The sequence below is a fragment of the Acinetobacter sp. ANC_7511 genome (genome assembly GCF_056779975.1).
Genome location: NZ_JBWYIY010000010.1, coordinates 1 through 57,671, shown reverse-complemented (window position 1 = coordinate 57,671; position 57,671 = coordinate 1). Strand labels below are relative to the sequence as shown.

General features: G+C 39.7%; 52 protein-coding genes, 1 pseudogene and 1 riboswitch (1 of these 54 running past the window's edge). Of the genes and pseudogenes, 20 read left to right on the top strand and 33 right to left on the bottom strand.

Annotation, left to right across the window (positions count from 1 at the left end; translation table 11 throughout):
- The 3 genes from AC1M9L_RS08305 to AC1M9L_RS08295 all read right to left on the bottom strand — a co-directional run.
- On the bottom strand, positions 1-126 hold the 5' portion of the coding sequence (locus AC1M9L_RS08305; RefSeq protein WP_481591855.1) for an ion channel. 564 nt of this gene lie to the left of the window's left edge; 126 of the gene's 690 nt are visible here — the first part of the coding sequence; it begins with the start codon at positions 124-126; its stop codon lies beyond the left edge, outside the window.
- 137 nt (positions 127-263) lie between these two features.
- Positions 264-1,970 (bottom strand): cation acetate symporter, encoded by a 1,707-nt coding sequence (locus tag AC1M9L_RS08300; protein ID WP_180028478.1) that lies wholly within the window; start codon positions 1,968-1,970, stop codon positions 264-266.
- A gap of 1 nt (position 1,971) precedes the next feature.
- Positions 1,972-2,304 (bottom strand): DUF485 domain-containing protein, encoded by a 333-nt coding sequence (locus AC1M9L_RS08295; protein WP_035265779.1) that lies wholly within the window; start codon positions 2,302-2,304, stop codon positions 1,972-1,974.
- A 183-nt stretch (positions 2,305-2,487) separates the two neighbouring features.
- Between AC1M9L_RS08295 and AC1M9L_RS08290 the strand changes: the two genes are divergently transcribed.
- A complete protein-coding gene (locus AC1M9L_RS08290) occupies positions 2,488-5,979 on the top strand; it encodes a hybrid sensor histidine kinase/response regulator (RefSeq protein ID WP_481586858.1) in 3,492 nt (1,163 codons plus the stop codon).
- A gap of 425 nt (positions 5,980-6,404) precedes the next feature.
- Positions 6,405-7,172, top strand: a complete 768-nt coding sequence (locus tag AC1M9L_RS08285; protein WP_035265786.1) for a hypothetical protein — start codon at positions 6,405-6,407, stop codon at positions 7,170-7,172.
- Between the two features lie 61 nt (positions 7,173-7,233).
- On the opposite strand, the gene AC1M9L_RS08280 is transcribed toward AC1M9L_RS08285, so the two are convergent.
- On the bottom strand, positions 7,234-7,884 hold the full coding sequence (locus AC1M9L_RS08280; RefSeq protein ID WP_035265788.1) for a response regulator: 651 nt from the start codon (positions 7,882-7,884) through the stop codon (positions 7,234-7,236).
- A gap of 376 nt (positions 7,885-8,260) precedes the next feature.
- Here AC1M9L_RS08280 and msuE point away from each other — a divergent pair, with 376 nt between their 5' ends.
- The 4 genes from msuE to AC1M9L_RS08260 all read left to right on the top strand — a co-directional run bounded on the left by msuE (position 8,261) and on the right by AC1M9L_RS08260 (position 12,287).
- Positions 8,261-8,998, top strand: a complete 738-nt coding sequence (gene msuE, locus AC1M9L_RS08275) for an FMN reductase (RefSeq protein WP_035265789.1) — start codon at positions 8,261-8,263, stop codon at positions 8,996-8,998.
- 29 nt (positions 8,999-9,027) lie between these two features.
- Positions 9,028-10,137: a dimethylsulfone monooxygenase SfnG gene (gene sfnG / locus AC1M9L_RS08270; RefSeq protein WP_035265790.1), complete on the top strand. Its 1,110-nt coding sequence runs from the start codon at positions 9,028-9,030 to the stop codon at positions 10,135-10,137.
- A 308-nt stretch (positions 10,138-10,445) separates the two neighbouring features.
- Positions 10,446-11,603: an MFS transporter gene (locus AC1M9L_RS08265; RefSeq protein ID WP_481591892.1), complete on the top strand. Its 1,158-nt coding sequence runs from the start codon at positions 10,446-10,448 to the stop codon at positions 11,601-11,603.
- Between the two features lie 69 nt (positions 11,604-11,672).
- Positions 11,673-12,287: a riboflavin synthase subunit alpha gene (locus tag AC1M9L_RS08260; protein WP_481591854.1), complete on the top strand. Its 615-nt coding sequence runs from the start codon at positions 11,673-11,675 to the stop codon at positions 12,285-12,287.
- A 44-nt stretch (positions 12,288-12,331) separates the two neighbouring features.
- Here AC1M9L_RS08260 and AC1M9L_RS08255 read toward each other — a convergent pair whose 3' ends face one another.
- Both AC1M9L_RS08255 and acs read right to left on the bottom strand, forming a co-directional pair.
- Positions 12,332-13,513 (bottom strand): acyl-CoA dehydrogenase family protein, encoded by a 1,182-nt coding sequence (locus AC1M9L_RS08255; protein ID WP_481591853.1) that lies wholly within the window; start codon positions 13,511-13,513, stop codon positions 12,332-12,334.
- 149 nt (positions 13,514-13,662) lie between these two features.
- A complete protein-coding gene (acs, locus tag AC1M9L_RS08250; protein WP_481591852.1) occupies positions 13,663-15,606 on the bottom strand; it encodes an acetate--CoA ligase in 1,944 nt (647 codons plus the stop codon).
- 453 nt (positions 15,607-16,059) lie between these two features.
- On the opposite strand from acs, the gene AC1M9L_RS08245 reads away from it, so the two are divergent.
- Positions 16,060-17,043, top strand: a complete 984-nt coding sequence (locus AC1M9L_RS08245) for a mechanosensitive ion channel family protein (protein WP_481586863.1) — start codon at positions 16,060-16,062, stop codon at positions 17,041-17,043.
- On the opposite strand, the gene AC1M9L_RS08240 is transcribed toward AC1M9L_RS08245, so the two are convergent.
- The 5 genes from AC1M9L_RS08240 to prfB form a co-directional block, all read right to left on the bottom strand.
- A complete protein-coding gene (locus tag AC1M9L_RS08240) occupies positions 17,017-17,730 on the bottom strand; it encodes a 16S rRNA (uracil(1498)-N(3))-methyltransferase (RefSeq protein WP_481586864.1) in 714 nt (237 codons plus the stop codon). The two genes, AC1M9L_RS08245 and AC1M9L_RS08240, sit on opposite strands and share 27 nt — an antisense overlap.
- A gap of 11 nt (positions 17,731-17,741) precedes the next feature.
- Positions 17,742-19,022, bottom strand: coding sequence for a 3-deoxy-D-manno-octulosonic acid transferase (locus AC1M9L_RS08235; RefSeq protein ID WP_481586865.1), 1,281 nt, complete (start codon positions 19,020-19,022; stop codon positions 17,742-17,744).
- A gap of 98 nt (positions 19,023-19,120) precedes the next feature.
- Positions 19,121-20,185 (bottom strand): alkene reductase, encoded by a 1,065-nt coding sequence (locus AC1M9L_RS08230; RefSeq protein WP_481590148.1) that lies wholly within the window; start codon positions 20,183-20,185, stop codon positions 19,121-19,123.
- Between the two features lie 26 nt (positions 20,186-20,211).
- The gene (locus AC1M9L_RS08225) at positions 20,212-20,514 is read right to left on the bottom strand and encodes an ArsR/SmtB family transcription factor (RefSeq protein WP_035265803.1); all 303 of its coding nucleotides are present in this window, start codon (positions 20,512-20,514) and stop codon (positions 20,212-20,214) included.
- A gap of 216 nt (positions 20,515-20,730) precedes the next feature.
- A protein-coding gene (gene prfB, locus AC1M9L_RS08220; protein WP_481591851.1) for a peptide chain release factor 2 occupies positions 20,731-21,826 on the bottom strand; the annotation gives its coding sequence in 2 pieces (ribosomal slippage) (positions 20,731-21,753 and positions 21,755-21,826; 1,095 coding nt in all).
- Between the two features lie 177 nt (positions 21,827-22,003).
- Here prfB and AC1M9L_RS08215 point away from each other — a divergent pair.
- From AC1M9L_RS08215 to AC1M9L_RS08205, 3 genes are all read left to right on the top strand, one after another.
- Positions 22,004-22,855: a putative porin gene (locus tag AC1M9L_RS08215; RefSeq protein WP_481591850.1), complete on the top strand. Its 852-nt coding sequence runs from the start codon at positions 22,004-22,006 to the stop codon at positions 22,853-22,855.
- Between the two features lie 289 nt (positions 22,856-23,144).
- The gene (locus tag AC1M9L_RS08210; RefSeq protein WP_035265806.1) at positions 23,145-23,927 is read left to right on the top strand and encodes a putative porin; all 783 of its coding nucleotides are present in this window, start codon (positions 23,145-23,147) and stop codon (positions 23,925-23,927) included.
- Between the two features lie 173 nt (positions 23,928-24,100).
- Complete coding sequence (locus AC1M9L_RS08205; protein WP_481591849.1) at positions 24,101-24,862, top strand: putative porin; 762 nt, start codon at positions 24,101-24,103, stop codon at positions 24,860-24,862.
- Between the two features lie 38 nt (positions 24,863-24,900).
- Here the strand turns inward: AC1M9L_RS08205 and recJ are convergent, their stop codons facing one another.
- From recJ to AC1M9L_RS08160, 9 genes are all read right to left on the bottom strand, one after another.
- Entirely contained in the window at positions 24,901-26,604 is a 1,704-nt protein-coding gene (recJ, locus tag AC1M9L_RS08200) for a single-stranded-DNA-specific exonuclease RecJ (protein WP_481591848.1), read from the bottom strand.
- Positions 26,605-27,261: a pyridoxamine 5'-phosphate oxidase gene (pdxH, locus tag AC1M9L_RS08195; protein ID WP_481586870.1), complete on the bottom strand. Its 657-nt coding sequence runs from the start codon at positions 27,259-27,261 to the stop codon at positions 26,605-26,607. It lies immediately after the preceding gene.
- A 14-nt stretch (positions 27,262-27,275) separates the two neighbouring features.
- Positions 27,276-28,610 (bottom strand): phosphoglucosamine mutase, encoded by a 1,335-nt coding sequence (gene glmM, locus AC1M9L_RS08190; protein WP_481586871.1) that lies wholly within the window; start codon positions 28,608-28,610, stop codon positions 27,276-27,278.
- 125 nt (positions 28,611-28,735) lie between these two features.
- Positions 28,736-30,202: an IMP dehydrogenase gene (gene guaB, locus AC1M9L_RS08185; protein ID WP_035265814.1), complete on the bottom strand. Its 1,467-nt coding sequence runs from the start codon at positions 30,200-30,202 to the stop codon at positions 28,736-28,738.
- A gap of 177 nt (positions 30,203-30,379) precedes the next feature.
- Complete coding sequence (locus tag AC1M9L_RS08180; protein ID WP_179999146.1) at positions 30,380-30,745, bottom strand: YkgJ family cysteine cluster protein; 366 nt, start codon at positions 30,743-30,745, stop codon at positions 30,380-30,382.
- Positions 30,746-30,960: 215 nt separating this feature from the next.
- Positions 30,961-31,536 (bottom strand): TMEM165/GDT1 family protein, encoded by a 576-nt coding sequence (locus AC1M9L_RS08175; protein WP_035265818.1) that lies wholly within the window; start codon positions 31,534-31,536, stop codon positions 30,961-30,963.
- Between the two features lie 75 nt (positions 31,537-31,611).
- Positions 31,612-31,754: riboswitch (yybP-ykoY riboswitch) on the bottom strand.
- Between the two features lie 88 nt (positions 31,755-31,842).
- The gene (locus tag AC1M9L_RS08170; protein ID WP_481591847.1) at positions 31,843-33,825 is read right to left on the bottom strand and encodes a 2-oxo acid dehydrogenase subunit E2; all 1,983 of its coding nucleotides are present in this window, start codon (positions 33,823-33,825) and stop codon (positions 31,843-31,845) included.
- A gap of 2 nt (positions 33,826-33,827) precedes the next feature.
- A complete protein-coding gene (gene aceE, locus AC1M9L_RS08165) occupies positions 33,828-36,530 on the bottom strand; it encodes a pyruvate dehydrogenase (acetyl-transferring), homodimeric type (protein ID WP_092766512.1) in 2,703 nt (900 codons plus the stop codon).
- 302 nt (positions 36,531-36,832) lie between these two features.
- Positions 36,833-37,540, bottom strand: coding sequence for a M23 family metallopeptidase (locus AC1M9L_RS08160; protein WP_481591846.1), 708 nt, complete (start codon positions 37,538-37,540; stop codon positions 36,833-36,835).
- Positions 37,541-37,647: 107 nt separating this feature from the next.
- On the opposite strand from AC1M9L_RS08160, the gene AC1M9L_RS08155 reads away from it, so the two are divergent.
- The gene (locus tag AC1M9L_RS08155; RefSeq protein WP_035265826.1) at positions 37,648-38,091 is read left to right on the top strand and encodes a DciA family protein; all 444 of its coding nucleotides are present in this window, start codon (positions 37,648-37,650) and stop codon (positions 38,089-38,091) included.
- 97 nt (positions 38,092-38,188) lie between these two features.
- Here AC1M9L_RS08155 and lpxC read toward each other — a convergent pair whose 3' ends face one another.
- The 7 genes from lpxC to murG form a co-directional block, all read right to left on the bottom strand.
- A complete protein-coding gene (gene lpxC, locus AC1M9L_RS08150) occupies positions 38,189-39,091 on the bottom strand; it encodes a UDP-3-O-acyl-N-acetylglucosamine deacetylase (protein ID WP_481591845.1) in 903 nt (300 codons plus the stop codon).
- A gap of 123 nt (positions 39,092-39,214) precedes the next feature.
- On the bottom strand, positions 39,215-40,393 hold the full coding sequence (gene ftsZ / locus AC1M9L_RS08145; protein WP_035265829.1) for a cell division protein FtsZ: 1,179 nt from the start codon (positions 40,391-40,393) through the stop codon (positions 39,215-39,217).
- Positions 40,394-40,556: 163 nt separating this feature from the next.
- Positions 40,557-41,819, bottom strand: coding sequence for a cell division protein FtsA (gene ftsA / locus AC1M9L_RS08140; protein WP_035265831.1), 1,263 nt, complete (start codon positions 41,817-41,819; stop codon positions 40,557-40,559).
- A 61-nt stretch (positions 41,820-41,880) separates the two neighbouring features.
- Entirely contained in the window at positions 41,881-42,735 is an 855-nt protein-coding gene (locus AC1M9L_RS08135) for a cell division protein FtsQ/DivIB (RefSeq protein ID WP_035265833.1), read from the bottom strand.
- Positions 42,736-42,738: 3 nt separating this feature from the next.
- Positions 42,739-43,668 (bottom strand): D-alanine--D-alanine ligase, encoded by a 930-nt coding sequence (locus AC1M9L_RS08130; protein ID WP_481591844.1) that lies wholly within the window; start codon positions 43,666-43,668, stop codon positions 42,739-42,741.
- A 55-nt stretch (positions 43,669-43,723) separates the two neighbouring features.
- A complete protein-coding gene (gene murC, locus AC1M9L_RS08125; RefSeq protein ID WP_180028490.1) occupies positions 43,724-45,172 on the bottom strand; it encodes a UDP-N-acetylmuramate--L-alanine ligase in 1,449 nt (482 codons plus the stop codon).
- 15 nt (positions 45,173-45,187) lie between these two features.
- A complete protein-coding gene (gene murG, locus AC1M9L_RS08120) occupies positions 45,188-46,285 on the bottom strand; it encodes an undecaprenyldiphospho-muramoylpentapeptide beta-N-acetylglucosaminyltransferase (RefSeq protein WP_481591843.1) in 1,098 nt (365 codons plus the stop codon).
- A 393-nt stretch (positions 46,286-46,678) separates the two neighbouring features.
- Between murG and AC1M9L_RS08115 the strand changes: the two genes are divergently transcribed.
- A complete protein-coding gene (locus AC1M9L_RS08115; RefSeq protein ID WP_481591842.1) occupies positions 46,679-47,896 on the top strand; it encodes an MFS transporter in 1,218 nt (405 codons plus the stop codon).
- A 19-nt stretch (positions 47,897-47,915) separates the two neighbouring features.
- On the opposite strand, the gene gshB is transcribed toward AC1M9L_RS08115, so the two are convergent.
- The 3 genes from gshB to AC1M9L_RS08100 all read right to left on the bottom strand — a co-directional run bounded on the left by gshB (position 47,916) and on the right by AC1M9L_RS08100 (position 50,710).
- On the bottom strand, positions 47,916-48,854 hold the full coding sequence (gene gshB / locus AC1M9L_RS08110; protein ID WP_035270267.1) for a glutathione synthase: 939 nt from the start codon (positions 48,852-48,854) through the stop codon (positions 47,916-47,918).
- Between the two features lie 132 nt (positions 48,855-48,986).
- The gene (locus tag AC1M9L_RS08105; RefSeq protein WP_035270265.1) at positions 48,987-49,880 is read right to left on the bottom strand and encodes a LysO family transporter; all 894 of its coding nucleotides are present in this window, start codon (positions 49,878-49,880) and stop codon (positions 48,987-48,989) included.
- Complete coding sequence (locus AC1M9L_RS08100; RefSeq protein WP_081403308.1) at positions 49,877-50,710, bottom strand: 2OG-Fe dioxygenase family protein; 834 nt, start codon at positions 50,708-50,710, stop codon at positions 49,877-49,879. The genes AC1M9L_RS08105 and AC1M9L_RS08100 overlap by 4 nt, the downstream gene beginning before the upstream one ends.
- 218 nt (positions 50,711-50,928) lie before the next feature.
- Here AC1M9L_RS08100 and AC1M9L_RS08095 point away from each other — a divergent pair, with 218 nt between their 5' ends.
- The 5 genes from AC1M9L_RS08095 to AC1M9L_RS08075 all read left to right on the top strand — a co-directional run bounded on the left by AC1M9L_RS08095 (position 50,929) and on the right by AC1M9L_RS08075 (position 54,377).
- Positions 50,929-51,486, top strand: coding sequence for a hypothetical protein (locus AC1M9L_RS08095; protein ID WP_481588798.1), 558 nt, complete (start codon positions 50,929-50,931; stop codon positions 51,484-51,486).
- Positions 51,487-51,627: 141 nt separating this feature from the next.
- Positions 51,628-52,494, top strand: coding sequence for a hypothetical protein (locus AC1M9L_RS08090; RefSeq protein WP_481591841.1), 867 nt, complete (start codon positions 51,628-51,630; stop codon positions 52,492-52,494).
- A 250-nt stretch (positions 52,495-52,744) separates the two neighbouring features.
- On the top strand, positions 52,745-53,356 hold the full coding sequence (locus tag AC1M9L_RS08085) for an NAD(P)-dependent oxidoreductase (protein WP_092766521.1): 612 nt from the start codon (positions 52,745-52,747) through the stop codon (positions 53,354-53,356).
- Positions 53,357-53,503: 147 nt separating this feature from the next.
- Positions 53,504-54,127 carry a LysE family translocator gene (locus AC1M9L_RS08080; protein WP_481591840.1) on the top strand — a complete coding sequence of 208 codons (624 nt, stop codon included), beginning with the start codon at positions 53,504-53,506 and terminating at the stop codon, positions 54,125-54,127.
- A gap of 49 nt (positions 54,128-54,176) precedes the next feature.
- Positions 54,177-54,377, top strand: a complete 201-nt coding sequence (locus tag AC1M9L_RS08075) for a DUF3565 domain-containing protein (RefSeq protein WP_481586880.1) — start codon at positions 54,177-54,179, stop codon at positions 54,375-54,377.
- A 34-nt stretch (positions 54,378-54,411) separates the two neighbouring features.
- Here AC1M9L_RS08075 and AC1M9L_RS08070 read toward each other — a convergent pair whose 3' ends face one another.
- Both AC1M9L_RS08070 and AC1M9L_RS08065 read right to left on the bottom strand, forming a co-directional pair.
- Positions 54,412-54,936, bottom strand: coding sequence for a hypothetical protein (locus AC1M9L_RS08070; protein ID WP_481586881.1), 525 nt, complete (start codon positions 54,934-54,936; stop codon positions 54,412-54,414).
- A 368-nt stretch (positions 54,937-55,304) separates the two neighbouring features.
- Entirely contained in the window at positions 55,305-55,847 is a 543-nt protein-coding gene (locus AC1M9L_RS08065) for a hypothetical protein (RefSeq protein WP_481591839.1), read from the bottom strand.
- 148 nt (positions 55,848-55,995) lie between these two features.
- Here AC1M9L_RS08065 and AC1M9L_RS08060 point away from each other — a divergent pair, with 148 nt between their 5' ends.
- On the top strand, positions 55,996-56,220 hold the full coding sequence (locus AC1M9L_RS08060; protein ID WP_481591838.1) for a hypothetical protein: 225 nt from the start codon (positions 55,996-55,998) through the stop codon (positions 56,218-56,220).
- Positions 56,221-56,714: 494 nt separating this feature from the next.
- Here the strand turns inward: AC1M9L_RS08060 and arsC are convergent, their stop codons facing one another.
- Positions 56,715-57,143: an arsenate reductase (glutaredoxin) gene (gene arsC / locus AC1M9L_RS08055; protein ID WP_481586884.1), complete on the bottom strand. Its 429-nt coding sequence runs from the start codon at positions 57,141-57,143 to the stop codon at positions 56,715-56,717.
- A gap of 82 nt (positions 57,144-57,225) precedes the next feature.
- Here arsC and AC1M9L_RS08050 point away from each other — a divergent pair, with 82 nt between their 5' ends.
- Both AC1M9L_RS08050 and AC1M9L_RS08045 read left to right on the top strand, forming a co-directional pair.
- Positions 57,226-57,540: an ArsR/SmtB family transcription factor gene (locus AC1M9L_RS08050; protein ID WP_481591891.1), complete on the top strand. Its 315-nt coding sequence runs from the start codon at positions 57,226-57,228 to the stop codon at positions 57,538-57,540.
- 4 nt (positions 57,541-57,544) lie between these two features.
- A pseudogene (locus AC1M9L_RS08045) lies at positions 57,545-57,671 on the top strand (arsenical-resistance protein); the annotation flags it as partial.

Genomic DNA, 57,671 nt, shown 5'->3' with positions numbered 1-57,671 from the left:
CATGGAGCGATAAGCCAAATCATGACTTGATATCACTGCGAGGAATAAAATCAGCAGCTGTAAAATCAGTAGACACGCGGATGGTAAACGTACGAGATCACCTATCACGCGGCATATTAAACTCATCTCAACTCCAACTATTTTTATTGTTTTGTTTGAATGAAAGCATAGCGGACAGTTGATGACTTGTATGTCATTTAAAATAGAAATTTGGTAAAGAAAAAAAGCCCCTTAAAGGGGCTTTTTATCATGATCAGTATGGTTTAGTGGTCTGACGCACCAGAAATACCAATACCTGTTTGTGAACGTACAAACTGTGCATCAAATGCTTTACGTTCTGCTTGCGCTTGTGCAGAATTGTCTGTCACAGAGAACAACCAGCAGAAGAAGAATGCTAAAGGCATCGCAAATAATGCAGGACCGTTATATGGATTAATTGGTGTATCAGAAATACCAAGCGTATCTACCCAAACTGCTTTAGAAAGTACGATGAGTACAACCGCTAAAACTAATCCAACAACACCACCGGCAACTGCACCACGCGTTGTTAAACCTTTCCAGAACATTGAAAGTACAAGCACTGGGAAGTTTGCACATGCAGCAACAGAGAATGCTAAACCTACCATGAAGGCAACGTTTTGTTTCTCGAACAAGATACCCAAGATCATCGCAAAGATCGCAAGACCTAAAGTCGCGATTTTAGACATACGAAGTTCAGATTCAGGTGTAGTTTGTCCTTTTTTCAATACGTTCGCATATAAGTCATGTGAAATTGCTGAAGCACCTGACAACGTTAAACCTGCAACAACTGCTAGAATCGTGGCAAATGCAACCGCTGAAATGAAGCCCATGAACAAGTCACCGCCTAAAGCATCAGACAAGTGAACCGCAGCCATGTTATTACCACCAACAAGCTCTAGCTTGCCAGTTACTGCCATTTTCGCAATATCAAGGAATTGTGGGTTGTTCGATACATAGAGAATCGCACCGAAACCAATGATGAAAGTTAAAAGATAGAAGTAACCGATAAAGCCTGTTGCAACAACAACTGATTTACGTGCTTCTTTCGCATCTTTTACTGTGAAGAAACGCATGAGGATATGTGGTAAACCAGCTGTACCAAACATCAATGCTAAACCAAGAGAAATCGCATCAATTGGGTTTGATGCCAGACTACCTGGTCCCATGATTTTGGTTGCATCATCTAAGGTTAAATCATGTACTTTAGAGAAGACTTGAATCGATTGCTCGAACATATTGGTGAAGCTAAAGCCAACGCCTTTCATCACCATAAATGCCATGAAGGTAGCACCTGACAACAACATCACTGCCTTAATGATTTGCACCCATGTTGTCGCTAACATACCGCCAAACATAACGTATGCCATCATGAGCAGACCGACGATGACGACAGCAATGTTATAGTTCAAGCCAAACAGAAGCTTGATCAACTGACCAGCGCCGACCATTTGGGCAATCAAGTAGAATGCAACAACAACAAGAGAGCTTAACGCTGCCAGTGTGCGTACAGGTTTTTCTTGTAAACGGAATGATACAACGTCAGATAAATTGTATTTACCCAAGTTACGCAAACGCTCTGCTATCAAGAAAAGTACGATAGGCCAACCTACCATAAAACCAAGTGAATAGAGTAAGCCATCGAAACCTGACAGGAAAACCATCGCAGAAATACCAAGGAACGATGCTGCGGACATATAGTCACCAGCAATGGCTAAACCATTTTGGAAACCAGAAATTCCACCGCCTGCGGTATAGAAATCTTTGGTGTTTGTGGTTTGTTTAGCTGCCCATTTGGTAATCCCTAGCGTTGCACCGACGAAAATCAAGAACATGATAATCGCAGGCCAATTTGTTGCTTGTTGTTCTGCTGCACCTAAATCAGGACCTGCGAATGCCAATCCAGATAACATTGCAGTCCCTGCAAATGTGAGTAAAGAATTCCATTTCATCTTAGTGTAGTCCCTTCTCGTGAGTGATGGCTTCAACTTCGCGCATAGCTTCTTCGTTTAATTGATCGAGCTTATTGTTGGCAATGTACGAATACACACCACATAACAAGAAAGACAGCACGATGATGCCTAATCCTAGAGGGATACCCCAAGTGGTTACACCACCTGAAAGCGATGACAATAAAAACTCTTTGTTATAGCCAACTAAAAGCATAAAACCAACGTAGACAAACAGCATAATGCCTGTCAATGTCCAGCTCAGTGTGCTTTTCTTTTTGACCATTTCTTTGAATTTGGGATTCTGTAGAATTTGCTCTACTTGTCTCTCATCCATAAACAAGACTCCATATGAGACCCAACCGTAGGTCATTTTTTTTATTTAAATTATTCCGATTTTTAAATTAGCAAGATTTTGCATTGGTTGTAATTTAGACTTTGGTCGCTAAATTTTGATCAATTTGAACGTGACAGTTCATGGATGCGTTATCATTACACGAGATTCTCAAGTGTAAGTCCTATGAACAGTTGGTTGATTATTGGGGTACTCGCCCTCTACATCCTCATCCTTTTTATTTGCGCCTTTTTTGGTGAAAAACATGCCAGTCGGCTCAGCCCACGTGGACGTATGTTATTGTTTAGTTTGACCTTAGGCGTGTACTGTTCGTCTTGGACATTCTACGGCGCAACGGGTGCTGCTGTTCGTGAAGGGATCATTTTCCTTCCAATCTACTTAGGCCCACTTCTGTTTGTCTGGTTTGGTTATGATATTTGGCGTCGCTTAGGTCGAGTACGTCAGCACCATGCTATTTCCTCAATTGCTGACTTTGTGGCAGCACGTTATGGCAAAAGCGGACCTCTCGCCTCACTCGTCACCATTTTAGCCGTGATCGCCATCATTCCTTATCTTGCCTTACAACTGAGAGCCATTGCACTCAGTGCATCCGTGATGTTGCAACAAGATTCAGAAGTGATGAATCTGACCACCAATGGTGTACTTGCACTTACAGGGGTTCTAGCAATTTTGGCTATGATGTTTGGTACACGTCAGATTGCCAACACCGAACAGCATGGCGGTTTAATGCTGGCAGTCGCTTTTGAATCCTTTGTTAAATTATTTGCACTCCTCTGTGTCGCTTTTTTCTTTTTATTTGAACGCCCCGAAAACCTCATTCAAGTTTCCGCAGACGTATCCAAAACCTTCCATGAAATTCAACTGATGGGCGTGCCAGATACCTTTTGGATTCAAACACTTTTAGCAGCATTAGCGATTATATGTTTGCCACGCCAGTTTCATGTTGCTGTAGTTGAATTACGTGATGAAAAACATATTCGTGGTGCGCGCAGATGGTTTGCCGCTTACATCATTTTAACCGTTGTCGCGATTATTCCGATTGCAAGTTGGGCACTTCATGCTGCACCAGAATACATGGCAGTCCCTGATGTTGCCGTGCTGTCACTGCCTTTGAGCTATAACCAAGAATGGCTGACGCTCTTAGCATTCCTTGGAGGATTTTCGGCTTCAACTGGTATGCTTTTAGTCTCTTCAGTCGCACTCTCAATCATGCTCAGTAACGACTTGATTATGCCTGCGCTATGGCGCTTGGGTTGGATTTCTCGTCATGACAAGCGTTTACCTCGAATGCTGAAATTCACACGTCGCGTATGTATTTTGGCGGTCATGCTACTTGGATTCTTGTTCTTCCATTTCTTTAATGACATTGATCAGCTGTCAGTATTTGGTCTTTTGGCATTTAGTGCTGTTGCACAGTTTGCACCTGCACTTATTGGGGGGTTGTACTGGCGTGGTGGAAGTAAACAAGGGGTCTATGCAGGTCTCATCGTTGGTTTTGTGATGTGGAGTTACACACTGCTCTTACCAACAATTTTAAGAAGTTTACCAGATGAATATTATCAATTTACTTATTCGTTTCTGATGTTTGGCCCTCTGGGATTTGACTTATTAAAGCCTGAAGCATTACTTGGTTTTGAATCATTTGCGCCATTAACACATGGTGTAATTTGGTCACTTGGCTTAAATATCGTGCTCTACATCTGGATCTCACGAATTTATCGTCCAAGTATTGCTGAGCAAATACAGGCAGAAAGTTTCTTCTATTACGAAACTAAACCCCTACAAACGCAACAAACCTCAAATGAAGTTAATTATTTACATCATGATGTCGCACGATTAAAAGTGGGTGACCTGATCACGCTTGCCAAACGGATTACGGGTGAAGGTCCGACCATGCATGCGTTTAATCAATTCTGCTTATCCAATAATGTGATATTAAACGAAAACAGCAGTGCCAATGGGATGTGGTGGCGTTTCACTGAACAATATCTTGCTGGCACAATTGGAGCTGCATCGGCACGTACCCTACTCACTACAGCCATGGTTAACAATGGATTAGCACTTGGACAGGTCGCTAATATTCTAGACCAAGCATCACAATGGCAACGCTTTAACCAAAATCTAATTATGACCATGATCGACCACATGACCCAAGGGGTAAGTGTTGTCGATGAAAACATGTGTTTAGTCGCATGGAATAATCAATATCTCGTTTTATTCGATTATCCAAAAGATTTGGTATATGTGGGCTGCCCGATTGCAGACTTGATCCGATACAACGCAGAGCGCGGTGAATGTGGACCTGGTTCCGTTGAAGAGCACGTACGTAAACGTATTCATTGGATGAAAGTAGGTAGCGCTCATGAGTTTGAACGTATTCGTAAAGATGGTCGTGTTATCCAAATGCGAGGAAATCCAATCGAAGGCGGTGGCTTCGTGACGACATTTGCTGATATTACGGCATTCCGAGAAACTGAAGCACTACTTGAAGGACGCGTTCAAGATCGCACTCAACAACTTGCCAATGCCTTGGCAGAACAACAATTGGCACGTGAACAAGCTGACAAAGCCAATATGTCAAAAAGTCGATTCATTGCTGCAGCAAGTCATGATTTACTTCAACCTATGCACGCTGCACGGTTATTCAGTACGGCATTAGAACAAAGCATTCAAAATGAAGAAGATGCTAAAACGCTACAGCAACTCGATCGTGCCTTACATGGTGCAGAGAGTATGCTTTCTGCATTATTAGACATTGCACGTTTAGAAGGTGGAACAATACAACCTAAACGACAAGCCTATCCATTACATGACCTATTGAGTGACTTAGAACTACAATTTAAATCAATTGCAGCACAACGAGCGATCTCCTTCCGAGTGCATGACGTGAAATTCTGGATTGATACAGATCCTCAATGGATTCGCCGTATTATTCAAAACTTTGTCAGTAATGCCCTAAGATACACAGCAAAAGGTCGTGTAATTGTTGGGGTGTTACGTTCAGCAGAAAGAGCAAACCATATTCGTATTGGTGTTTGGGATACTGGTCCAGGGATTGCTGAACAACAACGTATTAAACTCTTCCAAGAGTTTGAACGTTGTGGACATACCTCGCCATGGGGTGAACAAGGTTTAGGTCTTGGACTCGCCATCGTTCAGAGAATGACCAGCATGTTGGGTTATCCTGTGCATGTGTATTCCGAGTTGGGTAAGGGTTCATGTTTTATGATTGAAGTCCCACTCATCGATGCACCAAAGGTTGTGACCGCACCAGTTCAAGCCACACCATTAAAATCTGCAGCGTATAAAATTTTATGTTTAGACAATGATGAAACTATTTTAGAAGGCATGGCAACTTTGCTTACTAAATGGGGTTATCAAGTGTTTAAAGCCACAGAACCTGAACAAGCGCTTGAGATTATTCAACAAGAGAACATTCAAGTTTGGTTGGTCGATCAACACCTGAATTCAAATAAAATAGGATTAGATTTTATTGTAGAACATCGTCAAGAAAATGTGCCTGTGGCATTGATTACAGCTGATTCAGATCCTGAGCTTCCGCAAAGACTCAAAGAGCTGAATATTGTCCTATTGAAAAAACCTCTCAAACCTGCCTCTCTACGTTCATGGTTATCAGGTTTAAAAATTTCAAAATAAGATTCGAAATAGTCACATTTTGATACATTCATCACCCAGTTTTTCCACGAAAAGCTGGGTGATTTTTATACATATTCACACCGTACTTTACAATGATTGGCAGATCTCAGCTTTAGAGGTGGCAAAAGAGAACAAAATAAAGCTAAAAAGAGCATTGGCAATTGACCAAAAAAATCAAAGTCCGATTTTCTATGGCAAAACACATCAAAAGTTGAAATATCATTTAAAACAAATAGTTACAAGTTTACTAACATCATGTTTTTAGATGACAAATTTACTCATCAAATAAAAATTAATACTTTAGTCTTATTCTTATTGCAATCAACATAATTCTAAATCTAGCCATCAGCACATCTTCGTTCGATTAAAGAAATCAAAGTGCCTCAAATTTTCTCGAGAATAAAAGTATCAAATGGAGTCTTGCAATGAACATTTCAGAAGCTATGCCACATGGTTTAGATCGTAATCACGAATTTCATCGCCAATATGGTGCCAATGCAATTTTGCCTGAAATCAAGTGGCAAGAAATTTTTCCATCTACATCCTTAAAAAATGTACATGTACGTGCCTTGGAACAGATTTACCAAACTGCAGTACCTTTGGCTTTACAGGTTTTTGAACAATTAAAATTTGATGTATTTACACCAGCAGCTTATCACCCTCAAGGCTTAGGTTTATTTGATAAATTGGCACAACAAGAAAATCAACTTATTCAACGTTTAGCATCAGAATGCCGAGATTTAGATGAACATACGCGTCATCAAGTGTGGAGTATGTTGTTGCGTGGTGGTGCCGTTTTGGTCTTTAAAGCTTGGCTTGGTAAAGTGAAAACTGGTGAAAATACGCTTGATACCACGCAGTTTGATGAAATTTCAGATTTACTCTTTATCAAAACACCGCCGCTTGCACTCGCAGAACAATTAGGCATCGATGCATATGCAGATTTCGATCATATTTTTCTCATGTATGGCAATGAGGTGTTTTTAGATCGTTTTAATGGACTTGAAACGGCTGCACTCTTTGTTGATCTGAAAGTTTATGATGCCGCTTTTTTAAGTCTTAGAGATGATCGCGTTGCAGAATATTTAAAACGCAAGGGCTATGTAACACAAGATCAAATTGATGAACTTCAATGTGCACTCAATCCTCTATATTGTAATGAGTTGACACCTAAACAGGACTGTTTAGCCTAAAGTAGATACGCATCGAAAAAAAGACCTTTGATTAGGTCTTTTTTTCAAATCTAAGAATCATTTAAACACGTTTTTCTTCGATGTTTAATGCATTAATCGCTAATACAGCCTGAGTACGATTTTGAACGCCTAATTTACGGAAAATCGCGGTCACATGCGCTTTAATCGTTGCTTCAGAAACATCAAGTTCGTATGCGATCTGTTTATTCAACAAACCTTCCGCAACCATCATTAACACTCGGAATTGTTGTGGTGTTAGAGATTGAATACGTTCTGCTAAAGCTGTTTCATCTGCAGCACGTGGATCAAAGTTTAAATTCGCAGGCAGGTTTGGTGGTAACCACATATCCCCTTCTAATACCTGACGAATCGCTTCACCAATGTGACTTGGATGCGCTGATTTTGGAATATAGCCCATTGCACCATGTGCAATCGAGCGTTGAATAATTGAAACTTCTTCATGCGCCGATACGACAATAATTGGTAACGATGGATACTGTGCACGCACATGCACCAACGCTGAGAAGCCTGATGCACCTGGAAGATTCAAATCTAAAAGCACTAAATCTGGTTCAGGACCTTTTTCTAAACGTTCATAAAATTCATTAACAGCAGCTGTTTCATGGATTTGGGCTTGCGGTAAGCTGTAACGAACTGCTTGAATTAAAGCATGACGAAACAGTGGATGATCATCAACGATTAAAATATTCATAAGCGAGGCGAGAGATCTCAAACACAATCAATATACTAACTGTGCTATAGCTGTTAAGGATATATAAATATTAACGAATTTTTGCAGAAAATGTCGGGCTAAATCTTACAAACGCGATTTTTTTATGTAATTTTGAAAATTCGATAAGCACATCACTTTTAAATATAAAATTTATTCAAATATTGAAATAGCTTATTCATAATCATAAATATACGTTTATTCAGTTATTTATCACTTATTTATATCTCAAAAAGATTAAATTATCGCTATATACGCAAAAATGATATTTATTCTTATTTTGCTTATTTTACAGAATAAGCATAAATCCACATAAATAGTGCATCCGAGATTAATTTTAAATTTTTAGGTTTGTACTATGTCTACTGCTCAACAAAAACCATTAAATATCGTTGCTGTCTCTGGCGGTCTAAATAATCCTTCAAAAACTGAAGCGCTTGTTCAAGCGATTTTGGATGAGTTAGGTGAAGCAACACCTATTAATGTGCATTTTATTAAATTTAGCGAAATCGGTCATTTATTAGGTGGTGCCATTTATCGCAATCAGCTGCCGCAACGTGTTCAAGATGATCTTGCTGCTGTTGAAGCCGCGGATGCATTGATTGTGGGAACGCCCGTATATCGCGCATCTTTCACAGGTTTATTTAAACATTTCTTTGACTTTGTAGAACAAACTGCGCTGGTTGATGTGCCTGTATTACTAGCTGCATCAGGGGGCAGTGATCGCCATGCCTTAGTACTTGAGCATCAATTGCGTCCTTTATTTAGCTTCTTCCAAGCACAGACTTTGCCAATTGGAGTTTATGCAACTGATCGTGATTTTACGCCTGAATACACCATTCACAGTGAACTATTACGTGCGCGCATTACCTTAGCCATTGCTCGTGCTTTACCAATTTTAGAGTGGGCACCAGCCAAAGGTAAACGTGCTGAGGTTGTGAAAGATAAAACCCAACAAGCCAATCAAAACTTGGGCATTAACAAACAAATTGAACAAGAAGAAGTATTACCTTCAGCAGCAGTACCAAGTTTAGATGCAGCAGAGTCACGCTTGCATCACAAGAATAATGCTGCCCCAAAAATTGAAGTGGCATAAATATAATTGAATCAATGAGGGTATAAGCCATGTCTAATGCAGAAAAGCAAGCGATTAAATTTGCCTATTGGGTTCCAAATGTCAGTGGTGGTCTTGTCGTCAGTAATGTTGAACAACGAACAGACTGGAGCTACGACTACAATGTTCGACTCGCGCAAGCTGCTGAAAAAAGTGGATTTGAATATGCTTTGACACAGATTCGATTCACGGCAGGATACGGTGCGGAGAATCAGCATGAATCTGTAAGCTTTAGTCATGGCTTATTGGCAAAAACTGAAAAGTTACGTGTAATCGCAGCAATTTTACCAGGCCCTTGGAAACCCGCGCTGGCGGCTAAACAGCTCGCGACAATTGATCATTTAACCAATGGTCGTATCGCTATTAATGTTGTGAGCGGATGGTTCCGTGGTGAATTTGATGCCATCGGTGAAGAATGGCCTGAACACGATCAACGATATGCACGTTCAGAGGAGTTTATTCGTAGCTTAAAAGGTATTTGGACGCAGGATAACTTTAGTTTTGATGGAAAATATTATCAATTTAAAGACTACACCTTGAAGCCAAAACCTGTTCAAAGCCCACATATTGAAATTTTCCAAGGGGGTAGCTCGCGTGCCGCACGTGATATGGCATCTCGTGTTTCTGATTGGTATTTCACCAATGGAAACACGCCTGCTGAAATTAAAAAGCAGATTGATGACATCCGTGAAAAAGCCAAGCTGAATCACCATCAAGTCAAAATTGGGGTGAATGCCTTTATCATTGCTCGCGATACTGAAGAGGAGGCAAAAGCTGTACTTCAAGAAATCATTGACAATGCAAATGTAGAAGCAGTCAATGCCTTTGGTGATGCAACTCGTGAAGCTGGTGCCGCAACTCAAGAAGGTGAAGGTAACTGGGCAAAATCAACATTTGAAGATCTTGTCCAATACAACGACGGGTTCAGAACAAATCTCATCGGTACACCGCAACAAATTGCTGAACGTATCGTTGAATTAAAATCAGTTGGTGTGGACCTGATCTTATCTGGCTTCTTACATTTTATAGAGGAAGTTGAATATTTTGGTGAAAAAGTACTGCCTTTAGTTCGAAAACTCGAAGCTGAACAGCAACAACACATCACCGCTAAATCAGCTTAATTGGTCTTCGATTAATTAACAACGATCTGAATGAAATCAGCGCTTTGTTCAGTCTTGTTTTGACCCTGATAACTATAATAATAGCGTCATGCAGTAGCAACTTACCCCCCAAGGCTCGGCTTGGGGGCTTTTTATTGGATAGTTCATATAATCTGATCAGCAACAGTACATCGAAAATTGAATAAATCGTACATTGTTCCGCTGTTGCACGGTTATAATCACCTCAAAAATGAAGACAGCACAGCCTTATGGGTTCAATTCAATCAATAGAACATTCAAACAATTCCTCTGGTGCTTCAGCGAATAAAATGGCGGTTCATATTATTTTCGCTATTGCATTAGCGCATGGATTACATGATCTGATCCAGTCTTGCTTACCTGCCATTTATCCCATGCTGAAACTTAATTTTGACTTGAGCTTTACCCAAATCGGGATTATTTCTTTGGTCTATCAAATGACTGCATCTATTCTGCAACCTTGGGTTGGACTCTACACTGATAAGCATCCTAAGCCCTACCTCCTCCCTTTGGGTATGTGCGTTACACTGCTAGGTATCGTTCTGCTGGCATTTGCATGGACTTTTCCAATCTTACTGATTTCAGCAGCACTCATCGGTGTGGGCTCATCTGCCTTTCACCCAGAAGCCTCACGAGTAGCGAGAACAGCATCAGGTGGTCGCTTCGGAACTGCTCAATCCGCTTTTCAAGTGGGTGGTAATAGCGGCTCTGCCGTTGGGCCACTGTTGGCCGCAGCAATTATTGTACCGAACGGCCAAGCCTCAGTTGCTTGGCTCATGATATTTGCCATTTTCGCTATTTATCTGCTTTACAGAATCAGTCGATGGACCATTCAATATGCTGTTCAAGCTGCTTCAGCAGTAAAAGCCAAGCAATCAACACCGTTGAAAGGTTCTAAACTTGTACAGGGAATTGTGATTATCTGTGCGTTAATGTTTGCAAAATTCACGTACATTGCAAGTATTGGAAATTACTATACCTTCTATTTGATCGAAAAGTTTCAGGTCAGTATTCAACAGGCTCAGCTTTATTTATTTGCTTTTTTAGCTGCAGTAGCAATCGGTACTTTTGCTGGCGGCCCTGTCGGTGACAAAGTAGGTCGTAAAGCTGTCATTTGGATTTCCTTCATTGGCATGGCACCCTTTGCATTACTCATGCCACATGTGAATTTGATGTGGACGTGTATCTTTGCGATTCTTGCTGGATTGATTATGTCTTCCGCATTTTCAGCAATGGTTGTATATGCACAAGAAGCGATGCCAGGTCGTGTCGGCATGGTCTCTGGTTTGATGTTTGGTTTGATGTTTGGGATCAGCGGTATCGCGGCAGCAGCTTTGGGCTATGTGGCAGATCATCAAGGTATTCGTTGGGTATTTCACTTTAGCTCATACTTACCACTACTGGGTTTATTGACCTTCTTTTTACCCAGAACCAATCAATCTGCGTAAGATGATCATCGCTACGATCTCAGTTAGGATTAAAAGCAATTAAGGTTTATTTTTAGGCAAAGGTTTATTATGTATACAGGTATCGTGCAAGGGTTAGAAAAAGTATTAGATATACAGCATAAAGAGGGATATCGGACTTTTGTTATTTCTAATGCGCTCAATCTTTTTCATGATGTATTTATCGGCGCCAGTGTTGCGATTAATGGTGTTTGCTTAACCGCTACACAAATTGATCTGATCGCTGGTCAAGTGCATTTTGATGTTTCAAATCTAACACTTGAATTAACCACTTTAGGTCAACTCAACGTCGGTGATGAGGTCAATATTGAACGCTCCGCTAAAGTAGGTGCTGAGAATGGTGGGCATAATTTATATGGTCATATTGAAGGCACTGCAACCGTAAAGCATTTAAGCAAAAATGGTGAAACGTTTCATATCGACCTTAAAATTCCAAATGGCAATATCAAATATTTCTTCTTAAAGGGCTTTATCGGTTTAAATGGCTGCAGTTTGACAGTCAATCGAGTTGATCGTGCAAACAATCAAATCTCAATCGATCTTATTCCAGAAACTTTACGCTTAACCACATGGAAATATGTTCAAGTCGGCGATCAAGTCAATTACGAAATTGATCAGATGACACGTACGCTTGTCGATACTTTAGAAAATATTCATCAAAAATAAATAAAAGCCTCTACGATAGAGGCTTTTTTCATAATCAATTCGATCTAAGAGTAGAAACTCGGATCTGGAACTTTTCCAGTTAATGCCCACTCTCCGACTTCCTGATATTTATAATCAATTGGATCATGCAGGGTTTGGGTTCGTACATTACGCCAGAATCGATCTAAATTCAGTTTTGCAGTAGACGCGCGTGCACCCATCACTTGAAAAATATTTTGTGTCACATAAAGTGAAGTATGAGTCGCTGCAATTTTGGCGGTGGCGATTGCAATTGAGACTTCACCACGTTGCTCCGCAGTTAATGTTTCCCCTTCATCCCACGCCTTTTGTAATGTATTGATCGCTTTTTCCGCGAGCAAGCGCACACCTTCAAGTTGCACATAAAATTCGGCGAAATGCTTCTGGGTAAATGGATCATTCACCGCTTGTTCAACCAGTGATTTCGACCAAGCTTTTTGTGTTTGAACTGTCTCTTTCGCAACATTGAACGCTCCCTCAGCAACACCTAAAAATAAATGCACGAAAATCAGTTGAGCAATTAGCGGTCTCAAACTTGAATAAGGTGTACTTAAAGGACCGGGATTGAGGAGTAATTCATCCTTGCGAATTTTGACCTGTTCAAAATGACTGGTACCACTATCCGTTTGACGTTGCCCCATATTATTCCAATCCCCAAGAAAGCTCACGCCCTCTCGTGCTGTTGGAATCACGCCAATCAGTAACTTTCCATCTTCATTAAATCCCGAACAGAGCAAGATATCTGAATCAATTGATCCAGAACAAAAACTTTTATCACCATGGAAGATAAATTCTTCATCAGAAACTTGTTTCGCGGTTGTTCTACGATCTAATGGATTTAACGTATTTCCCCAAAATAAGTTGTGTTTGGCAGTTTGTCTAAACCAATCTCCATATTGAGCTGGCTGTGCAAAAAGTTGTACCGTCGCAATAAGCAAATGATGAAAGCCATATACATGCGCAAGTGAACTATCAACTTGAGCAATGGTTTGAATAGTTTTAAAAATCGTGCTCCAAGTTGCACCTTGCCCACCAAATTCTTTTGGAATAGATAAAGACAACAAACCACTTTGTCGAATTAGATCTCGCTGAGCCTTTGGGTTTCCACCTTGTTTATCTCGTTCTGCTGCGGTTTTCGCAAACTCAGATGCAAGTATTTGCGCAGTCTCAAGTGGCGTTTCAGGATTAAAATTTAGGGGAGAATTCATTGTTATATTCCGTATCGCATCTGCTGATAAGCTTAGCAGATCAACATGATTTGACTTATCACAATGCCTGCTTTTCTTATCACTGAACTAAAAATACCGCTAGTTGAACTAACGGTATTTAAAACATGACTTCGTCTGTTTAATCGGGATTACTGCTGTGATTTCACTTCAGCAATTAATTGATCCACGACCTGTGGATCTGCCAAAGTTGAGGTATCGCCCAAACTATCTAGCTCATTAGCGGCAATTTTTCTCAAAATTCGGCGCATAATCTTGCCTGAACGTGTTTTGGGTAATGCTGGCGCCCAATAAATTGCATCTGGTGTAGCCACAGGTCCTAAAACTTTTCTTACCCAACCTACCAGCTCTTTCCTGAGTTCTTCTGACTCTGGCGTATCTGCCTGTAAAGTTACATAGGCTGCAATCCCTTGACCTTTGATGTCATGTGGCATACCCACAACGGCTGCTTCTGCAACATGTTCATGTGCAACCAATGCACTTTCAATCTCTGCAGTCCCCAAGCGGTGTCCCGAAACGTTCAGAACATCATCCACTCGCCCCGTAATCCAGTAATAACCATCTTTATCACGGCGTGCACCATCTCCCGTGAAATAATTCCCTGGATAAGTTGAGAAATATGCCTCGATAAAACGATCTGGATCACCCCAAATGGTACGCATTTGTCCTGGCCAAGAATCTTTGATCACCAAATTACCTTCAGCCTCTCCTTCTAGCTCTTTACCATCAGCATCAACCAAAGCAGGTTGTACACCAAAGAATGGGCGTGTTGCAGAACCAGGTTTAAGTGCAGTTGCGCCCGGTAAAGGCGAAATCATGAAGCCACCTGTTTCAGTTTGCCACCATGTATCTACAATTGGACAACGACTTTCACCAACTACGGTGTAGTACCAGTTCCAAGCTTCAGGATTAATTGGCTCACCGACGGAGCCCAACAAGCGTAAGCTACTACGGTCACTTTCACGGATAAATGCATCACCTTCACGCATCATCGCTCGGATCGCCGTTGGTGCCGTATATAAAATTGTGACGTTGTGCTTATCTACAATATGTCCAGTGCGTGCCCAAGTTGGGTATTGTGGAACACCCTCAAACATCAATGTTGTCGTCCCATTTGAAAGTGGACCATACAACACATAAGAATGACCAGTAATCCAACCGACATCAGCGGTACACCAGAAAATATCATCTTGTTTTAAATCAAATACTTCCCTAAAGGTAAAGTTCGCGTAAGTCAGATAACCGCCTGTAGTATGTAGCACACCTTTAGGTTTACCCGTTGAGCCTGAAGTATATAAAATAAACAGCGGATCCTCTGAATTCATTGGTTCAGGTGGACAGATATCTGTGACTGTCATGATTTCCATGTGATACCACAGGTCACGACCTTCATGCATTGTGATTGGGTTACCAGTACGATGCACCACAATGACATTTTGTACAGAGCTCGTCCCTTCAAGCTCCATCGCTGCATCAACGTTTTCTTTCAGTGGAATTGGCTTACCACCCCGCATGCCCGAGTCTGCTGTAATGATGACTTTTGCTTGGCTATCATCAATACGACTTGCTAAAGAATCTGGTGAAAAACCTCCAAACACCACGCAATGTACCGCACCAATACGTGTACATGCCAACATCGCAATGGCTGCTTCAGGGACCATTGGCATATACAGAACAACACGGTCGCCTTTGATCACGCCATGCTTCTTGAGAACATTGGCAAAACGACAAACTTCATCGTGTAATTCTTCAAATGAAATAATTTTATGGCGTGATGGATGATCACCTTCCCAAATAATCGCAGGTTTATGTGGGTGTTCTTTTAAATGTCGATCGAGACAGTTTTCACTGACATTTAATTGGCCATCTGCAAACCATTCAACTTTGTAATTCTCTTTATCAAAGTTGGTATTTTTGACTTGTGTAAAAGGCTTAATCCAGTCTAGTTTCTTGGCTGCTTCGGTCCAAAATGCTTCGGGGTTTTCAATAGATGCTTTATACCGCTCGAAATATTGCTCTTCATTGGTTCGTGCAGTTTTTTTAAAAACTTCGGGTACTGGATATATTTCATTCATAATTCGCATCCTTGATTTATGTTTCTCATCTCGAGAGTTGTCTTGATCATACTGATCATTTTTTGTCTTATATCTTGAGTATGACTATACTTTAAAATTTCAAACAATCATGCTTTGGTCGTAGACTGAGCATTCATTTATTTCAAAAGTTATCCGTATCTTCTTGCCAATTGAACAACCTAAAATATCTAACAATCAATGATCCGAATCATTGCTGATCATCATTCATAAGCAAGTAAAATCTGTCGTTGTCAAAAAACTCCATTTTTTTATCAATAAATACCATTTCGATTTTTTTGTTGGACAAGGTGCTGAATGTTTATAAAAACATGCAATTTTTTTGTTATTTTCAGTTTATTCAATGAATAAAAATGACGATAAAACCTGCGAACGTGATTTTTATTCACTGTATTTTCAGGCAAAATGTAAACATTCAATACATTTGGAACACTCGTGGCTGAACAACAAAATTCTTTGAGTCAGGTGGCTCAAGGTACGACTCAACTTCTACAAGATGCAAGTGAGAAAACGGCTCAAACCGTCATTGCACATACTGCGAAATACAATGATGCATATACCACCATTGATAAAATCATGGATGGCTTTTGGGAACGAATCCCTTATATCTGTATTGCTTTGATTGTATTTACCTTATTTTGGTTGTTGTCTAAGCTGTTCAAATTATTTGTCAGAAAAGCACTTTCAGAGCGTTCATATACCAAACAAAATTTAGTGCTCGTCCTCAACCGCGTCGGTAGCTCTTTTATTATTTTCTTTGGCTTCTTAATTGCGATGGTTATTGCAATTCCAGGGTTTACACCTGGACAGCTGATGAGTGCACTGGGGATCGGATCTGTCGCAATTGGTTTTGCATTTAAAGATATTTTTCAAAACCTGCTCTCTGGTATCTTAATTCTACTCGGTGAACCCTTCAAAATTGGCGACGATATCATTGTGAATGGTTTAGAGGGGACCGTTGAAGATATTCAAATTCGTGCAACCTACTTACGTTCACCTGATGGTCGCCGTATCGTCATTCCCAACGCAACGGTTTATACCAATGCAGTTACTGTTAATACGGCATATCCACGTCGTCGTTGTGAATTCGTGGTCGGTATTGGTTACGAAGATGATGTTCAAAAAGCGAAAGATATTATTTTGAGTATTTTAGACCGGGATCAACAAATCCTCAGTCAACCTGCATTTAGCGTGAATGTCTCTGCCTTAGCTGATTTCTCAATCAACCTCACTGTACGTTGGTGGGTGAATACGGGTGAAACTGCGACATCTACATCTATTAGTTTAGTTCAAGAAAAAGTGATTCAAGCTTTTGCTGAACATGAAATCTCGATTCCATATCCAGTTCAAGAGGTTAAAGTCTATCGCGGAGATTCTTCACAAGAAGATGAATCACCACGTGCTAAACAGACGACCTAACACATAAGGAATCACCGTCTCAGTACGAATAATTCGGTTGCCTAAGCTGACAGCTTGGCAGCCGTTTTTTATGAGTAAATCAATCTCATAAGGAATATAACCACCTTCAGGCCCAATCAATATCGTACACGGGTGCTCAATCGCATGAGGCATACTGTGGGTTGCATAAGGATGTGCTACATAAGCTGGTCGTTCAACGGAAATCATTTGAGGAAGAACATCTTCCACAAAAGGTTTAAAGCGTTTATACATTTCGATTTCAGGTGGAAATGTATCACCCGCTTGTTCTAAGCCCAGTTGAACATAGTGATCAATTTGTTGTAAAAATGGTGTTTGCCAATAGCTTTTATCGACCCGATAGCTGTGCAGCAAAATGATTTTTTCTACGCCTAAAGTTACAGCATCTTGAATCAATCGTCTCAATACTTTCGGTCTAGGCATAGCAACGATTAACGTTACAGGTAATTTCTTCGGTACAGGCTCTTCATAAAGTGGCTGAATTAAGATTTTCCTTTCAGAAATTTCTATGACCTCAGCTGTATATCGACCAGCACCTCTAATACCAACCTTTAAAGTATCTCCAATTTTAATATCAAGTTGATGCTTCAGATGCTCAATTTGGCGTGCAGATTGAATCGTCCAGAGGTCATCCTGTGCTGATGCAGGATCAAGCAATACAATATTCATATACTTAAAAACTAAAGGTATTGATTCAGGACATGAATATGTTTTTGCAATGACCCTGTATTCCGTTGCATGATCTTTTGAGCCTGATTTTGTACTGCTAAAATCGTTTCATCCTGAGATAAGCACTGAATAAGATGATTCACCACCTCTTCCGTAGTTTGACCGATTAGAATCCCTTTTTCTTCCACAAATTCATCGACAATGGTTTGAAAGTTAAAGTAGTTCGGTCCAATCACAGTCGGGACATTGAGTGATATTGGCTCTAAGATATTATGCCCACCGCCAGGTTCATTTAATGATCCACCCACAAAACTTGCTTGGCTCAATGCATACCAAATCCACATTTCACCCATACTATCAGCAAGATAAACTTGTGTATCAGCCTCAATGATTTCACCTAAACTACGTCGATGCATTTTTAACTCATGACTTTGAATGGCTTGTGCAACTTCATCAAAACGTTCTGGATGACGCGGTACAATAATCAGCAAGACGGCAGGATGATCATTTAAATAATCTTTAAACTTAGATAACAGATTTTTCTCTTCAGGATGATGTGTGCTTGCAATCGTAATAATTTGGCGTGCTTGCAAATCCCAATCTTGATGAATTTGTTGCGCTTTCAATAGCATTTCTTCGGGCGCATGAATATCAAACTTAATACTACCCACTGTTTGACTATGCGCTGTAGCAGCACCTAAAGCCCTAAATCGATTCAGTGAAGCTTCATCTTGAGCCAAAAGTTGAGTCAGACCGCTGAGCATAGGCTGAGTAATACTTGGTACTTTGGCGTATCCTTTTGCTGACTTTTTAGATAAACGTGCGTTCACCAAAAAAGTGGGTATTTTACTAATTTTCGCCTGATCAATTAAATTGGGCCATAGTTCTGTTTCAACCAAAACCAACATTTTGGGTTGATATTTTTTAAAAAAAGCACTGACTAATTTTTTTTGATCTGCAGGTAAATATACTGCTTGAAAAAGATCTACATATGGTGCTTTTGCAAATAAGGATTTAGCTCGTGCCTGACCTGTTTTGGTGGTATTCGAAACCAACACAGCATACCCAAGCTTTAAATAATGTTCTATCAGAGGTTGTGCAGCATTGGTTTCTCCAACTGAAACCACATGAAACCATATCGCATTAAGATTTTTTGGAGATTGAAACGGACCGAAGCGCTCTAAGCACTCTTGATGAAATTGCTCAATATTGTCTGCTCGCTTTTTTATACGCCATTTATAAATTGGCTTTAGTAAAGCCAATGCTGCGTTATACCAAAATGGAGTTGTCAAAACGTAAGACCTCGAGCATTCTTAAAAAAATAGGGCATGACCACGAAGTTGAGATCATACCCTGCGAATTTTTTCGGTTCAAATACTTATCTTAAATTTCAATTTCCTTGTAAAAAAGGATAATCGATATAGCCCTCAGCCACATTCGTCCCGATCATATTTTCTAACTTTAATTCATTCAAAGGAGCATTCTGTACCAAACGCTCATATAAATCAGGATTGGCGATATAATCTTTACCAAAAGACACTGCATCAGCTTGACCTGAAGTGAGAAGTTGTAAAGCATCCTCTCGACTTAAACGCATATTGGCAATAAAAGGAATACCTTGTCCACGCGCTTTTAATTCTTGACTAATACTGTCTTCTGCCAAATATTCACGTGTAAAGAAAAATGCAATGTTTCTTTGACCGAGTTGTTCTAACACATAACCAAAAGTTTCACGTGGATCATCATCACCCATATCGTGTTCATCACCACGAGGAGCTAAATGTACACCTACTCGACCAGCACCCCAAACTTCAATTAGCTCATCCACGACTTCTAACAAGAAACGCGCACGATTTTCCACCGAGCCACCATATTCATCTTCACGCTGATTGGTTTTCGATTGCAAGAATTGATCAATTAAATAACCATTCGCCGCATGCAATTCCACACCATCAAATCCTGCCTCTTTAGCACGAATTGCTGCTTGTTTATATTGCGCTGTAATCGCATGAATTTCAGAAATTTCTAATGGACGTGGCAAGACATAAGGACGTTTCGGACGCAACAAACTGACATATCCGGCTTGTTGAACAGCACTCGCCGAAACGGGTATATCACCCTTCAGTAAATCTGGATGTGACACACGTCCAACATGCCAAAGCTGAGCGACAATTAAGCCATTTTTTTCATGAACAGCTTGGGTTACTTTCTTCCACCCTTCCACTTGAGCATCAGTGAATAATCCTGGCGTATTTGAATAACCATTCGCCTCCTCAGAAATTACGGTCGCTTCTGAGATAATTAATCCACTACTTGCCCGTTGCGCATAATACTCAGCCATCATTTCTGTTGGTACACGATCATCTGTCGCACGACTACGCGTTAAAGGTGCCATAACCACGCGATTTTTGAGCTTTAATTCACCAAAGACTACTGGGCTACTAAAATCAGTCATTCATTTATCCTCTTCACTCATTATCGTTAGAGTGATTGTTGAAGGTGTTCTGCAAAACTTTTTATCAGTGCTTCATTACGAGAAAAATAAGACCATTGACCATGCTTAGTAACATGAACCAAACCTGCTTGTTGTAAAACAGATAAATGATTAGACATGGTTGACTGAGATACATCTGCAATTTTTTCAATCTGTCCTGCACATACGCCACGACTAAAATCTTGCACACACTCATCTTGTGGAATAAAGCGCTCTGGATCTTTTAAACATTGTAAAATTTGGCGGCGTATCGGGTTCGATAAGGCTTTAAAAATTGCTTCAGTATCCATCTCATTTCACTCAAGTTAATGATCTGCACTGTGCTGAACTCATTATATCGATTTTTATAGATATTAATATCGAATTATTACGATATTTAACAAATCGAGTTTATGAATGACTGTGCCGAATAATTCTGATTCTAACATTGAACTGATTTAATCTAGCAAGCTTCGTGCTAGAACAAAAAAAAGCAGGGCTTTTGCCCTGCTTTTTTTTAAAAATGATTAAAGCCCTTGTTTCAAACTAGCTTCAATAAATTTATCAAGATCACCATCTAACACGGCACCCGTGTTTGAGTTTTCAACGCCAGTACGTAAGTCCTTAATACGTGAATCATCCAACACATAAGATCGAATTTGGCTCCCCCACCCAATATCCGATTTAGAATCTTCTAGTGCTTGAGCTGCTTCATTACGCTTATTCATTTCCAATTCGTACAATTTAGCACGAAGCTGTTTCCAAGCATGATCACGGTTAGCATGTTGTGAACGCTGGTTCTGACAAGCCACCACAATTCCAGTTGGTGCATGGGTTAAACGCACTGCAGAATCTGTTTTGTTAATGTGCTGACCACCTGCACCTGAAGCGCGGTATGTATCCGTACGGACATCTGCTGGATTGATCTCAATTTCAATGTTGTCATCAATTTCTGGAGACACAAAAACCGCTGAGAATGAAGTGTGACGACGGTTGCCTGAGTCAAAAGGTGATTTACGGACTAAGCGATGTACACCTGATTCAGTACGTAACCAACCATAAGCATATTCGCCTTCTACACGAATAGTTGCCGATTTAATCCCAGCCACATCACCGTCAGATTCTTCCATTAACTCAGCTTTAAAGCCATGACGCTCAATCCAACGTAAGTACATACGTAATAGCATAGATGCCCAATCTTGAGCTTCAGTACCACCTGACCCCGCTTGAATTTCGACATAGCAAGGATTTGGATCCATTGGATTACTAAACATACGTCTGAATTCAAGTTTAGCCAGTTCAGCCTCAGCTGAATCAAGTTCTGCTTGAACATCTGCAAGCATTTCTTCTTCATCCGCTTCTACAGCAAGATCAAGCATCGCTTGTGCATCATCAAGTTGTGTTGCTAAACCATCTAAAACATTTAAAACGTTTTCGAGCTCACCTTTTTCTTTTGCCATCGCTTGAGCACGATTTTGATCATTCCAAATTGCTGGATCTTCAAGTTCGCGGAGAACCTCCTCTAAACGCTCTTTCTTTAGATCGTAGTCAAAGATACCCCCGTAGTGTTTGACCACGTTCGTTCAAGTCTTTCAGCTGGAGAAGATAAGGATTAATTTCCACGGTGTAGATCCTAAATATGTCTATATCAAAATTGGCAATATTTTAACACAGCCAAGTAAAACTTGAGAGTTTGCTTTTTTATTCAATATTCTCTTGACCGTTGTTTAGTTATTATTAACAATACATTTAATTATTAAAAAATACTTACTTTATTTTTACAACAATAAGCAGAGACTTATGAAAATGAACAAAACCTATTTGGCTTTGGCCATCCTCCCTTTGACAACTTCAGCTATGGCCTACCAAGCTCAAATTGATGCTGGATATACCTATTTTGACCATGATAGTCTCAAGGTTGATTATCACGGTGTATTTGAAACAGAAGGTACTTATTACTTCAAAGCAGTTGATACTGAAAATAAACCACTTGATGAGGCTGCATTTCTTGGCCACCATAATCGCGTTTCAGCGAAATATAGTTTTCAGCATATTAAAGACGATAAAGTGTATATAAATGAAATAGTTGCACAAAGCAAACAAGAGCTGCACGGCTATTCAATAGGGGGAGAATATTATATTGATCAACTGTACTTCACAGGTGAGGTCGGTCGTCAACATTATAAAGTGGAGTCACGCTCAAGCTCACTAAACGGTTCATCTCATGCTAAGCAGCGTTTCGATATAACCACCTATAGAGCTCTCGTTGGTTATACTCCTATTCAAAATTTACTGATAGCAGTAGGTATTAATGCTTATAAAGGTGAAGGCTTTGATGAAAATGCTTTTGCTTTAAAAGCCAAATATGTCACCCCATTAGGCCAAAATGGTCAATATTTCAATTTAGAATTGGATGGTAGTTTTGGACATGATATTGATTCGATTACATTTGGTGGGGATTATTATTTAACTCAACGCTTAAGCCTAGGTAGTGCTTATACGCGAGATACGAATAGCACTAGTAAAATTCATAAAGACGAATACCAATTACGTGGCAAATACTTTATCAATAATAACCTCTCTCTTGGGAGTATTTTAAGATTCAGTGATGATGAAGATAAGTTTAATATAAACGGAACATATCGATTCTAATTCCATTCAACATGGGGAAGTAGCAGTTCCAAAACTGCTACTTTCGTTCAAATTGCATACAATTCATATTCAAAAGCAACATAAAATGACTAAAACACCTTATCTTTCACATGAATTAACATGTTTTTTTATTTTTTAAAATCAATAACTTAAATTTTTATTTTTACATAAAAATTACACAAGATACATTACTGTTACTTTTGCTTGATTGATCCTTCATGATTTTCCCCTACACTGAACTTGTAACAAAAAATGTATTAACAACTAACTCTATTGAGGGGAAGTATCCATGAAAAAATTAGCAATCGCGTCTGCACTTCTTTCTGCTTTAGCTGTAACTGGAACTGCAAATGCATATCAAGCTGAAGTAGGTGCTTCTGCAGGTCTTATCGATCCTGATAATGGTAGTACAAGTGGTTCATTTGGTGTTGATGGTACTTATTATTTCCAACCAGTTCAAACACGCAATGCTCCACTAGCTGAAGCTGCATTCCTTGATCGTGCAAGTAATGTAAATGCGAAATACCAATACAGCGAAGTTGGTGATGATGAAAGACATCAATACGGCGTAGGTGTTGAATACTTCGTACCTAATTCTGATTTTTATGTAAGCGGTAATGTTGGTCGTGATGATCGTAAATTTGATATTGGACCTGATTTTGATGAGACAGTTTATGGTGCTGAAGTAGGTTATTTGCCTGCACCTGGCTTATTAATTGCAGCAGGTCTTAAGGGTTACGATAACGACTATGATGATGGTGTTGACCCAACATTACGTGCTAAATATGTAACTACATTGTCTAACGGTAAAGATATCAACTTAGAAGCTGGCGCTGCATTCGGTGACCTTGATGAATATAATCTAGCTGCTGATTACTTCATCGATAAAACTTTAAGTGTTGGTGTGGATTACTATAGTAAAGATACTGGTCCTGCAGATACAAACGAGTTTGGTGTAAGCGCACGTAAATTCTTCACACCTCAAGTAAGCTTAGAAGGTCGTGTAGGTTTCGGTGAACTTGCAAATAATGATTACAACAAGTTCGGTTTAGCTGCTAAATATCGCTTCTAATATCTTAATTAAAATTTAGTGTTTCTTAAAAGCCCATCTTAATGATGGGCTTTTTTTGTGCAAAATCCCGATGGAATGTCATTTTTTGTGCATTGACTCATCCCCTTTTGTTCTTACAATAGAAATCAGCTGTCACAAAACAGTCATATTTCTATAACAAAGAGAGTCAATATATGTTTAAAAAAATTACACTTGCGACTGCACTTATTGCAAGCTTAGGAACTGCACATGCGTATCAAGCTGAAGTTGGGGCTACAGCCAAATTGATCGATCCTGATAATGGTAGCAATTCTGCAGGTTTTGCGCTTGATGGCACATATTATTTTAATCCTGTTCAAATCAAGAACTCTCCATTGAACGAAGCTGCATTTTTAAATCGTTCGAGCAACGTGAATGCAAAAGTATCTTATGACGACTTTGATGTAGTCGAATACTGGAATTATGGTGTTGGAATTGAATACTTTGTTCCAAATACTGATTTCTATCTAAATGCCAATCTTTCTCAGGAAACTCAAAAAATACCTAACACCACTGATAATGATGTCACAAACTATAAAATTGAAGCTGGTTATTTCTTAGCACCATCTTTATTGGTCGCAGCTGGTTTACGTGGTTGGGATGATGACAACGATGATGGTATTGACCCTACTATTCGAGCAAAATATGTCACTCAAATTGGCACAAATGATGTGAATTTAGAGGCTGGAGCTGCATTTGGTGATCTAGACGAGTTCTCGTTAAGAGGCGATTATTATATTGATAAATCACTCAGCGTGGGTGTTGACTATTTCAATCAAGATTTCAATGGCGGATCTTTTGATGAGTTTGGTGTAAATGCTAAAAAATTCTTCAATCAGCAAATAAGTGTCGAAGGACGAATTGGTTTTGCAGATGACGGCAATACTTTTGCTGTACGTGGTGCATACCGCTTCTGATCTTTGAGTGCTAAAAACCGCTCTGATGAGCGGTTTTTTTATTGATGCATATGTACAATGCGCATTTGTAAACTGGTATTACCATTAAAGGTATTTTTATCCAGCTCATAGACCAAGCGAATTTCATTGAGCATCGGATCAAACTGATATTTATCTGCTGCGTTAAAGGCGATTGCCTCTACCACTTGACCATTTTCTAAAGCTACACGCAGTTTCAAGTGCACATCCTTAAGCCAGCGATAATCCAAAATTTTAAATACTCCCTCGAATACAGGCGCAGGAAACTTTTGCCCCCAAGGACTTAAATTTTGTAATACGTCCACCGTTTCAATTTGGAAAGCTGAAGCTGGCAACTCCCCATCCGTCCATAAGGTTGCAGTAAACAGACTTTCATCTTGACTGGCAATCAACTGCTCAAATACCTGCTTAAACTCAGCAAAATGTTCTTTTTTAATGGTTAGACCTGCAGCTGCAGCATGCCCACCAAAGTGACTGACAATATGTGGATATTTCTCAGCCACACGCTCAATCGCATCCCGAATATGAATTCCCTCAATTGAACGCGCTGAACCTTTGATATGAATGTCATCTTCATCACGGGCAAAAACGATACTCGGACGATGGAACTGCTCTTTTAAGCGTCCTGCCACAATTCCAATCACGCCTTGATGCCAATGTGGCTCAAACATAATTAACGCTGCAGGTATTGCATCCTTATCTAGCTGAATTTGATCTAATGCAGTCAATGCTTCTTGTTTAATCTTACCTTCTACCTGACGACGTTCCACATTGAGTTGATTCAGCTGTTCCGCTAAAGGATATGCTGTAGCCAAGTCGGATGCTAAGAGACATTCGATGCCAATGTCCATGGTTTCCATACGCCCTGCCGCATTAATTCGCGGTCCAATCACAAAACCTAAGTCTTGCGCTGTCAGTCCTGCAGGATCACGTTTGGCAATATCTAATAAGGCTGAAATCCCAGGGCGACATAATCCTTGTTGAATCCGCTTTAGACCACTGTCGATTAAGATTCGGTTGTTATAATCCAAACTGGCAACATCGGCATAGGTCCCAAGCGCAACCAAATCCAAATAGTTAGTCATTTGTGCAAAAGACTTGCCCATTTTTTTACGATGACTGGATAGGTTCGCCAACACATAAAAGGCAACTCCTACTCCTGCCAAAGCTTTACTTGGAAACTCACAACCGAGTTGATTCGGATTCACCACTGCCTCAGCCATAGGCGTTGGCTTGGTTGTGAGATGGTGATCGGTAATAATTACTTGCATCCCATGATCTTGAGCTTGCTTAACTCCATCATGACTTGAAATGCCATTGTCGACCGTAATCAACAAATCAGGCGTAAAGTTGGCAAACGCAAGATCTGCAATAGCAGGTGTCAAACCATAGCCATACTTAAAGCGATCAGGGACTAAATAATCAACATCTGCCCCCATGTCACGTAGTGCAAGCATCATCAGTGCTGTACTGGTCGCACCGTCAGCATCATAGTCACCGACAATCACAATTTTTTTGTGTTGATCAATGGCTTGGTCGATCAACTGAATTGCAGCATCTAACCCCTTCATAGTTGGCGCTAATAAGTATTTTAATTTCAGTTCTAGTTCTTGTTCAGATTCAACGCCTCGACGTGCCAAAATTTCGGCAATAAATGAAGGCACGCCCTGAAAATTTTCAGGGCGTGTTAAAAATGGACGTTGCTTGATTTCAAATTTTGGCATTTATGGCATCAATCGTTGTAATTTCCACGCACCGTCGATTTTTTCATAACACAAACGGTCGTGCAAACGGTTTGGGCGACCTTGCCAGAACTCATAATAATCTGGCTCTATACGGTAACCACCCCAGAAGTCAGGCTTATCTAAAGTTTGTTGATCTGCCACACGCTCATGCAAATCATTAAAGCGTTGCTGTAGCTCGTCACGGCTCGCAATCACACCACTTTGTGGGGTACTAATATGCGCTGCAATTTGACTATCACGCGGACGCTTATGGTAATAATCAGCGGATTCTTGTTCCGAAATTTTTACCACTCGACCTGAAATGCGAATTTGGCGTTCTTGTTCTGCCCAATAAAACAGAATTTGCGCATAAGGATTGGCTACTAAGTCGAGTCCTTTTTGGCTGTCATAATTGGTATAGAACGCATAACCATTTTCATCCGCACCTCGAAGTAATACGGTACGTACGTGCGGTCGACCATCGGCATTTGCCGTAGCCAATGACATGGCATACGGTTCGTGAAGCTGAGCTTCTAACGCATGGTTAAACCACAATAGAAACTGTTCATGTGGATCAGCATTCACTTGATCCTCATGTAATTCGCCTTTTTGATAATTTAGGCGCAGTTCACTGAGATCTTTAATCAAATCACTCATGAGTCAATCCCCGATTAAGCTGCTGCATTAGCACGTACAGCATCTGCCAAAGCATGTGCCAGTGCAGTCACTTCTTGAAGATTATCACCTTCAACCATCACACGAATTACAGGTTCAGTCCCTGACTTACGAATCAGTAATCGACCACGACCTTTAAGTTGCGCTTCGGCTTTGGCAAATTCTGCAGCCAATGCAGGTACTGAGTATGGATCAAACATTGCATCTAAACGGACATTTACAAGCACGTTTGGCAGTAATTTAAAGTCAGCAACCAACTCATGCAATGCTTTCTTCTGTTCAACCATGACAGTTAAGACTTGTAGGGCTGCAATAATCGCATCACCTGTGGTGCTCTTGTCTAGAGTTAAAATGTGACCTGAAGGTTCACCACCAATAACCCAACCGTTTTCCTCTAAACCTTGCAATACATAACGGTCACCAACTTTGGCACGTAGCAGTGGAACTTCTGCTTTTTCAAGTGCTAATTCAAGTGCCATATTGCTCATGAGCGTACCGACAATACCGGCTGGTTTATTGGCACTTTGTGTCGCCAAGATATATAGAATATGATCGCCATCAATCAGCTTTCCATTCTGATCCACTAGAATGACACGATCTGCATCGCCATCAAATGCAATACCCAAATCTGCTTGGTGATCAACTACAGCAGCTTGCAAACTCTCAGGATGAGTTGAGCCACAGCCTTGGTTAATATTCAAACCATTCGGTTCATTATGAATCGCAATCACTTTGGCACCGAGCTCACGGAATACCGCAGGACCCACGTTATATGCTGCTCCATTGGCACAGTCGACGACAATTTTTAAATTGTTTAAATCGTAATGGTATGGGAACGTTGATTTACAAAATTCAATATAACGACCTGGAGCATCATCAACACGCACACTTTTTCCTAGACTCGCAATATCATCAATGACAATATCTTTCTCGAGTTCAGCATTAATCTCATCTTGAAACTCGTCTGGTAATTTTTTTCCTTCTGAAGAAAAAAACTTAATGCCATTATCATGATAAGGGTTATGTGAAGCTGAGATGACAATCCCTAAACTGGCATGCAAAGCACGAGTTAAATGAGCAATGGCAGGCGTAGGTAATGGACCCAATAAATGCACATAAACACCAGCTGCGTTTAAACCCGATTGTAAAGCAGCTTCTAAAATATAACCTGATAAACGAGGATCTTTGCCCATCACCACAATCGGTTTATTTCTTTTTGTTCTACGCTTAAGTACTTTACCCGCAGCAAACCCTAATTTGAGTGCAAACTCAGGTGTGATTGGAAATACACCGAATTTCCCACGAATACCATCAGTACCAAAATAACTCATTCATTCTCTCACTTCTTAGCGGGTGATTAACATCATCCTTTTTCAATGCGCACCACTTTACACCAAAATAAAAAAACCGTCATTTACATGACGGTTTTTTTTAAAAATTGTTTTATAACAGGCAATTAACCAACACGGTAATTCGGTGCTTCTTTAGTAATGGTCACATCGTGAACGTGTGATTCAGACATACCCGCAGACGTGATTTTCACGAATTTCGCATTTTGACGAAGATCTTCAATCACTGCAGAGCCTGTATAACCCATAGATGAACGTAAACCACCCATCATTTGATGCACGATGTTGCCCATTGGCCCTTTGTAAGGTACGCGGCCTTCAATACCTTCTGGAACCAACTTCTCAGCACCTGCTTTAGAGTCTTGGAAATAACGATCCGCAGAACCTGTTGCACCCGCCATTGCACCCAATGAACCCATTCCTCGGTAAGCTTTGTAATAACGACCTTGGAAGAATTCAACTTCGCCTGGTGCTTCTTCAGTACCAGCAAGTAAAGAACCCACCATAATCGTACTTGCACCTGCACCGATCGCTTTTGCCATATCACCTGAGAAGCGGATACCACCGTCTGCGATCAATGGAATTTGATCTTTCAGTGCGTTAGCAACAGAATCGATCGCCGAAATTTGTGGCATACCAATACCTGCAACAATACGAGTCGTACAGATTGAACCAGGACCGATACCTACTTTCACAGCATCTGCGCCTGCATCAAGTAAAGCCAATGCAGCATCGCCAGTCGCAATGTTACCGCCAATGACTTGAACTTGTGGGTAGTTGGCTTTAACCCAACGTACGCGCTCGATAACACCAGCAGAGTGACCATGTGCAGTATCGACTACAATCACGTCAACACCCGCATCAACCAATGCTTCAACACGGCTTGGAGTTTCTACACCTGTACCAACTGCAGCACCCACACGTAAACGACCTAAGTCATCTTTACAGCTATTTGGATAAAGCTCAGCCTTATTAAAATCTGTTACAGTGATTAAACCTTTTAGTTCGTTGTTTTCGCCAACAACAATCACTTTCTCAATGCGATTTTTTTGGAGAAGTGCCTGAATGTTTTCTTTCGATTCACCTTCGCGAACGGTGACCAAACGATCTTGACCAGTCATGATGTTGCTTACTGGCTGTTCAAGATTAGTTTCAAAGCGTGTATCACGACCTGTCACAATACCAACTACTTTGCCATCTTTCACCACTGGCACACCGCTGATATTGTTCGCTTGCGTAATTGCGATTAACTCACGCACAGTCGTTTCAGGGGTTACTGTAATTGGATCTTTCACCATGCCTGCTTCGAATTTTTTCACACGGCGTACTTCAGCAGCTTGCGCTGCAATATCCATATTTTTATGAAGGATACCAATACCGCCATTTTGTGCCATTGCAATTGCCATACGGGATTCAGTCACCGTATCCATTGCTGCAGACACAAGAGGGATATTCAAATTAATGCCGCGAGTTAAACGTGTCTTTAGAGAGACATCTTTTGGGAGAACAGTAGAGTAGGCAGGGAGTAATAGGACATCATCAAAAGTTAACGCGTCTTGAACGATGGTCAACATAACAGTCTCACTGGTAATTTCCGTGCGCCATTATATACAAATTTTAAGGTAAATTTCATTTCTTATTATCGACAATTTTATGAAATTTACCCATCACCCCTATTTTTATGCAATTTACTATCCGAGAAAATCATAATAAGAGCATATAAAACAGAAGCATATTTTAAATCATTCAAATTAACTGACCTGATCGTAATCGTCATCATTCGACGATGGAACAATTTCAATATCAATTAATGGGATCAGATGATGGGCTTGTCGAGCTTTGGCACATTGCGCATCTCCGGCTTGGACCTCTCTACACGATGAACTGCGAACCGTATAGATCGAGCAAGAGACCTGCTTCCCTATTTCTCCTTCTAGAGCAACGCATCGCGGGTTAGTTTGATTCGTCCCCACCATACAAGCATATACAGGGTTAATATCCTCAACCATCTCGGTAGGGATGTTCATCGCTTCCGCACCATAAAATGAAACACGGAAATAGGCACAACAAGCACCACAACTTAAACACGCATCCTGTGCAGAAATCTGAGAGAGCATTTTTAAATCTCTTAAAAATAATTTTTTAGTGACGAAATCCTAAAAAAACTTAATTTCAAAAACAAGATTTATTTTTATTATATTTATTTACTAATCAATAACTTCCATTAAAAAAATGCACCATTATGAATCACTTTCATGGTGCATTATTTCAATACTATTTATAAATAAACTAAATCTTTTGAAGATTCAGATCTTTATGCGTATACAACCATTTATAAACAATAATGTTGCACTAAAGTGCCCACACCTATGACAAGGAAAATTATTGCGCCAATTTTGTGAATCAAGGAAATAGGTAATCGATTCGCCAATTTATCACCAATAAATACTGCCGGCGCATTAGCGATCATCATACCTAATGTCGTTCCAGCCATCACCCACCAGATACTGTCAAAACGTGCAGCAAGTGCCACTGTCGCAATCTGCGTTTTGTCGCCAATTTCAGCCAAGAAAAATAAAATAAATGTCGCTCCAAAAACGCCAAATTTTTGCCATTTTTGAATACTTCCTGACTCATCCTCTAGTTCATCAGGGACCAGCATCCAAGCAGCCATAGCAATAAATCCTATTGCTAGAATCCACATGAGGATCTCGGGACTTAAAATTGTTGTAACCCATTGTCCTAGAGCAGCGGAAACTCCATGATTGACAATTGTCGCTAACAAAATAGCAATTAAGATTGGAACGGGTTTACGAAAGCGTGCAGCAAGAAGTAAAGCTAACAATTGGGTTTTATCACCCATTTCAGCTAGTGCGACGATACCTGTAGACAGAAGGAATTCATACATGATGTCTTTCTCTGGCTAGCATAACAAATACCAATGACCCACCATCCCTGCTAGCCAAAAATCCGCAGAATGGTAAATCAAAGGTCTTGCCAACAAAAGAAAGCTCAAATAGAGCTCATTTGGTTCTTTGCTATGATGACCATGCTCGTTTTAGAGCAAATATGTTGACCATCACCTGTTCTATTGCAGAACAGCGGCTACTCCCCAATGAAGTTTATCCATTATAAGCCTGGCTTTTTGTTTTTACAAATAAAAACCCCACCGAAGTGAGGTTTTGATTCTGCAGACAAAATACGTTAAAAATATTTAGATGAGCAATGTACGAATATCTTTAAGCAGCTTCGTCAGTTTATTGGTAAAGCGAGCAGCATCAGCACCATTAATGACACGATGGTCATAAGACAATGACAATGGAAGCATTAAACGTGGATCAAAACCTTGTCCATTCCACACAGGTTGCATCGTTGCAGGTGAAATACCCAAGATTGCCACTTGCGGCCAGTTGACAAGCGGAGTGAATGCCGTACCACCAATTGCGCCTAGGCTTGAAATCGTGAAGTTGGCACCTTGCAGATCTTTCGGTGACAATTTCTTATCACGTGCTTTTTGACCCAACTCACCGAGTTCAACTGCGATTTGCTTAATTGATTTTTGATCTGGATTACGTAGCACAGGCACTGTTAAACCATCTGGTGTAGCAACAGCAATGCCCATATGGATTTCTTTACGCAGTAATACGGTTTTGCCATCATCAGACAAGTGACCTGCAAACTCACGTTCTTCTTTTAGCAAATGCGCTACAGCCTTGATGATGAATGCCATAATGGTCAGGCTAATGCCTTCTTTCTTAAAGTTGCCTTTAAGCTCATTACGCCATGCTTCAAGCTCCGTAATATCTGCCGCATCGAATTGGGTCACTTGCGGGATATAATTGTTCAATGACAACTGTGGAATAGACACTTGCTGTAAACGTGTTAACGCTTTTTCTTCTACACCACCAAAGGCGTCAAAACTTGGTAATTTAGGCAATCCTGCTGGTGCAGCAACTGTCGGTGCAGCAGTTACAGGTGCTGGTGCAGTTAAACGTGTTTTCACATACGCAAAGATGTCTTCTTTCATTAAGCGTGCATGTGGACCAGAAGCTTTGACTTCTGCCAACACAACACCAAGCTCACGCGCCAACTTACGTACCGCAGGACCAGCATATACTTTGGCGTTTGCTGCATTTTGCTCTTTGGTCAGTTTATCTGCTGAAGGGGCTGCTGTTTGTACAGTAGCAACCGCTGCTTGCGCAGGGGCAGCTTTTGGTGCTTCCGCTTTTGTAGTCACTGGTGCTGATACAGGGGCTTCTGTAACTGGGGTTGCTTGACCTTCAGCTTCAATCGTGACTAAAGCCACACCTTCAGACACATTTTGACCCAATTCAATATGAATTGCGGTAATCACACCTGTGGTGGTACTTGGTACTTCAACAGTCGCTTTATCTGATTCAACCACAATGATGCTTTGGTCTTTTTCAACCTTATCACCAACAGCCACTAAAATTTCAGCTACAGCAGCTTTGTCTACACCTAAGTCAGGGACAGCGATCTCAACTTTACCTGCTGGCGCTGAAGCAACTGTCTCTTTTGTTGATTCTGCAGGTGGTGCCTCTGCAGATGGAACAGTCGTCGGTGTAGTTTCTGCAGCAGCTTGCGCCGCGGTTGATGCTGAAGCTGCTGTTTTCACTTTCAGAATCACAACACCCTCTTTCACTGTATTACCGACTGAAATTTCAATCGATTCAACTGTACCCGCAACAGCACTTGGAACTTCAACTGTCGCTTTGTCAGACTCAACGACAATGATACTTTGATCGGCATCAATTTCGTCGCCAACCGCAACCAAGATCTCACCCACAGTGGCTTTTTCAACACCAATGTCTGGTACTTGAACATCAACAGTTTCAGACGCCGTTGATGCTGCTTCAGGCGCTTCCGCTTGAGATTGGTCTACAGGTTCTGCGTGAGCTTGTGCTTTCGATTCTTCAACTTGTGCTGTAGGTGCTTCAGATGACGTTTGCCCCTCCGCTTCAAGCTCTACCAAAACCGCACCTTCAGCAACTTCGTCACCAAGGCTCACCAAAATACTTTTCACCACACCTGCTGAAGTGCTTGGCACTTCAACAGATGCTTTGTCAGACTCCAACAAAACAATGCTGTCATCGACACTAATCGTATCACCCACTTTGACCAAAATTTCAGCCACTGTAGCTTTATCTACACCAATATCAGGAGTCGTAATTTGCATGCTTAGTTCTCCTCTTTGTAGTCAGCTACAGCGTGAAGTTCAGGCGTTGTTTGAGGTGCCCAAGCGACTGGACGGTCAGTATCTAATTCAAAGCTAGAAATCGCATCTTTAACTAGACGCGCATCTACTTCACCCTCGTCAGCAAGTTTCTTCAGTGTCGCAACAACAATATGTGCAGCATCTACACCAAAGTAGCTACGAAGTTTTGCACGTGTATCTGAGCGACCATAACCGTCTGTACCTAATGCTACAAATGGACGGTTATCTGGAAGGTAAGCGCGAATTTGCTCACTGTAAGCACGCATATGATCTGTTGCAGAAACGACGATACCTTTCGTACCACGCAACTGCTTCGACACCCATGCTTCTTTTACATCTTCAGTAAGTGGATGTAAACGATTATATTCTTCGCACGCCATACCATCACGCGCAAGCTCATTAAAGCTTGTTACGCTGTAGACATTCGAATGAATTTGATATTCATCACGTAAGATTTGAGCCGCTTTAATCACTTCACGCAGAATTACACCTGAACCTAAAAGCTGAACTGTGGCTTTTTCATCTTCCTCAAGTAAATACATACCACGTTTAATGCCTTCTTCAGCACCTTGTGGCATCGCTGGATGCTCATAGTTCTCATTCATTACAGTTAAGTAATAGAACACACGCTCCTGATCCACATACATGCGTTTTAGACCGTCATGTACAATCACCGCAAGTTCATATCCGAAACATGGATCATAAGAAATACAATTTGGAATCGTATTCGCAAGAATATGTGAGTGACCATCTTGATGCTGTAGACCTTCACCATTCAGCGTAGTACGACCAGCAGTTGCACCCAATAAGAAACCTTGCGCCTGTGCATCACCTGCCGCCCATGCAATATCACCAATACGTTGGAAGCCAAACATTGAGTAATACATGTACATCGGGATCATAGGAAGGTTATTGGTTGAATAACTTGTTCCTAAAGCAGCCCAAGCACTCATCGCACCTGCTTCATTGATCCCCTCTTGAAGCATATGACCATCTTTCGCTTCACGGTAATGCATCAACTGCTCTTGATCTTCAGGGGTATATTTTTGACCGTGCGCGGCATAAATGCCCAATTGACGGAACATCCCTTCTAAACCGAAAGTACGCGCCTCATCTGGAACAATTGGTACCACACGGTCTTTAATTGCTTTTTCTTTCAGTAGTGCAGAGATTAAACGTACCATCACCATGGTCGTTGATTGTTGCTTACCATTAGAACCAGCTAACACTGCATCAAATACAGACAACTCAGGAATCGCTAAAGATTCGCTCTCTTTACGACGTGCTGGTAAGTAACCACCTAATGCCTCACGGCGAGCCTTCATATACTTAATTTCAGGCGAGTTTTCACTTGGGCGATAAAATGGAACTTCTTCAAGTTGCTCATCGGTAAATGGCAAGTTGAAACGGTTACGTACATATTTAAGCGATTCAAGTTGCATTTTCTTGATTTGATGCGTTTTATTGACCGCTTCAATTTCTTCAGATAAGCCGTAACCTTTAACAGTTTTCGCGAGAATAACCGTTGGCTGACCTGTAGATTTCATGGCTTCTGCATAAGCAGCATATACTTTGTAAGGATCGTGACCGCCACGATTTAAATTATCGATATCTTCATCACTTAAGTGTTTAACTAACTCTTCAGCTTCAGGATATTTACCAAAGAAGTGCGCACGTGTATAAGCACCACCTTTCACTTGATAACGCTGATAATCACCATCTACAGCTTCTTCCATAATGGCTTTAAGCGCACCAGATTCATCTTTAGCAAGTAGTGGATCCCAATGACGACCCCATACTACTTTAATCACGCGCCAACCTGCACCACGGAATAAAGACTCAAGTTCTTGGATGATCTTACCATTACCACGAACTGGACCATCTAAACGTTGCAAGTTACAGTTTACAACCCAAACCAAGTTGTCTAACTTTTCACGACCTGCCAACGAGATTGCACCAGTACTTTCTGGCTCATCCATCTCACCATCGCCAAGATAAGCCCAAACCTTACGATCTTCTTCTTTAATCAAACCGCGGTTCATCAAGTACTTTTGAATATGTGCTTGATAAATGGACATGATTGGACCCAGACCCATCGATACCGTTGGGAACTGCCAATAGTCTGGCATTAAGTATGGATGTGGGTACGAAGGTAAACCAATACCATCAACTTCACGACGGAAATTGTTTAGATGCTCTTCAGTTAAACGACCTTCCAAGAATGAACGCGCATAAATCCCTGGTGCACAGTGACCTTGATAATAAATCATGTCACCGCCGAAGTTATCACTGTTCGCACGGAAGAAATGGTTAAAGCCAACATCATATAAAGTTGCAGAAGATGCAAAGCTGGCTAAGTGACCACCAAGATCGTCGCCTGTTTTATTGGCGCGAAGCACCATTGCTAAAGCATTCCAACGAATCAAAGCACGAATTCGGCGCTCCATATCTGGATCGCCAGGCATTGCAGGTTGCTCTTCTACTGAAATCGTATTTAAGTAAGGAGTATTTAGACGCTGAATGGGAACATGTTTCGCAATCGCACGTTGATACAGTTTTTCAAGAAGAAAGGCTGCTCTTTCCGTCCCCATATGCTGTAAAACAGAGTCAAAAGCGTCCTGCCACTCTTGGGTTTCTTGTGCGTCGGTATCACCGTAATACGCCATATTACACCTATATTCATGCCTATTTGTATACCCTATATTTAACATATTTTCGCGATACGCAGTTATGGCTATAAATGAATACGACATTAGACTAATATTTCGATAACAAATAGTACTTGACCATTTATTACACAAATTAACACTAAAACGCCAATATTGCTGTTTTTTTATACAAAGCTTTATTCTAATCTTAAATTTAATCAGGTGACCTGACAGCAAAAACGAAAATCGCCAAGACTCTGCTTGGCGATTTATTCAAACGACTTAACAATGGATGTGTATTAATGAGGTTTGATAATTAATTAAGGCAACATCGCTAGGTAAGTTGAAGGGTTTTTACGCTGACCATCTTTTACCACTTCATAATGTAAGTGAGGACCAGTACAACGTCCAGTACAACCCACATTGGCAATATGCTCACCAGCAGTGACTTTATCACCTACTTTAGCAATCAAACGTGAAGCATGTGCATATCGTGTGATATACCCATTACCGTGGTTGATTTCAACATATTGACCATAACCTGTACCCCAACCTGATTTGGTCACTATACCTGGACCAGTTGCATATATTGGAGTGCCTGTTGGTGCAGCAAGATCTAAGCCTGAATGGTTTTCAGCACGGCCGCCCATTGTTCGGCCGCCATAATTTGAACTGACACGACCAGTTGGAAGCGGGTGTGTCACTAACCATGAATATGCATTATTTGAAGAGTAACGATTTGAACTTGTCGTTGTAGTTTTTTTAGCAGGGTATTTACTATTAAGCAGCGCATTATTTAATTCGATTGGATCCGCCTTCGCTCGAACTGTCACATCGACTTGTGCTGTCGCTGGAATGTCCATGTCATCAGGATGACTATAAGAACCTTGTGATAGTGTTCTTGTTAACTCTTCCAATCGATCAGGATTGGAGGCTTGTGTGGCATCTAATTGAACTAAATCTGCAAATGCAACCGAAGCTGCTGAAGCTGCTAAAGAAAACGCTAATAAAATACGTCGCGTATACATATAAACCTCATTAAACTGTTCTTACTCAAGTCTCTTGTGTGATCTCTTCCTTGATATCGAAAGAAACAAGCGTTTAAGATTAAGACAAAACAATGTAGGAACAATGTATGTCAGAACCAAAAAATATGTTTCAACAAACAAGACAACACATAAAAACAGGAAACTTATCGTTTCTCACAAAGCAAGTTGCTGACTGGCAGAGACTTACAAAATTAATTCAACCGCTATTGCCCAAAAATGAACAATGGCAAGTTGTCTGTTATCAATACGGTATTTTGACCATCACCGGTGAAAATCAAGCCATGATTAGTCAACTCGGTTACCTTCAAAAACAGTATATTTCTCAGTTATCACAAATCCCTGAACTCAAAGATTTACAAAAAATCCAAGTTCGTCTTCGAGCAAAAAAAGAAATTCCCCAAACACAAACTGAAAATTCCAAAACTTCTTTATGTCCGACAACGCAAGAAATGTTACTCAACGCTGCTAGTTTTGTGAACGATCCTAAGCTTAGCCAAGCTATGATACGTTTGGCAAGCAATAAAAAGTAACTGGACCATTTGATTTAAACGTCATTCACTAGTTTAAAAGCGAATTAAGTCACACTTAACAATGTTACACTATAACATTTAACCTGAAGACAATGACTTAGATCACACTTACATATTGAATTGGACAAGACTTTTCGTCATCAAATGTTACAATTTCATAATTAGATGGATCACTCTGAACATTGCGAAGCAGTTGATTATTGAGTGCATGTCCAGATTTGTAACCATCAAACTTCGCAATAATTTGATGTCCGAGTAAATAAAGATCACCCACCGCATCTAATATTTTATGACGTACAAATTCATCAGCAAATCGTAAGCCTTCTTCGTTCACAACACCTGAATCATCAACACCAATTGCATTATCTAAACTAGCACCCAAAGCTAAATTATTCGCCTTAAGATAATCCAAATCTTTCATAAAGCCGAAAGTACGTGCCTCACTGACTTCATAAACAAATGTTTCCGTTGAGAAATCAATACTGGCAGACTGATATTCTTTGGCAAAGGCTGGGTGATCGAAATCAATCGTAAAATTAAGTTGAAAACCATCATGCGGATTAAAAATAGCGCGCTTATCGTCAATTAATGCTTCTACAGGCTTTAATATTTTTATAAATTTTTTAGGCGCTTCTTGCTCCATCAACTCACCTTGCATGAGTAAATAAATAAATGGACCGGCGCTTCCATCCATAATTGGAACTTCTGAAGCTGATACTTCAATAATCAGATTATCAATACCAAGACCTGCAATCGCACTCATAATATGTTCGATAGTCCCAACTTTGGCATTTTCTTGTACCAAATTTGAACACATAAATGCTTCTTGAATCAGCATCGCATTAGCAGGAATATCTACAGGCGGATTTAAATCAATACGGCGAAAAACAATACCCCCATCAGCTACATGTGGTACAAAGTTAATCATTACTTTTTGCCCACTGTGTAATCCGATACCACTCGCTTTCACGACTCGTTTCAGGGTGCGTTGTTTCAACATGTTTCTTCAATATTCATCTAAAATCTAGTATACGTTAGCACATTTAGCCATTGATAAAAATCAAAAAGGTGGCATAAGCGCCACCTTTTCTGTTTGATCATCGTAAACACATTATGTTACATGTTATTTACGCTGTTGATTTTTAAGATAATCTTGAATGCTCATTGGTGCAGATCGAGGCGCTGCAGAAGGCTCTGGGGCTACACTCTCTTGATTCTGACGTTTACTGATTGCTGGAACATCATCTTCATCCAAAGCAGCAGCTTGTCCACCAACTGATGGGTTTACACTCACTGGCGCACGGCGCTTCACTTCCGTTTCATTCGCATTACGAGTTAAACCTGTCGCAATCACAGTAACACGGATTTCATCACGCGCATCTGGATCAAATACTGTACCAAAGAAGACTTCACCTTCATCCAGATCAACAATTTGATTGACAACATCTGTGATAATTTCAGTTTCACGCAAGGTAACATCATTACCGCCAGTGATATTAATTAAAACACCCTTCGCGTTCATAATATTTACGTTGTCAAGCAACGGACTGCGAATCGCAAGACGCGCTGCATCTTCAGCACGATCTGGACCGCTACTCTTACCTTCACCCATCATCGCATAACCGCGTGTGCTCATCGCTGTTTTTAAATCGGCGAAGTCAAGGTTGATATGACCAGGACGCACAACTAAATCAAAGATACTTCGTACCGCATTAAGCAAGACATCATCCGCTTTGCGATAAGCATCTTGCATCGAGATATCACCATAAACGCTAAGTAGGCGTTGGTTTGGAATGATAATCAATGAGTCAACATGCTTTTCAAGTTCTTCGATCCCTTTTTCAGCAGAACGTTGACGACGACGACCCTCGAAGTTAAATGGAGTGGTGACAACACCAACCGTCAAAATACCCATTTCTTGTGCTATTTCAGCCACGACTGGTGCTGCACCAGTACCAGTACCACCACCCATGCCGGCAGTAACAAATACCATATCTGCACCTTCCAGATGCTGACGGATTAATTCACGACTTTCTTCTGCTGCAATTTGACCGACATCAGGATTTGCTCCTGCACCTAGTCCACGCGTACTTTGTTGGCCCAATTGGATTTTGAATGGCGCATTCATACGATCCAAAGCTTGTTTATCTGTATTTGCACAAACAAATTTCACGCCTTTGATATCAGATTGCACCATGTGTTGTACGGCATTACCACCACCGCCACCAACACCAAACACAGTAAAACGGGCTTGACCGTTATTATCGGTTTGTTCATCTTCTAAAAATTCAAATGAAGCCATGACCTTAACTTTTCCTAATAAATTTGGCAGTCACTTAAGCCCGTATACTGCCTTGATCTTCAATAATAAAAATTTGTTTTTAGGATGCGTTGCAATCACATTCTTGTCAAGCACATGAAGTTGCTCTTACAAGTTGCAAACAATACTCCCTTAAAAACTAAACTTAAAAAATACCTTTCAATTTGTTATTAAACGCATTCCAACCATTCGCTATGCGCTCTAATAATGGACGCTTATTCACTTCTTCAGGTTGCTCAACCGATTCTTGTAAATCGCTTTGACTAAATAACAGCAGTCCCGTTGCGGTAGAATACATTGAACGTCTTAATGCAGGTAAATGTTGATCATCCGCATATACTTGTAGCGGAGGGTTGCCTAAATGAGCAGAAACACCCAACATACGACGTGATAATGTGATCATACCCTCAATCTGACATGCATCACCACTTAAAACTACACCGTGGTATAAACTTTGTAGCGCACCACGTTGTTGTAACTCATCACGCACCATAGAAAGAATTTCTTCGTAACGTGCAATAATAATCTCTGATAGCTCAATCCGACTGATCGCCTGAGGACCATCGATCGCTTCAAACTCGATCATATGTTCAGGTTTGACTTGCTGTAAATCAACACAACCGTAAAGCAATTTGAGTCGTTCAGCTTCTTCGGTCGTCGTTTGCAATACTGCAGCGATATCACGCGTTACATTTTCACCACCACGTTGAATGGTGTGTGCTAGCACTAAATGACCTTCAATATAAACTGCAATATTGGTTGTACCAGCCCCAATATCCAATAAGCATACCCCATACTCTTTTTCATCTTTCAGCAATGCACCTTCAGCCGTTGCTAAACATGAAATCACCATCTTTTCGACAAAAATATTGGCGCCTTTCATTGCACGATCTAAATTTTGCATGGTGCTGATTGGTAGCATCATGAGTTGATAATGCGCCGTCATGCTATTTGCTGAAAGGTTAATTGGATTATGCACCCACTCAGGTGAATCATCCAACTCAAAACCCAATGGGACTGCACTTGCAAGATAATGATCAGAAGTTAAATGACTAGCTTTTGCCATTTCTAAAGCTTTAACCACTTCTGAAGTCGTAATGGTGCGTTCTGGATTAGAAATCGGTGTCCGGCCTGTCGCATAAGCACTTTGCAGTTCTGTACTCGGGATCGATACCCATGCCGAATGCACACGACACTCCGCCATATCTTCTGCTTCTTGTACCGCATTCTTAATCGCAGAGATCACCTTCTCAAGGCTAACAATTTTTCCTTTGTTCATGCCTTTATTTCGCGCAGTCGCCATACCGATGACCTGGATATTATCCGGCGCATGCACTTTACCAATTAGAACTGAAACTTTATGTGTCCCAATGTCTATCGCAACAACTGAGGGAACAGCCTCATTCATGATTCACTACCATTTTCTTCATTGTTTATATCTGGCTTATGCCTATTTTTAAAGCCACGTATTATGGCTTTGCAACTCTTGAATCTGCAATGTTAATGTCATTAATGGTTACAACAAACTGACCATTTATAATCTTTGGTGGTGTCGCATTTTTCCATTGAATCGCCAAGCCATTACGGTAACGTAAGTCAATCGCTGAAACTCTTGGCCAAACCACTTTCAGATCTGCTTGAGATAAGTGACTCAATCGTTGCAGTTTGCTCATGGTCTGATCCTGATCCACAATAATACGTAAACCCGAATCGAACTGCATAAACCATGTCCGACGATCTGTTAAATATAGCTCTTTCAAACGCAGATTCACTGGACTAAACAGTTGATTAATTTCATGATAACGTCTCATCATGACTTTTGACTGATCTGACGGACCATGCATAAGTGGTAAATTTGCGTGATTTCTAGAATATGCCTCTGTATACACCACACCCTGATCACTTAACAGACGTCCTGTTCCCCAACGCGCAATCGGATGTTTCGGAATAACACGAACCTTAATACCGTCTGGCCAAGCTCTAGAAATGACCACTCGATCTACCCAAGAAATCTCTAATGCCTTATCACGAATTTGCTCAAGATCAGCAGTAAAATAATTGCCTGTAATGGTAGGCATTAACTGCTGTTTCACTTGACTAATTTCAGGCTCGGCTTGCAGACCAACCACATCCAAAGATGCTACCTTTGCACTGGTCATGACGCTATATAAGCCATAAATGCCGACCAAAAGTACACAACATGCAAAAATAAGCATGACCCAACCACCCGCATTAATCATTTTCTCTTTGCGAGTCGGTGGTTTGTCATGAATCGATGTAATCGCCGCACGTTTGCGACGCATCGATGGAGGTAGTTGAGCCATAACTTAGTGTGATTCTTTCGCTAAGGTTTGCTCTAAAATAGCCAAACACAAATCTTCAAAACTATAACCTACTGCTTGAGCTGCTTTTGGTACCAATGAATGACTGGTCATGCCTGGAACAGTATTCACTTCTAGCAACCAAAATTGACCTTGCTCGTCCTGCATAGCATCAATTCTACCCCAACCACTTGCCCCAACAGCTTGAAACGCTCGTAAGCAAAGCGCTTGTAAACTTCTTTCTTCAGCTTCACTCAAACCACAAGGGATACCATATTCAACATCATTGCGTTGGTATTTAGCTTCATAGTCATAAAAGGCTACATCGGCTGGAGGTTGTAAACGGATGACTGGTAATGGTTGTCCATTTAAAAATGAAATCGTAAATTCACGACCTGTAATCCACTTCTCAGCCATGACCACGGCATCATGTTGAGTGGCTTTTTTAATTGCTTCAGCTAAATCCTCTGCTTTCTCAACCTTACTCATGCCTACACTCGAGCCTTCGTGCACGGGTTTGATAATCAGTGGTAATCCAAGCTCTGCAACGAGTGCTTGTGCATCAGTATCTTTAGAAACAATGCGGTATGGTGCTGTAGGAAGTTCAGAACCTTGCCAAATTTGCTTGGTCTTTACTTTATCCATTCCAATAGCCGACCCCTGCACACCAGTTCCAGTATATGGAATATTTAACCACTCTAATGCGCCTTGGATTTGACCATCTTCTCCACCACGACCATGTAACACAATAAATGCACGATCGTAATTTACCAATTCAGTCACACTGCGTTCTTGAGGGTCAAAACCCTCTGCATTCACCCCTGAACGTACCAATGCTTCAAGTACAGCCTTACCACTATCTAATGACACCTCACGCTCTGCAGATTTACCACCAAGCAATACAGCAACTTTGCCGAATTTAGAAGCATTTGACACGTTTAGTTCCTTAAACTTATAAAATTTTCAATTTAGCCAAATCATCAAACGACGATTATTTTAAATAGAGCTGGTTCTGAGCAAGCTCAATTGAAATTGCTCCAACGTTACCCGCACCTTGAGTCAATAACAAGTCATTTGCTTGTAACACTTTTTGTATCACATTTGGCAAATTCCCTTCTACTGGATCAATCAAGATTGGTTCAACATCACCACGCAATCGGATACTTCTTGCCAATGAGCGACTATCTGCACCAACAATCGGCTTTTCACCTGCAGAATATACTTCTAATAGCAGTAATTGATCGACTTGTGACAAGACATCAACGAAATCATCAAAACAATCACGTGTACGGCTAAAACGGTGAGGTTGGAACATCATCACAAGTCTACGATCAGGATGACTTGCACGCGCAGCTTTAATCGTTGCTTCAACTTCTTTTGGATGGTGACCATAATCATCAACCAGTTTGACCGTTCCATCACCTAACTCAAATTCACCTTGAATTTGGAAACGACGCCCTACACCACTAAAACTTTCTAAAGCACGAGCGATTGCAGCATCAGATACACCTTCATCAGTTGCCACACCAATCGCAGCTAACGCATTAAGGATGTTATGCAAACCAGGCATATTAATGGTTAACTTGAGTGGCTCTTTGTTTTTACGAAGCACAGTAAAATGTGATTGCATCCCTTCTTGTACCACATCTACAGCACGAATATCGTTATCTTCGTTAAAACCATAAGTTAAAACAGGTCGACCAATACGTGGCATGATTTCACGAATATTTTGATCATCGCCACACACTACGGCTAAACCGTAGAATGGAAGCTTCTGCAAGAATTGAACAAAAGTATCTTTCAACACATCGAAGCTACCACCATAAGTGTCCATATGATCAGCATCAATGTTGGTGACAATAGCGGCCATTGGTTCTAAATATAGGAATGAAGCATCAGATTCATCTGCTTCAGCTACAATATAACGACTCGCACCTAAAGCAGCATTTACTCCAGAGCGATTAAGCAAACCACCAATCACGTATGTCGGATCCATGTTTTCTTCAGCAAGCATACAGGTCACCAAACTTGTCGTAGTGGTTTTACCATGTGTACCTGCAACCGCAATACCATGACGGTAACGCATCAACTCGCCCAACATTTCCGCACGACGAACTACAGGGATACGTGTTTCAATCGCTGCTTTAATTTCTGGATTTTCTTGGTCAATCGCAGTCGATACAACCAATACATTCGCACCGTTAATATTATCAGCAGCGTGTCCGATATGAACTTTAATGCCATTTTCTTCAAGCTGTGCAGTGGTTTTAGAGGCTTTAATATCCGACCCTGAAACTTTATAGCCTTGGTTTTTTAAGACTTCCGCAATCCCGCACATTCCTGCACCACCAATACCCACAAAATGGATATGCTTGATACGGCGCATTTCAGGAATTTTAATCAGGTTTTTTGCTTTATCAGCTGGGTTCGTTGAAGACATAATTTTCTCTAAAACTTACAAATCTTGAATTAAACCAACCACACGCTGAGTTGCATCTGGTTGAGCTTGTTGACGTGCTTTAACAGCCATTTCCGTCAACAATGTACGGTTCATGAGTGGCAATAAAACTGCTTTTAATGAATCAGGAGTGAGTGTCGCTTGTGGACAAATTTTTGCAGCATTAATATCTGCTAGGAATTTGGCATTCGCGGTTTGGTGGTCATCTACTGCACTTGGCAAAGGTACAAATACGGCTGCAACACCCGCAGTAGCAATCTCAGTGACCGTCAGTGCACCAGCACGACAGATTACAAGATCGGCATTGGCATAGGCTTCCGCCATATTTTCAATAAACGGTTGAACTTCTACCTGTAAATGATCAGGAGCATCGGCATAACGTGCCCGCGTGCTATCAGCATGATTTTGACCACACTGATGATAAACACTTAAAGGAACATCTAATTGTTTCAGTGCTTCGGGTACGCGCTCATTCAATGCTTGTGCGCCCAAGGAGCCGCCTACAATTAAAATACGAATAGGTTGATTGGCTTTTTCTCGCTCTTGATATCGCCAAGCAGGACTCAATATCGCAGAAATTTCCTTACGTACGGGATTACCTGTAGTCACGATTTTATGATTTTCTGGAAATGTTTTCGGGAATGCCTGACAGACCGTTTTAGCAACACGAGCCAATTGGGTATTGGTGAAACCCGCTACTGCATTTTGCTCATGAATGATGACAGGAATACCAAGAATACGCGCAGCCAAACCACCAGGACCTGCAACATAACCTCCAAAACCAGCGACTGCATCTACGTTTAATCGTTTCATATAGCGCATTGCGCTAAGCGTTGCTTTTAAAATTTTAAAAGGGGCTTGCAGCTTACGGACGATTCCATTGCCACGCACACCCTGAATATCAATTTGATAAATTGGAATTTGGTGATTTTTAAGCAAGCGGTTTTCCATACCTGAAGGCGTTGCCAACCATGACACTTCGACACCTTGCTGTTGTAATTCCTGAGCAACTGCTAGGGCAGGAAATACATGTCCACCTGTACCTGCAGCCATCATCATGACATGTTTAGGTTGTTTATGCTGAGCTTGTGTCACGGTCTAATTCTTCAAATCTAAGAGCTAACAGAAAATTTTATATAAGGCATCAATTGTAATCACAATCGTATATCCATGAAAGTTTATTTACTTTTTTTCACGGACCCTTTAATTGTTTTTTTCATATGATTTCAGAGTTTAAACTAGATTTATTATGAGGTGTGCCTTTTTTATGTATTTTACCATTCGATCTAGTTTATAACGCACCAAAATAATGATTAATGTGCACATTAAAAACCACCACAGTATTGGCTCTATTGTTCCTTCGTATCTGCGCTACCACCATATTGGATATAAACTTATGTCTAAATGGTATGAGGCAATAGTTCTATTTATGATATTGCTATATCTCATTGAGATTCAGCTCGCGAATAAAAGGATTTTTAAACGCAAATGTCAAAAATATCATCTTATGACATTTGGATTATTTTGGCAGGCTACCTTGCTGCAATTCATGTCGGTAAACTTTCTGCTGTTATTCCAATTCTTCAAAAAGATTTAAATCTAAGTTTCACCCAAGCAGGCCTATCCTTATCACTGGTTCAAGGTGCTGGAATGCTATTTGCCCTGTGTATTGGTGCTGTATCTGAGAAAATAGGACTCAAAAAATGTCTTATTTTTGCACTCATTCTATTGGGGATGAGTAGTTTTGCAGGCTTATGGATTGATCATAGTATTAGCCTTTATTTTTTTCGATTTATGGAAGGCATTGGATTTCTCACCATTAGTCTTTGCGCTCCCGCAATTTTAAAACGCCTAAGCACGCCTGAAACCATGAATTTTAAAATGGGGTTATGGAGTTCTTATATGGGAGTTGGGGTTAGTCTTGCTATTTTGACCATCCCTGTATTACTCGAATGGCTCAGTTGGCAACACATTTGGGCATTATTTGGTGCCTTTTGTTGGCTGGTTGCCTTGATGATTTACCATTTTTTACGTTATGACGATAAGCAAACCACTGTAACGACAAGGGCACTGAGCACATCAACCTCCAACTCTTTTTTATCTATTGTTAAAGTCACCGTGACCCATCCACCCATTCTCTGTCTAGCCGTTATCTTTGCTTGCTATACCAGTCAATGGATCACACTCACAGGTTTTTTACCCAGTCTTTATGTCTCATTCAATATGGATTTAAAGCTTGCAGGAATTTTGGTGTCAATGGTTGTATTATCTAACTTAGGTGGAACCTTTGGCGCAGGCGTATTACTTCAAAAAGGCATAGCCCCTTTTAAATTACTTCAATTTAGTTTTTTAAGTCTAATTTTATGTAGCTGGGTTGTATTTTCACAACCCTATTGGTTGATTTTTGAGTTGCAATATTTGTGCGCTATTTTGTTTTCTTTTATCGGTGGCATTATTCCGACGACCGTCTTTGCCAATACGCTTAGATACGCACCACAGGTCAACGCAGCAGCATCCAGTATGGGCTTAGTGCTGCAAATTTCTGCATGTGCGCAGTTCCTTGTTCCCCCAGCAACAGCAGCTCTCGTTTCGTCTTCTCACCAGTGGTCCAATGCCGCATGGGTTACCGTAAGTCTTTCCACCCTAGGACTATTGACCAGCTATTATTTATTTAAAATATATACGCAAAAAAAAGAGCCTATTTAGGCTCTTTTTTGCAGATCAGCTAACGTCCAGCTTCCAAAACATCAAATAATGTATCTGCGATAGAAGTACCAAATTGTGCGTCTATTTCACGTATACACGTTGGACTAGTCACATTAATTTCTGTTACATAGTTTCCAATGACATCAAGACCAACAAATACCAGCCCCTTCTCACGCAAGAATGGTCCAACTTTAGCAGCAATCACCTTATCATTTTCAGTCAACGGACGTGCTTCACCACGCCCACCAGCAGCAAGGTTACCTCGCGTTTCACCATTTTGTGGGATACGCGCTAAACAATATGGAATTGGCTCACCATTGACCATCAGAATACGCTTATCTCCATCCACAATTTCAGGAATATAACGTTGCGCCATAATCGGTTGCTGCCCCATTTGAGTCAACATTTCCAAAGTTGAACCGATATTTGCCCCTGCAGCAGTTAAACGGAAAATCCCCATACCGCCCATCCCATCTAGCGGTTTTACAATCACATCTTGATGTTCAGCAATAAACTCTCGGATTAAACTTTGCTGTGAAGTTACCAAAGTCGGAACCTGCAGTTCTGGAAATTGTGTAGCGAACAGCTTTTCGTTACAGTCTCGCAAACTTTGAGGTTTATTGATAATCCAGGAACCTTCACGTTCCGCTTGTTCCAGAATATAAGTTGTATAAACAAAGTTCATATCAAAAGGTGGATCTTTACGCATGAGTACAACATCGTATGCGGCTAAAGATTCTTTCTGTTTTTCACCAAGTTCATAGTAATGATTATAATCCTCAAACACTTTAAGTGGTGAGATCAAACCAAAAGCTTTGCCTTGATCGATATATAAATCTTCCTGAAGTGCATACCCTAACTCATGACCGCGACGTGCAGCAGCCCAAAGCATTGCCATGGTCGAATCTTTTTTGAGGTTTACATTTTCGATGGGATCCATCACCACAAGTACGCGCATGATCTGTTCTCTATTTTATCAATGAAGCGATTATAACGAAGTTTAGTGAACGATCTACTGATCTATCAAAGGATCAATTGTATAAATTCAGAGAAGCTCTTTCCTATTTCTGCTGAGCACTAGAATTTGGATTCATATCAAACTACTAAAAAAAATAATAAAAAACGGCGCAATGAGCGTCAGAAAAAATCCACTGAGAATTGCAATTTGTACATCTAATGGTGAACAATTGTTTTTTACAAAGGGTAAAGTCGAGTCCATCGCCGTGGCACCACATACACCAATGATTGGCTTTGGATAACGCTGACCTAATAAATACAACAATGCAATCGCATAAAACTCTCGTACAAGATCTGTGATCAAAGCAAAAGTTCCCTGCTCAGGTCCTAAAACTTTAGCAACTAAAGGACCAGAAAGAGAGAACCAACCAAATCCACTCCCCATCACAACGAGTTCGACAAAAGATTGAGTCATGATATGACTCGTCAAATAAGCCGCAATAAATAGTGCAATGATTGAAAAAAATGGCACTTTAATATGATTCATAGTGAGGGCTTGAATTTTAATCGTAGACAAATCCACTCCGATTAAAAAAATCAACACATACAATAGTATCGCGCTTAACATTTCCCCTGATAAAGTCTTGGGTAATAGCCAATATAGCCCCATCCCGATCAATACCATTCCAATCGCAATCAAGCATTCGGTAATAGGTTTGAGCATATCCTTGAATGATTTTTGGTGCTCAGCCTTAAAGTGGCTACGATTAAATAAAAGTCCAAAGGTAATCACACTTAACACTGTAGAATAAATAAAAGCTTCAATTAATATTTTTGAACCAAGATCTTTATCAAACAAGACACTGCCAAATTGAAAGCCTATAGAGATGAGGAGCAACCACACCAAAAACGTAATTTGACCAACTAATATATTGCGAACTTGAACGTTTGCAGCTTTACCTATGCCCCAACCCAATATAAGAGAAATGAGAATAGGTAAAAGCGAAATTATTAAATTTTGAATCATATTTTTTGCTTTGTAAGAGAGAAATCAATCAAAATCATCCAGCGCTCACCAGCCTCAGCATTTGTGCCTTGATCTATTTTTCTAATAGGTGATACATAATGTGAAACTGCTGGATCGTGTACAGCAAAACTTTCAGAAGCTTGTCTCAACGTAAATTTTTGATAAATATTATAATTATTTACCTCATCTAAACGCTTATTTCTTTCCTGAGGTGATGCAATAAAGTTTTCACCTCCTTCAATGTTATTGCTCCTATAAAACAAATGAGCAAATGTGAATGGCTCACCATCCTGATGAAAACAATTAGGCGAACTAATTCCTAGCTGATCGGCATGAGTTGAACGCAGTTTGACAAAATGGACACCCACGTAAATTGGCAGATAGGCATTTTCCAAACCAAAAGTAAGTTGATAATCATCTACAATCAAATCATTAAGATATTGCGTAGATTTAGCTTCTTGGCTCAACGCGTTAAAATAACGAATCGACTGATGCTCGGGATTGTTCCCTCCCTGATCATATCCAGATAACTCCTGCCCTATATTATCACGCACTGTCGGCAACCAAATAGGCTTAAGATCTTTTTCCCAAGGTAAAATTAAGGCATTTCCGTATCTTCTAAACCTTTGAGTATGTGTAGGTGCAAAAGGATCTTTTTCAAGTTTTTCAAACTCTTTAGCTAGTAATAGTTTAGAAAAATGATCCACCTCTATAGATTTATAATGTAGATACCCTTTTGCTTTGAAGGTATTCTTCAAATCAATTTCTTGATGTTTTATAGCAGTCAAATTGCTATACGATTCAGTATTAGCGTCTAATTGATCAAGCACAATTAATCCTTAAGAATAACTAAATAAATATCATAGTTACGCTAAAATTATTACGTTTTTATTAAGGTTTACTCACAAAATAATATTACTATTTCAAATTAAATTATTAAGAAAAATTACAAAATTATTGTTACAAATTCAAATACGAATTACATAAAACGTTAACATCGTTGAATAAAACTAACAGGACTTAATATTCCAACAATAGGTACAAGTCCATGATTAAAATAATTTCTACACTATGTTTACTCACTATCAGTTCAGTTACTTTAGCAGCAGGCAATCCTACACGAGTCGGTGATGTACTCGGTCGAGACCTCAACGTTCCAATTGTTGGTGCATTAGGGCATACAGGTGTATATGTAAGTTCAAACAATATTGTTCAAGTCATGAACAAAACGGCATATGTAGATGTGATTGAATATGTCAGCTTAAGTGGATTTAAAACTACAAAATATTGGGGAGCAAAGGCCAAAACAAGTTTTGGATATAAATCTCCTTACTCATCTGCTGCTAATCAAATCACTGCGATTTCAAATCAGCAACGACCTCATGTCGCTTACACGCTGTATTCAGCAACACCGAACCCAGCTGTGCAAGTCTGTTCACAATATAACTCCAACGGTGCTTGTAGCAAATATACATGGCAAAAGGGAACGTTCCGATGTGACAGCTTTACGAAATGGCTCTACACTCAGACAGGTAATGGTAATCTAGGAGGAAGCACACCGCGTGGAACTTTCAACAGTAGCTTACTCACAATTACACGAGTGTAAATAAATCATTCCCATTATATTGCCTTCACATCTCTGATGTTGAAGGCAACGACAGTTTAATATTTTAATAATATGAATAAGAAAAATATTTTTTTGGTTATTTTGATCTTCGTGATCTGTGCAGTAATTTTATGGGTGTATTTGAAATCGACAGCAGATACGACTCAAAGTATATCAAATCAAAACAATAATACTTCAACGCTAAAAAGCAATGAAGATCGCGCGACTAGCTTGTCTGAAAATACTGCAGATATGAAACCCAACACTAACCTACCCGTATGGGCAAAAAAGTTACTTCAACTGGATCAATCTGCTGCGAATCGAGAAGAAAAAATACATGATTTAATTCAGCTCCTTGAACAAAACCAGCATGATGAAAATGCAATAGAAGAAATCCTGACTCAACTTACTTCTCTCAATCCTTTAGAAGCAACTGAACAAATTTTGCCATTTCTCACACATCAGAATCCTAAAATTCAAAGCTTAGCGATAGGCGCACTGAATAATGCGATGTTGCTGACTGATCGAGAACATGAACTCAAAAAATCCCTACCTGAAAATGATTTGATTCGACAGAAAATTAGTCACGCTTTAGAGCAACGTTTTCAGGATCCAAATTTAGATCCAAAGGTTAAAGAAGTTCTTATTTCTAGCCTACCGCATACCGCATCTGTCCAAACTCAGCACAATCTTGTACAAGAACTTCTTCAACAAAATTCTATCTCACCAAACGAAGCACAATTTCTTTCTCAATATCTGCTAAATGGTCAGGGAAATAATACAACTTTAGAACAACTTGCGCATATAAATCCGAAGATGATTGAAGACATTATTGCGAATTTAAATAATCAAATTGTCGACCAACCAGCTATTGTTGAAGTTCTGAATAATGATCAAAAAAAGCAACTACATAATTTTATCTTACAGCATCCACCAAGCTCGAAAGATGAAAGCTATGGATATAAAAATGATATATGGCGATTTTCTTTAAACCAACTTCAACAATAAATAAAAGTTAGACTGGTTTTATATGAATATTTTTCAAGCTTATAATTACATAAAATTTACATTTAAAATAATTAAATAACTTCTCACTCCTATTTTAACTATAAATCAACATAGATTTAATACATTAATCTTTTTTATTTTAAGCTAAATTAATATTACATTTTAATCATTCACGATTTCATTTTTTTAATCGTGATGACTAAATATTTAGCACTCCAATAATCATAGTTATAAATTTAATGAGGGCATTATGAAAATAGTTTTAATTGGTGCAACAGGCATGGCAGGTTCTCGTATTCTTGAAGAGCTTGTTTCACGTGGACACTACGTCAAAGCGATTGCGCGTAATACAAGCAAAGTTTCAGATACAGAGCGTGTGTTAACTGTAGATTTAGATTTAAATGATCAAGAAGCACTTGTAAATGAGCTGAAAGGTCAAGATGCTGTAATTAGTGCAGTACGTTTCCAAGGTCTTGATATCAATTCACTTCTTAATGCTATTCGTGAATCAAAAGTTAAACGTTATATTGTTGTTGGTGGCGCTGGCGGTTTAACTGTACCAAATCAAAATGTGCGTGTAATCGATACAGAAGACTTCCCTGATGCATATAAAGCTGAGGCGGAAGCAGGCATTCAGTTCTTTGATAAGTTAAAACAAGTGGACGACATTGACTGGACCTTTATTGCTCCTGCAGCGGAATTCGGTCCTGGTAAGCGAACTGGTGAATATCGCTCTGGTAAAGATGAACTTATCGTTGGTGAAGAAGGCAGTAAAATCTCTGCAGAAGATTTCGCAGTAGCGCTCAGTGATGAGCTTGAAAATAATAACCATATTCAAGAGCGCTTTAGCGTAGGTTATTAATATTCAATGATATTATTAAAAAAGGAAGCTTAGGCTTCCTTTTTTATTATTTATTTCGCTCTATGAGATATTTTAAATAAATGAGATGAATGAAATCTAAAGAGGTTATAATATTTATATAAATAAAATTTAAAAAGTAGTATTTTCATGAATTATCTTGAGTATTTTTTATATATTTTCACTGTCATTATTATGATTGCCACTCCAGGCCCTGTTATGATTTTGGTGGCCAGTGCAGGTGCAAAAGGTGGTTATCGAAAAGCATTACAAACCATTTTAGGCACTAATGTCGCCTCACTATGTTTAATTGCGCTTTCAATTCTTGCACTTAAGGGTGTTCTTCATTTTAATGAGCATATTTTCAACATCATCAAAGTCCTAGGATGTCTTTATATTGGCTATTTAGGTTTTGAAATTCTTAGAGAAACTTTTCAGCACAATCAAACTGCCTCTTCAAAGATCAAGCCGATGGATAGCGGTTTTTCCAAAGGGTTTTTAGTTGGAATTTCCAATCCAAAAGATATTATTTTCTTCACTGCTTTTTTTCCGCAGTTTATTCAAATTACACCAAATATAGATTTAAGTTTGTCGCTGTTAATCATCACATGGATCATTTTGGATTTTGTCGTACTATCTTTAGTCTATTTAGGGTTTAACGCTATTTCTCAACAACGTATTTATTCAAAAATCTTAGCCTTGTGTGGCGCGATCTTCATTAGCATTGCTGGGTATGGTTCGGTGACAACACTTCTTGACTATTCTTTGTTTTAATATTGTTGGCGGTAATTGCAGTAACGTTTTAACTCTGAGGATATTCATCATGCAACAAGCCATTATTAGTTTTCATCTAGATGATGAAAACCATTGGGTCACCGAGCTGGCTTGTGGACACAATCAGCATGTTCGACATAATCCACCTTGGCAAAATCGCCCTTGGGTAATGACTGAACAAGGACGGAATGAAAAGTTGGGGATGTTGTTGGAGTGTAGGTTGTGTGATGCAGATAAGAATTACGCATAAGGTGTATTATGTTAATTTGTGAATTTTTCACTTTTTAGTCGTATGATATGGTTTTTTCGCCAAACTTAATTTCTCTAGAAGTACCAAAGTAATAAAAAACAATATTTTTTCGATTTAAAGAATTTAGAATAAATTTTGAAAGTTCGTGATTATTCAAGGCGATATCAATACTATTAAAAACTTCTTTTAAGTTTTCGAAATACCATTTTTCAAGCTCACTCTCAGTAAACTTGTTATGATCTATATAGGTATCATATTTTTTCAAATACGATGTAAGCCTTACAATAAGATAAGGATCTAACCTATCAGCAGGATAAGGATCATATTCCGTAGGCGTTTCATCAAGTTTTATTTCTGGGAAAAATATTAGTTGTCCAGAATCAAACCAAAATTCCACTGCAAAGTAATCCCAAAGTTGACTCTTTATTTCTGAAGAAAATTCATTCAAATATTCATTGATCATTAATTTAATATCAAATGATAAACCCTCATCTTTGGCATTTTCATTGCAAGTGAAATCTATATAATACCTATCTTTTTTAATAAATTGAATTGTCATAACTCACTCAAATCTGTTTCCAATTTTATCCATTTGTCTTAACATAAATCTTAACTCTCGATTAAAATTAAAAAGATATTTTGCAGCTTCCTCACTTGTCTTAGGATATGTATGATTTACGTTATCTAGATACGTGCCCACTGAATAACCATCGATTTTGTAGACACTTACTATGTATGAAAATAGGTAATTAACATAAAATCTCTTATGCGAAATTCCAATGTAAGCCCAAAATAGAAATGTCCGCTTTTAGAATATATGCACATGCAATTTTCTTAGCGGACGGTTTGAGATGTTGGTGTCTATGTCGGATATAGGCTCCCATTTTTAATTGCGCATAAGATGTATTATTTTAATTTTAGAAATTTTCACTTTTTAATGGTTGATATTGTTGTTTCTCCATATTCTGTTTCTCTAGAGCAACCAAAGTAACGAAAAACAATTTTTTCATTATTTAATGACTTCAGAATAAAACTTGAGAGCCTATAATCACTCAAAGCAATATCAAGGCTATTAACAATTTCTTTAACATTTTCTAAATACCATGCTTCAAATTCATCATCTGAGATATAATAATTTTCAACATAAGCATCATATTTTTTTAGATAAGATATGAGGCAAATAGTAAGATAGGGGTCAAGTCTTTCAGTTGCACCTAAGTCACTAAAAGAAATTGTTTTATCAACGATTTTTTCTGGAAATAAATATAATTGGCCACAGTCCAACCAGAGCTCAACCGCCATATAATCCCAATCAAGCGTGCTAATTACTTGTGAGAATTTTTCGAAAAATGCATGCAATATTTTTATTAAATCATGAGTTAACTCATCAATTTTTTGATGTAAATTACTTATCTGATCGCTAGTGAAAGTCAAAGAATCGTTATATTTCTCAGTCTCATATACGGCCATTATGCCTACTCCAGTCTTATTCCTTTCTTGTCCATAGTTTTCAAAGTTAATTTTATTTCACGATTAAAGTTAACACTGAATAGCCACCGATTTTTTAGACACTTATTATGTATGAAAAACTGAATAAATTTTAAATGATTACAATGTATTGACAGGATATTCATTAGAAAAAGAGTGGCAAGAGGAGAATGATAAGTTAGGTATTAATGAAAGGTTAGTGCCTATAATACCTTTTGTTTTAGGCGGAGAGTATGAAGTGAGTAACCTTCACTCTATTGATCGTATCAAGGGAATGCGTTTAAGAGCCCAAATAGCAAATCAAATTAGTAATATTCCTAATGGTTCTAATGTGCAATTTATATTAGGGAAATAAATCTAAAGTAATACATCTGCATAAAAAAAGCCCAACATCCTGTTGGGCTTTTTTACGTATTTGATGCGTTGGTATAACTCCTGTCGTACCTGCATATTCCATTGCTACGATTTCTTATTGTTATCTGGAGCATCCTGCTCTCTATATGTTCATCATAGAAAATTGAGGGGGATCGGTATAGACGCAAAATACCTGAATGAATGTGAGCCAAGGCGTACAAAATTGATTAAAACTTATCCCAAAAGTTGTCCGCAGAAATTGGGGATGAATTTGATCTTAAAAGGCATATATCTTATAGGGAATTGCGGTTTTTGATCGCTTTTTAACCAATTTTATTGGCGAAAAATGACAAATATGCTCAAAAAGAAACCGACATGTTTCAAAGTCGGTTTTTTGCTGTTTTTCAGGGTGGTTGAAAATTTTTAAGCAATTGATTTTAAATAATTATTTTAATTGCATTTCGCATAAGCTCTATTATGTTAAATGAGGCGGATTTATTTAATCCGCTTACCATTTTTATCGATGATTATTTCACCATCTTCTTTAGTAAAAGCACCTATTTGAGGTGCAGATAAAATATCTAAAACGAGTTCAGATGGTCTACATAGTTTTACACCTAATTCAGTCACTACAAATGGACGGTTAATTAAAATTGGATACTCAACCATAAAATTAATGAGCTGTTCATTTGTCCAGTGCTGCTGATCCAACTTGAGCGTTTCAAAGGGTTCTACATTTTTACGAATGGATTCACGTACAGAAATCCCTGCTTTTTCAATTAAATTAATGAGTTCAATCTTACTCGGAGGAGTAAGAAGGTATTCAATAATTTCAGGTTCTTCTCCTGTATTTCGAATGAGAGCTAGTGTATTTCTTGATGTTCCGCAAGCTGGGTTGTGATAGATCTTAACTTTCGATGACATTGGATTAACTCAGAACTTAATAATATTGCATTTATATATGGATATGCGTATATTCGCAATAGCATATATTAGAGTGTAGATGATGGATCAAGCAGATTTCTTTAAATGCCTATCTGACCCGACACGTTTGGATATTTTAAAAATTATTTTAGAAAGACAGAATGTATGTGTTTGTGAAATCACAGAGATCTTACAACTGAGCCAACCCAAAATTTCTCGTCACTTAGCTTTACTCCGTAACCTCTCAATTTTGTTAGATGAGCGTAAGGGACAATGGGTGTATTACCGATTAAATCCTGATTTACCAGAATGGGTAAATGCAGTGCTCAATGTCTTAAATGATGAAGTACTGAATAAATCTGCAAGCAACTTATCTATCTCTATGCAATGCGAGTAATTCAATGTCCGCATCAAAGCTCTCATTCTTAGATCGAAACCTAACGCTATGGATTTTCATTGCCATGGCATTAGGAGTAGGTATTGGTGTATTTTTTCCTCAAGCATCTGTGGTACTCGATCAATTAAGCA

Coding starts and splice junctions, on each gene's coding strand:
- AC1M9L_RS08265 (WP_481591892.1), top strand. CDS start 10,446: ATGGCGGTTCATATTATTTTCGCTATTGCATTAGCGCATGGATTACAT.
- AC1M9L_RS08300 (WP_180028478.1), bottom strand. CDS start 1,970: ATGAAATGGAATTCTTTACTCACATTTGCAGGGACTGCAATGTTATCT.
- AC1M9L_RS08205 (WP_481591849.1), top strand. CDS start 24,101: ATGTTTAAAAAAATTACACTTGCGACTGCACTTATTGCAAGCTTAGGA.
- AC1M9L_RS08240 (WP_481586864.1), bottom strand. CDS start 17,730: ATGAATATTGTATTGCTTGATCCTGCATCAGCACAGGATGACCTCTGG.
- AC1M9L_RS08160 (WP_481591846.1), bottom strand. CDS start 37,540: ATGTATACGCGACGTATTTTATTAGCGTTTTCTTTAGCAGCTTCAGCA.
- gshB (WP_035270267.1), bottom strand. CDS start 48,854: ATGCGCGTACTTGTGGTGATGGATCCCATCGAAAATGTAAACCTCAAA.
- AC1M9L_RS08230 (WP_481590148.1), bottom strand. CDS start 20,185: ATGACTGATTTTAGTAGCCCAGTAGTCTTTGGTGAATTAAAGCTCAAA.
- AC1M9L_RS08155 (WP_035265826.1), top strand. CDS start 37,648: ATGTCAGAACCAAAAAATATGTTTCAACAAACAAGACAACACATAAAA.
- AC1M9L_RS08290 (WP_481586858.1), top strand. CDS start 2,488: ATGAACAGTTGGTTGATTATTGGGGTACTCGCCCTCTACATCCTCATC.
- arsC (WP_481586884.1), bottom strand. CDS start 57,143: ATGTCATCGAAAGTTAAGATCTATCACAACCCAGCTTGCGGAACATCA.
- AC1M9L_RS08070 (WP_481586881.1), bottom strand. CDS start 54,936: ATGACAATTCAATTTATTAAAAAAGATAGGTATTATATAGATTTCACT.
- sfnG (WP_035265790.1), top strand. CDS start 9,028: ATGTCTAATGCAGAAAAGCAAGCGATTAAATTTGCCTATTGGGTTCCA.
- AC1M9L_RS08260 (WP_481591854.1), top strand. CDS start 11,673: ATGTATACAGGTATCGTGCAAGGGTTAGAAAAAGTATTAGATATACAG.
- aceE (WP_092766512.1), bottom strand. CDS start 36,530: ATGGCGTATTACGGTGATACCGACGCACAAGAAACCCAAGAGTGGCAG.
- AC1M9L_RS08170 (WP_481591847.1), bottom strand. CDS start 33,825: ATGCAAATTACGACTCCTGATATTGGTGTAGATAAAGCTACAGTGGCT.
- AC1M9L_RS08285 (WP_035265786.1), top strand. CDS start 6,405: ATGAACATTTCAGAAGCTATGCCACATGGTTTAGATCGTAATCACGAA.
- AC1M9L_RS08095 (WP_481588798.1), top strand. CDS start 50,929: ATGATTAAAATAATTTCTACACTATGTTTACTCACTATCAGTTCAGTT.
- guaB (WP_035265814.1), bottom strand. CDS start 30,202: ATGTTGACCATCGTTCAAGACGCGTTAACTTTTGATGATGTCCTATTA.
- AC1M9L_RS08085 (WP_092766521.1), top strand. CDS start 52,745: ATGAAAATAGTTTTAATTGGTGCAACAGGCATGGCAGGTTCTCGTATT.
- msuE (WP_035265789.1), top strand. CDS start 8,261: ATGTCTACTGCTCAACAAAAACCATTAAATATCGTTGCTGTCTCTGGC.
- pdxH (WP_481586870.1), bottom strand. CDS start 27,261: ATGAGTGATTTGATTAAAGATCTCAGTGAACTGCGCCTAAATTATCAA.
- acs (WP_481591852.1), bottom strand. CDS start 15,606: ATGAATGAAATATATCCAGTACCCGAAGTTTTTAAAAAAACTGCACGA.
- AC1M9L_RS08225 (WP_035265803.1), bottom strand. CDS start 20,514: ATGGATACTGAAGCAATTTTTAAAGCCTTATCGAACCCGATACGCCGC.
- AC1M9L_RS08135 (WP_035265833.1), bottom strand. CDS start 42,735: ATGGCTCAACTACCTCCATCGATGCGTCGCAAACGTGCGGCGATTACA.
- AC1M9L_RS08065 (WP_481591839.1), bottom strand. CDS start 55,847: ATGGCCGTATATGAGACTGAGAAATATAACGATTCTTTGACTTTCACT.
- AC1M9L_RS08115 (WP_481591842.1), top strand. CDS start 46,679: ATGTCAAAAATATCATCTTATGACATTTGGATTATTTTGGCAGGCTAC.
- AC1M9L_RS08080 (WP_481591840.1), top strand. CDS start 53,504: ATGAATTATCTTGAGTATTTTTTATATATTTTCACTGTCATTATTATG.
- AC1M9L_RS08210 (WP_035265806.1), top strand. CDS start 23,145: ATGAAAAAATTAGCAATCGCGTCTGCACTTCTTTCTGCTTTAGCTGTA.
- AC1M9L_RS08280 (WP_035265788.1), bottom strand. CDS start 7,884: ATGAATATTTTAATCGTTGATGATCATCCACTGTTTCGTCATGCTTTA.
- glmM (WP_481586871.1), bottom strand. CDS start 28,610: ATGAGTTATTTTGGTACTGATGGTATTCGTGGGAAATTCGGTGTATTT.
- ftsZ (WP_035265829.1), bottom strand. CDS start 40,393: ATGGCTTCATTTGAATTTTTAGAAGATGAACAAACCGATAATAACGGT.
- AC1M9L_RS08105 (WP_035270265.1), bottom strand. CDS start 49,880: ATGATTCAAAATTTAATAATTTCGCTTTTACCTATTCTCATTTCTCTT.
- lpxC (WP_481591845.1), bottom strand. CDS start 39,091: ATGTTGAAACAACGCACCCTGAAACGAGTCGTGAAAGCGAGTGGTATC.
- ftsA (WP_035265831.1), bottom strand. CDS start 41,819: ATGAATGAGGCTGTTCCCTCAGTTGTTGCGATAGACATTGGGACACAT.
- AC1M9L_RS08180 (WP_179999146.1), bottom strand. CDS start 30,745: ATGCTCTCTCAGATTTCTGCACAGGATGCGTGTTTAAGTTGTGGTGCT.
- AC1M9L_RS08295 (WP_035265779.1), bottom strand. CDS start 2,304: ATGGATGAGAGACAAGTAGAGCAAATTCTACAGAATCCCAAATTCAAA.
- AC1M9L_RS08215 (WP_481591850.1), top strand. CDS start 22,004: ATGAAAATGAACAAAACCTATTTGGCTTTGGCCATCCTCCCTTTGACA.
- AC1M9L_RS08050 (WP_481591891.1), top strand. CDS start 57,226: ATGGATCAAGCAGATTTCTTTAAATGCCTATCTGACCCGACACGTTTG.
- AC1M9L_RS08255 (WP_481591853.1), bottom strand. CDS start 13,513: ATGAATTCTCCCCTAAATTTTAATCCTGAAACGCCACTTGAGACTGCG.
- murC (WP_180028490.1), bottom strand. CDS start 45,172: ATGTCTTCAACGAACCCAGCTGATAAAGCAAAAAACCTGATTAAAATT.
- AC1M9L_RS08175 (WP_035265818.1), bottom strand. CDS start 31,536: ATGTATGAATTCCTTCTGTCTACAGGTATCGTCGCACTAGCTGAAATG.
- AC1M9L_RS08075 (WP_481586880.1), top strand. CDS start 54,177: ATGCAACAAGCCATTATTAGTTTTCATCTAGATGATGAAAACCATTGG.
- recJ (WP_481591848.1), bottom strand. CDS start 26,604: ATGCCAAAATTTGAAATCAAGCAACGTCCATTTTTAACACGCCCTGAA.